The organism is Pedobacter sp. GW822-FHT03F06 (assembly GCF_058801365.1).
On sequence record NZ_JBXANE010000008.1, the window covers coordinates 288358 to 346028 of the forward strand.

At 38.8% G+C, this 57671-nt stretch carries 52 protein-coding genes and 2 tRNA genes (2 of these 54 only partly in view); 25 read left to right on the forward strand and 29 right to left on the reverse strand.

What is annotated here, in order from left to right:
* From AC1RJ8_RS16095 to rpsT, 3 genes are all read right to left on the reverse strand, one after another.
* On the reverse strand, positions 1 to 224 hold the 5' portion of the coding sequence (locus AC1RJ8_RS16095) for an endonuclease/exonuclease/phosphatase family protein (protein ID WP_492954534.1). Its footprint begins 613 nt before the window's first position; only the first 224 of its 837 coding nucleotides appear in the window; its start codon is at positions 222 to 224; the stop codon falls past the left edge of the window.
* A 107-nt stretch (positions 225 to 331) separates the two neighbouring features.
* A complete protein-coding gene (gene radC, locus AC1RJ8_RS16100) occupies positions 332 to 1030 on the reverse strand; it encodes a RadC family protein (protein WP_029277287.1) in 699 nt (232 codons plus the stop codon).
* Positions 1031 to 1100: 70 nt separating this feature from the next.
* Positions 1101 to 1355, reverse strand: coding sequence for a 30S ribosomal protein S20 (rpsT, locus tag AC1RJ8_RS16105; RefSeq protein ID WP_029277289.1), 255 nt, complete (start codon positions 1353 to 1355; stop codon positions 1101 to 1103).
* Between the two features lie 242 nt (positions 1356 to 1597).
* Between rpsT and purN the strand changes: the two genes are divergently transcribed.
* The 7 genes from purN (at position 1598) to rodA (ending at position 9837) form a co-directional block, all read left to right on the forward strand.
* Positions 1598 to 2176, forward strand: a complete 579-nt coding sequence (purN, locus tag AC1RJ8_RS16110; RefSeq protein WP_492954533.1) for a phosphoribosylglycinamide formyltransferase — start codon at positions 1598 to 1600, stop codon at positions 2174 to 2176.
* Positions 2177 to 2348: 172 nt separating this feature from the next.
* Positions 2349 to 3875: a bifunctional phosphoribosylaminoimidazolecarboxamide formyltransferase/IMP cyclohydrolase gene (purH, locus tag AC1RJ8_RS16115; protein ID WP_492954532.1), complete on the forward strand. Its 1527-nt coding sequence runs from the start codon at positions 2349 to 2351 to the stop codon at positions 3873 to 3875.
* 233 nt (positions 3876 to 4108) lie between these two features.
* The gene (locus AC1RJ8_RS16120; RefSeq protein WP_010601761.1) at positions 4109 to 5131 is read left to right on the forward strand and encodes a rod shape-determining protein; all 1023 of its coding nucleotides are present in this window, start codon (positions 4109 to 4111) and stop codon (positions 5129 to 5131) included.
* An 85-nt stretch (positions 5132 to 5216) separates the two neighbouring features.
* Entirely contained in the window at positions 5217 to 6056 is an 840-nt protein-coding gene (mreC, locus tag AC1RJ8_RS16125; protein WP_492954531.1) for a rod shape-determining protein MreC, read from the forward strand.
* Positions 6049 to 6564: a rod shape-determining protein MreD gene (locus AC1RJ8_RS16130; RefSeq protein ID WP_167293246.1), complete on the forward strand. Its 516-nt coding sequence runs from the start codon at positions 6049 to 6051 to the stop codon at positions 6562 to 6564. The genes mreC and AC1RJ8_RS16130 overlap by 8 nt, the downstream gene beginning before the upstream one ends.
* The gene (mrdA, locus tag AC1RJ8_RS16135; RefSeq protein ID WP_492954530.1) at positions 6564 to 8573 is read left to right on the forward strand and encodes a penicillin-binding protein 2; all 2010 of its coding nucleotides are present in this window, start codon (positions 6564 to 6566) and stop codon (positions 8571 to 8573) included. Before AC1RJ8_RS16130 ends, mrdA begins: the two co-directional genes overlap by 1 nt.
* Before the next feature lies 1 nt (position 8574).
* On the forward strand, positions 8575 to 9837 hold the full coding sequence (gene rodA, locus AC1RJ8_RS16140) for a rod shape-determining protein RodA (protein ID WP_492954529.1): 1263 nt from the start codon (positions 8575 to 8577) through the stop codon (positions 9835 to 9837).
* A 260-nt stretch (positions 9838 to 10097) separates the two neighbouring features.
* On the opposite strand, the gene AC1RJ8_RS16145 is transcribed toward rodA, so the two are convergent.
* Entirely contained in the window at positions 10098 to 11285 is a 1188-nt protein-coding gene (locus AC1RJ8_RS16145; protein ID WP_492954528.1) for a DUF8457 domain-containing protein, read from the reverse strand.
* A 123-nt stretch (positions 11286 to 11408) separates the two neighbouring features.
* On the opposite strand from AC1RJ8_RS16145, the gene AC1RJ8_RS16150 reads away from it, so the two are divergent.
* The 4 genes from AC1RJ8_RS16150 to AC1RJ8_RS16165 all read left to right on the forward strand — a co-directional run bounded on the left by AC1RJ8_RS16150 (position 11409) and on the right by AC1RJ8_RS16165 (position 14519).
* The gene (locus AC1RJ8_RS16150; RefSeq protein WP_051691820.1) at positions 11409 to 11990 is read left to right on the forward strand and encodes a thymidine kinase; all 582 of its coding nucleotides are present in this window, start codon (positions 11409 to 11411) and stop codon (positions 11988 to 11990) included.
* 48 nt (positions 11991 to 12038) lie between these two features.
* Positions 12039 to 12644, forward strand: a complete 606-nt coding sequence (locus AC1RJ8_RS16155) for a Crp/Fnr family transcriptional regulator (protein ID WP_492954527.1) — start codon at positions 12039 to 12041, stop codon at positions 12642 to 12644.
* A 73-nt stretch (positions 12645 to 12717) separates the two neighbouring features.
* Positions 12718 to 13650 (forward strand): NAD-dependent epimerase/dehydratase family protein, encoded by a 933-nt coding sequence (locus tag AC1RJ8_RS16160; protein ID WP_492954526.1) that lies wholly within the window; start codon positions 12718 to 12720, stop codon positions 13648 to 13650.
* Positions 13651 to 13697: 47 nt separating this feature from the next.
* Positions 13698 to 14519 carry an SDR family oxidoreductase gene (locus AC1RJ8_RS16165; RefSeq protein ID WP_492954525.1) on the forward strand — a complete coding sequence of 274 codons (822 nt, stop codon included), beginning with the start codon at positions 13698 to 13700 and terminating at the stop codon, positions 14517 to 14519.
* A gap of 140 nt (positions 14520 to 14659) precedes the next feature.
* Here the strand turns inward: AC1RJ8_RS16165 and AC1RJ8_RS16170 are convergent, their stop codons facing one another.
* The 10 genes from AC1RJ8_RS16170 to AC1RJ8_RS16215 all read right to left on the reverse strand — a co-directional run bounded on the left by AC1RJ8_RS16170 (position 14660) and on the right by AC1RJ8_RS16215 (position 29842).
* The gene (locus AC1RJ8_RS16170) at positions 14660 to 18046 is read right to left on the reverse strand and encodes a DEAD/DEAH box helicase (RefSeq protein ID WP_492954524.1); all 3387 of its coding nucleotides are present in this window, start codon (positions 18044 to 18046) and stop codon (positions 14660 to 14662) included.
* A 409-nt stretch (positions 18047 to 18455) separates the two neighbouring features.
* On the reverse strand, positions 18456 to 19487 hold the full coding sequence (locus tag AC1RJ8_RS16175; protein ID WP_057932524.1) for a GntR family transcriptional regulator: 1032 nt from the start codon (positions 19485 to 19487) through the stop codon (positions 18456 to 18458).
* A 42-nt stretch (positions 19488 to 19529) separates the two neighbouring features.
* Positions 19530 to 20915: an FGGY-family carbohydrate kinase gene (locus AC1RJ8_RS16180; protein ID WP_492954523.1), complete on the reverse strand. Its 1386-nt coding sequence runs from the start codon at positions 20913 to 20915 to the stop codon at positions 19530 to 19532.
* Positions 20916 to 20930: 15 nt separating this feature from the next.
* Entirely contained in the window at positions 20931 to 22211 is a 1281-nt protein-coding gene (locus AC1RJ8_RS16185) for a sugar isomerase (RefSeq protein ID WP_492954522.1), read from the reverse strand.
* Positions 22212 to 22476: 265 nt separating this feature from the next.
* The gene (locus AC1RJ8_RS16190) at positions 22477 to 24597 is read right to left on the reverse strand and encodes a bifunctional aldolase/short-chain dehydrogenase (protein WP_492954521.1); all 2121 of its coding nucleotides are present in this window, start codon (positions 24595 to 24597) and stop codon (positions 22477 to 22479) included.
* Between the two features lie 28 nt (positions 24598 to 24625).
* Entirely contained in the window at positions 24626 to 25720 is a 1095-nt protein-coding gene (gene rhaT / locus AC1RJ8_RS16195; RefSeq protein WP_492954520.1) for an L-rhamnose/proton symporter RhaT, read from the reverse strand.
* Positions 25721 to 26087: 367 nt separating this feature from the next.
* The gene (locus AC1RJ8_RS16200; protein WP_492954519.1) at positions 26088 to 26933 is read right to left on the reverse strand and encodes an alpha/beta fold hydrolase; all 846 of its coding nucleotides are present in this window, start codon (positions 26931 to 26933) and stop codon (positions 26088 to 26090) included.
* 18 nt (positions 26934 to 26951) lie between these two features.
* Complete coding sequence (locus AC1RJ8_RS16205) at positions 26952 to 27419, reverse strand: pyrophosphohydrolase domain-containing protein (protein ID WP_492954518.1); 468 nt, start codon at positions 27417 to 27419, stop codon at positions 26952 to 26954.
* A gap of 602 nt (positions 27420 to 28021) precedes the next feature.
* A complete protein-coding gene (locus AC1RJ8_RS16210) occupies positions 28022 to 28756 on the reverse strand; it encodes a LytR/AlgR family response regulator transcription factor (protein WP_492954517.1) in 735 nt (244 codons plus the stop codon).
* 78 nt (positions 28757 to 28834) lie between these two features.
* Positions 28835 to 29842: a sensor histidine kinase gene (locus tag AC1RJ8_RS16215; RefSeq protein WP_492954516.1), complete on the reverse strand. Its 1008-nt coding sequence runs from the start codon at positions 29840 to 29842 to the stop codon at positions 28835 to 28837.
* 206 nt (positions 29843 to 30048) lie between these two features.
* On the opposite strand from AC1RJ8_RS16215, the gene AC1RJ8_RS16220 reads away from it, so the two are divergent.
* A complete protein-coding gene (locus AC1RJ8_RS16220) occupies positions 30049 to 32466 on the forward strand; it encodes an outer membrane beta-barrel family protein (RefSeq protein ID WP_492954515.1) in 2418 nt (805 codons plus the stop codon).
* Between the two features lie 103 nt (positions 32467 to 32569).
* On the opposite strand, the gene AC1RJ8_RS16225 is transcribed toward AC1RJ8_RS16220, so the two are convergent.
* Positions 32570 to 33052 (reverse strand): GNAT family N-acetyltransferase, encoded by a 483-nt coding sequence (locus tag AC1RJ8_RS16225; protein ID WP_492954514.1) that lies wholly within the window; start codon positions 33050 to 33052, stop codon positions 32570 to 32572.
* A gap of 215 nt (positions 33053 to 33267) precedes the next feature.
* Between AC1RJ8_RS16225 and AC1RJ8_RS16230 the strand changes: the two genes are divergently transcribed.
* Positions 33268 to 33870: a hypothetical protein gene (locus AC1RJ8_RS16230; RefSeq protein ID WP_492954513.1), complete on the forward strand. Its 603-nt coding sequence runs from the start codon at positions 33268 to 33270 to the stop codon at positions 33868 to 33870.
* Positions 33871 to 33940: 70 nt separating this feature from the next.
* Here the strand turns inward: AC1RJ8_RS16230 and AC1RJ8_RS16235 are convergent, their stop codons facing one another.
* The gene (locus AC1RJ8_RS16235; protein WP_492954512.1) at positions 33941 to 35527 is read right to left on the reverse strand and encodes a S41 family peptidase; all 1587 of its coding nucleotides are present in this window, start codon (positions 35525 to 35527) and stop codon (positions 33941 to 33943) included.
* Positions 35528 to 35852: 325 nt separating this feature from the next.
* On the opposite strand from AC1RJ8_RS16235, the gene AC1RJ8_RS16240 reads away from it, so the two are divergent.
* Positions 35853 to 36302 carry an SRPBCC family protein gene (locus AC1RJ8_RS16240; protein ID WP_492954511.1) on the forward strand — a complete coding sequence of 150 codons (450 nt, stop codon included), beginning with the start codon at positions 35853 to 35855 and terminating at the stop codon, positions 36300 to 36302.
* 54 nt (positions 36303 to 36356) lie between these two features.
* Here the strand turns inward: AC1RJ8_RS16240 and AC1RJ8_RS16245 are convergent.
* Positions 36357 to 36429 (reverse strand) — tRNA-Phe (locus AC1RJ8_RS16245).
* Positions 36430 to 36645: 216 nt separating this feature from the next.
* Positions 36646 to 36718 (reverse strand) — tRNA-Phe (locus tag AC1RJ8_RS16250).
* 228 nt (positions 36719 to 36946) lie between these two features.
* Between AC1RJ8_RS16250 and AC1RJ8_RS16255 the strand changes: the two genes are divergently transcribed.
* Both AC1RJ8_RS16255 and AC1RJ8_RS16260 read left to right on the forward strand, forming a co-directional pair.
* Positions 36947 to 38242 (forward strand): 4Fe-4S dicluster domain-containing protein, encoded by a 1296-nt coding sequence (locus tag AC1RJ8_RS16255; protein ID WP_492954510.1) that lies wholly within the window; start codon positions 36947 to 36949, stop codon positions 38240 to 38242.
* An 80-nt stretch (positions 38243 to 38322) separates the two neighbouring features.
* Positions 38323 to 39111: a (Fe-S)-binding protein gene (locus AC1RJ8_RS16260; RefSeq protein ID WP_492954509.1), complete on the forward strand. Its 789-nt coding sequence runs from the start codon at positions 38323 to 38325 to the stop codon at positions 39109 to 39111.
* 285 nt (positions 39112 to 39396) lie between these two features.
* On the opposite strand, the gene AC1RJ8_RS16265 is transcribed toward AC1RJ8_RS16260, so the two are convergent.
* From AC1RJ8_RS16265 to AC1RJ8_RS16275, 3 genes are all read right to left on the reverse strand, one after another.
* Positions 39397 to 40734, reverse strand: coding sequence for a TldD/PmbA family protein (locus tag AC1RJ8_RS16265; protein WP_492954508.1), 1338 nt, complete (start codon positions 40732 to 40734; stop codon positions 39397 to 39399).
* An 8-nt stretch (positions 40735 to 40742) separates the two neighbouring features.
* Positions 40743 to 42380, reverse strand: a complete 1638-nt coding sequence (locus AC1RJ8_RS16270) for a TldD/PmbA family protein (RefSeq protein WP_492954507.1) — start codon at positions 42378 to 42380, stop codon at positions 40743 to 40745.
* A 142-nt stretch (positions 42381 to 42522) separates the two neighbouring features.
* Positions 42523 to 42999: a hypothetical protein gene (locus AC1RJ8_RS16275; RefSeq protein ID WP_492954506.1), complete on the reverse strand. Its 477-nt coding sequence runs from the start codon at positions 42997 to 42999 to the stop codon at positions 42523 to 42525.
* Positions 43000 to 43049: 50 nt separating this feature from the next.
* On the opposite strand from AC1RJ8_RS16275, the gene AC1RJ8_RS16280 reads away from it, so the two are divergent.
* The 3 genes from AC1RJ8_RS16280 to AC1RJ8_RS16290 all read left to right on the forward strand — a co-directional run bounded on the left by AC1RJ8_RS16280 (position 43050) and on the right by AC1RJ8_RS16290 (position 46334).
* Positions 43050 to 43529 carry an ABC transporter ATPase gene (locus tag AC1RJ8_RS16280; protein WP_492954505.1) on the forward strand — a complete coding sequence of 160 codons (480 nt, stop codon included), beginning with the start codon at positions 43050 to 43052 and terminating at the stop codon, positions 43527 to 43529.
* A 6-nt stretch (positions 43530 to 43535) separates the two neighbouring features.
* Positions 43536 to 43826, forward strand: coding sequence for a YciI family protein (locus AC1RJ8_RS16285; protein ID WP_492954504.1), 291 nt, complete (start codon positions 43536 to 43538; stop codon positions 43824 to 43826).
* Positions 43827 to 43922: 96 nt separating this feature from the next.
* Complete coding sequence (locus AC1RJ8_RS16290; protein WP_492954503.1) at positions 43923 to 46334, forward strand: AsmA family protein; 2412 nt, start codon at positions 43923 to 43925, stop codon at positions 46332 to 46334.
* Between the two features lie 67 nt (positions 46335 to 46401).
* On the opposite strand, the gene mtgA is transcribed toward AC1RJ8_RS16290, so the two are convergent.
* A complete protein-coding gene (gene mtgA / locus AC1RJ8_RS16295; protein WP_492954502.1) occupies positions 46402 to 47130 on the reverse strand; it encodes a monofunctional biosynthetic peptidoglycan transglycosylase in 729 nt (242 codons plus the stop codon).
* Positions 47131 to 47331: 201 nt separating this feature from the next.
* Between mtgA and AC1RJ8_RS16300 the strand changes: the two genes are divergently transcribed.
* Both AC1RJ8_RS16300 and AC1RJ8_RS16305 read left to right on the forward strand, forming a co-directional pair.
* Entirely contained in the window at positions 47332 to 48141 is an 810-nt protein-coding gene (locus AC1RJ8_RS16300) for a 3-keto-disaccharide hydrolase (protein WP_492954501.1), read from the forward strand.
* 30 nt (positions 48142 to 48171) lie between these two features.
* Entirely contained in the window at positions 48172 to 48870 is a 699-nt protein-coding gene (locus tag AC1RJ8_RS16305; RefSeq protein WP_492954500.1) for an SDR family oxidoreductase, read from the forward strand.
* A gap of 127 nt (positions 48871 to 48997) precedes the next feature.
* On the opposite strand, the gene rplI is transcribed toward AC1RJ8_RS16305, so the two are convergent.
* The 4 genes from rplI to AC1RJ8_RS16325 form a co-directional block, all read right to left on the reverse strand.
* On the reverse strand, positions 48998 to 49441 hold the full coding sequence (gene rplI, locus AC1RJ8_RS16310) for a 50S ribosomal protein L9 (RefSeq protein ID WP_029277406.1): 444 nt from the start codon (positions 49439 to 49441) through the stop codon (positions 48998 to 49000).
* Between the two features lie 12 nt (positions 49442 to 49453).
* Positions 49454 to 49717 (reverse strand): 30S ribosomal protein S18, encoded by a 264-nt coding sequence (gene rpsR / locus AC1RJ8_RS16315; RefSeq protein ID WP_010599582.1) that lies wholly within the window; start codon positions 49715 to 49717, stop codon positions 49454 to 49456.
* The gene (gene rpsF, locus AC1RJ8_RS16320) at positions 49717 to 50073 is read right to left on the reverse strand and encodes a 30S ribosomal protein S6 (RefSeq protein WP_029277408.1); all 357 of its coding nucleotides are present in this window, start codon (positions 50071 to 50073) and stop codon (positions 49717 to 49719) included. The genes rpsR and rpsF overlap by 1 nt, the downstream gene beginning before the upstream one ends.
* Before the next feature lie 287 nt (positions 50074 to 50360).
* Positions 50361 to 50954, reverse strand: coding sequence for a hypothetical protein (locus tag AC1RJ8_RS16325; protein WP_492954499.1), 594 nt, complete (start codon positions 50952 to 50954; stop codon positions 50361 to 50363).
* Positions 50955 to 51136: 182 nt separating this feature from the next.
* Between AC1RJ8_RS16325 and AC1RJ8_RS16330 the strand changes: the two genes are divergently transcribed.
* Entirely contained in the window at positions 51137 to 52000 is an 864-nt protein-coding gene (locus AC1RJ8_RS16330) for an AraC family transcriptional regulator (RefSeq protein WP_057932549.1), read from the forward strand.
* A 6-nt stretch (positions 52001 to 52006) separates the two neighbouring features.
* Entirely contained in the window at positions 52007 to 52765 is a 759-nt protein-coding gene (locus AC1RJ8_RS16335; RefSeq protein WP_492954498.1) for a DUF1570 domain-containing protein, read from the forward strand.
* A 5-nt stretch (positions 52766 to 52770) separates the two neighbouring features.
* Here AC1RJ8_RS16335 and AC1RJ8_RS16340 read toward each other — a convergent pair whose 3' ends face one another.
* Positions 52771 to 53517, reverse strand: coding sequence for a DUF3108 domain-containing protein (locus AC1RJ8_RS16340; RefSeq protein WP_492954497.1), 747 nt, complete (start codon positions 53515 to 53517; stop codon positions 52771 to 52773).
* A 136-nt stretch (positions 53518 to 53653) separates the two neighbouring features.
* On the opposite strand from AC1RJ8_RS16340, the gene AC1RJ8_RS16345 reads away from it, so the two are divergent.
* Positions 53654 to 55477, forward strand: coding sequence for a DNA polymerase III subunit gamma/tau (locus tag AC1RJ8_RS16345; RefSeq protein WP_492954496.1), 1824 nt, complete (start codon positions 53654 to 53656; stop codon positions 55475 to 55477).
* A 146-nt stretch (positions 55478 to 55623) separates the two neighbouring features.
* Here AC1RJ8_RS16345 and AC1RJ8_RS16350 read toward each other — a convergent pair whose 3' ends face one another.
* A complete protein-coding gene (locus AC1RJ8_RS16350) occupies positions 55624 to 56031 on the reverse strand; it encodes a hypothetical protein (protein ID WP_492954495.1) in 408 nt (135 codons plus the stop codon).
* A gap of 376 nt (positions 56032 to 56407) precedes the next feature.
* Here AC1RJ8_RS16350 and AC1RJ8_RS16355 point away from each other — a divergent pair, with 376 nt between their 5' ends.
* Positions 56408 to 57334 (forward strand): hypothetical protein, encoded by a 927-nt coding sequence (locus AC1RJ8_RS16355; RefSeq protein ID WP_492954494.1) that lies wholly within the window; start codon positions 56408 to 56410, stop codon positions 57332 to 57334.
* Between the two features lie 194 nt (positions 57335 to 57528).
* Here AC1RJ8_RS16355 and AC1RJ8_RS16360 read toward each other — a convergent pair whose 3' ends face one another.
* On the reverse strand, positions 57529 to 57671 hold the 3' end of the coding sequence (locus tag AC1RJ8_RS16360) for an NADP-dependent isocitrate dehydrogenase (protein ID WP_492954493.1). Its footprint extends 2077 nt past the window's final position; only the last 143 of its 2220 coding nucleotides appear in the window; its start codon lies off the right edge, out of view — the gene reads right to left on this strand; its stop codon occupies positions 57529 to 57531.

Here is a 57671-nt window from a genome sequence, read left to right on the forward strand (position 1 = left end):
TCAAACTGCTCAGGCAAGGCTTCCTGTACACAAAGAATATCAGCATCATGAAATTTCACCAGGGCCTTAACATTATCTTTCCGGTTAGGCCAGGCATTAACACCGTCAGATGCTACATTTAAACGGATATTGTAAGTAATAATATTAATTGGGACTGCCGTTTTTTGCGCAAATGCCATAACGGTTAACAGAAGAAAAACAGGGATGATTTTTAAAGTATTCATAAATATAATTATACAATTTAATTAATGCCGGCCAGCCAGCAACACCTAATTTTAAGCCACTATTATACTAATTTAACGTTAATTGTATTTTAACAACCTAATATCTTTTAAATTAAATCTTCATCCCGATAACTATAGTAACGGTTATTGGCAAAAATCAGGTGATCAACCACGTACAGGCTAAGCAAATTTCCTGAAGCAACCATATTCCTGGTCAATTTATCGTCGCTCTCACTAGGCTTTAAACTTCCTGAAGGATGGTTATGTGCCAATACAATATTTGCGGCATTGTTTTCTAAAGCTGTTTTAAAAATAATTTTCGGATCGGCTACTGTACCTGCCTGTCCGCCTTTACTGATCAGAAATTTACCTATCACCCGATTAGACCTGTTTAGGAGTAATATCCAAAACTCTTCATGATTGAGGTTAGCGAAAGTTTGATGTAAATATTTATAAACATCGTTAGAAGTAGTAACATGGGTAATGGCCTCTTCAGCAGTTTCCTTCCGCCGCAAACCAAGCTCTAAAGCGGCAATAATAGTTAACGCTTTGGCTTCCCCAATGCCTCTAAACCTGGAAAGCTCCAGAATAGAAGCTTTTCCCAGTTTTGTTAAATTGTTATCGTAAAACGACAAAATCCTTTTACTTAAATCCACAGCAGTTTCATTTTTACTTCCCGAGCCAATTAAAATAGCAATCAGTTCGGCATCTGTTAAATGTCTTCGGCCATGTAATAAAAGTTTTTCACGGGGGCGATCTTCTTCAGCCCATAACTTTATACCTAGTTTCTGTTCGTAATTTTCCATTTTTTTAGACAAAAAAAGGCATCCTAACTGTTGGTTAGGATGCCTTTACTAATATCGTAAAAAAATTGGCTTATTTTAAACCGTTAACGAATTTCGTTAATTTCGATTTGTTATTAGCCGCTTTGTTTTTGTGGATAATATTCTTTTTAGCTAAACGATCTAACATAGAGATTACTTTAGGCAATAAATCAGATGCAGATTTTTTATCTTCTGCAGCACGTAATCTTTTAATAAAGGTACGTGTAGTTTTTGCCTGATATCTGTTACGTAAACGTTTTGTTGCGTTTGCTCTAATTCTTTTTAATGAAGATTTATGATTTGCCATTTCTATTTAGCCTTTTATTTTTCTTATTCGTTTCCTATAATTCGGGTTGCAAATATAGGATTAATGTTTTTAAATTACAAAACACTTTCAACTTTTTTTTCATTAAAATTGAACCTCATTTCCGAACTGCAAAAATAGGTTAAAATTATTCATTATAAATACTTTAACTTAATTCAATAAAATTTCCTTTCGATTAAGAAAACAGGCTTAAAAATACTATTTTTGGGCAAAACGATTTTTGAGTGAAAAAACGAATAGCCATCTTTGCATCAGGTTCTGGCTCCAATGCCCAAAAACTGATGGAGCATTTTAAACGGAGTAATGAAATAGAAATATCTTTGGTATTAACCAACAATGCCGATGCCTATGTATTGCAGAGAGCTGATAATTTCGAAATCCCCACTCATATTTTCGACAAAAATGAATTCTATAAAACCGACGAAGTAATAGACCTTCTCAAAAATCTTGAAATCGATTTTATTGTTCTTGCAGGTTTTCTCTGGCTGATCCCTAAAAACCTGATCCATGCTTACCCTGGCAGAATTGTAAATATCCATCCGGCAATCCTTCCGAAATTTGGCGGTAAAGGCATGTATGGCGACCATGTACACCTCGCGGTGATGGCCGCCGGCGAAACCGAAGGCGGCATAACCATTCATTACGTTAATGAAAACTATGATGAAGGGGAATATATTTATCAGGCCAGGTACCGAATCGATAAAAATGACAACCTGGAAATGGTAAAGTTTAAAGGCCAGCAGCTCGAACACCAGCATTACCCCCGTATTGTAGAAACCATAGTAAGAAAGATCAGCAAATAAATCACACCATAAAACGGGTTAATAAGGCTATTTAATTAGGCTTTAGAAGAGCTTATCTGGCAAATGAATATACCTTATTATATATAGTGGAATAAAATTTAATATTGATAGGTAAATCTCATTAAAAAACAATCCTGTTTTACTACCTTTGCGGCTCAAAATTTTCAGTAGAATGAGTCAATCCATTAAAATCAAAAACGCTTTAATCTCAGTATATTATAAAGATGGTTTGGAGCCATTGGTAAAATTGTTGGCCGCGCAAGGGGTACAGTTATTTTCTACCGGTGGAACAGAACAATTCATCAAAGATTTAAATCTTCCGGTTACGGCGGTTGAAGATTTAACAGGTTATCCGTCTATTTTAGGCGGACGTGTTAAAACTTTACACCCAAAAGTATTTGGTGGAATTTTAAACCGTAGAGCGTTAGCGGGAGATCAGGAGCAGATTGCTGAATATGAGATCCCCGAAATTGATTTGGTTATTGTTGACTTATATCCTTTTGAAGAAACTGTAAAAGCAGGCGGAACACCAGAAGAAATTATCGAAAAAATTGATATTGGTGGTATTTCCTTAATCCGTGCAGCTGCAAAAAACTTCAACGATGTGGTGATTATCGCATCGAAAAACGACTATCCTACCTTACAGGCCCAATTAGAAGCTCAAAATGGCGAAACTACTTTAGCACAGCGTAAATCGTTCGCTAAAACAGCTTTCCATACTTCTTCACATTACGATACTGCAATTTTTAATTATTTCAATACAGAAGAGCCGCTTGATGTTTTCAAACAAAGCGTAACAGAAGCTAAAACTTTGCGTTATGGCGAAAACCCTCATCAAGGCGGTGTATTCTATGGCGATCTAGATGCGATGTTTACCAAACTTAATGGTAAAGAGCTTTCTTACAACAATTTGGTTGATGTGGATGCAGCTGTTGCTTTGATCGACGAATTTGAAGATCCAACTTTTGCAATCTTAAAACACACAAATGCTTGCGGTATTGCTTCCCGCCCTACTGTTAAACAGGCCTGGCTTGATGCATTGGCCTGCGATCCGGTTTCTGCTTTTGGTGGCGTATTGATTACCAATGTTGCGGTAGATTTAGAAACGGCCCAAGAAATTAACAACCTGTTTTTCGAAGTATTAATTGCACCTTCTTACCAACCAGAAGCAATTGAGTTATTCAGCAAAAAGAAAAACCGCGTTATTTTACAACGTAATGAGGTTGAATTGAGCAAAAAACAATTTAAAACACTATTAAACGGTGTAATTGAGCAGGATAAAGATTTAATTATCGAAGGTCCTGAGCAAATGACAACCGTTACCGATAAAGCGCCAACTGCACAAGAGTTAAAAGATTTGTTCTTCGCTAACAAAATTGTAAAACATACTAAATCGAATACCATCGTTTTGGTAAAGGACGACGTTTTAATTGCCAGCGGTGTGGGTCAAACTTCGCGTGTTGATGCATTAAGACAAGCGATTGAAAAAGCGGCGGCTTTCGGATTCAGCGTTAAAGGTGCAGCAATGGCTTCTGATGCTTTCTTCCCTTTCCCTGATTGTGTTGAGATTGCTGCCGAAGCCGGAATTACAGCTGTACTGCAACCAGGCGGATCGATTAAAGATGCCGATTCTGTTGCAAAAGCAAACGAAAAAGGTATCGCAATGGTAACCACTGGGGTAAGACACTTTAAACACTAATCAAGCTTAAAGCCGAAAGACTAAAGCTTAAAGCGAAAATCCTTGTTAAAGCCTAATGGCTTAAAACTTTGGTCTTTCAGCTTTGGTCTTTTAACTTTTTTATTTTCTGAATATTTTAATTGCCTTAAAAACAATTTAATAACTGAAGAAAATAAAACTTAAAACAATAAAAAAGCTATTTTTACATTAGGAATAGTATAGATTTGATAAAATAAAGAAAACATACCTTATACATGGGATTATTTAACTGGTTTACGCAAGAAGTTGCCATCGATTTAGGCACTGCGAATACCCTGATTATACATAACGACAAAGTAGTTGTAGATGAGCCATCTATCGTTGCTTTCGATCGTACTACAAACAAAGTCATTGCTATAGGTCGTCAGGCAATGCAAATGGAGGGTAAAACCCACGATAACATTAAAACCGTTCGTCCATTAAAAGATGGTGTAATTGCCGATTTCAACGCTGCTGAAGCCATGATTAAAGGCATGATCCGTATGCTTAATGGCGGTAAAGGATGGATGTTCCCATCTTTACGTATGGTAATCTGTATTCCATCTGGTATTACTGAAGTAGAAAAACGTGCAGTACGCGATTCAGCTGAAATTGCCGGTGCAAAAGAGGTATACTTAATTCACGAACCAATGGCAGCAGCCGTAGGTATCGGGATTGATGTAGAAGAGCCAATGGGTAACATGATTATCGATATAGGTGGCGGTACCACAGAAATTGCGGTTATCGCTTTATCGGGTATTGTTTGCGATCAATCAATCCGCGTTGCGGGTGATAACTTCGACTCCGATATCGTAAACTACATCCGCCGTCAACACAACATTATGATCGGTGACCGTACTGCTGAAAAAATTAAAATTGAAGTTGGTGCAGCTTTACCTGAACTTCAGGATGCTCCTGCCGATTTCGCAGTTCAAGGCCGCGATTTAATGACCGGTGTACCTAAACAGATCACGGTTTCTTATACCGAAATTGCACATTGTTTAGATAAATCGATCTCTAAAATTGAAGAAGCAATTTTAAAAGCTTTAGAGATTACGCCTCCGGAGCTTTCGGCAGATATTTACCAAACTGGTATTTATTTAACTGGTGGTGGTGCATTGTTAAGAGGTTTAGATAAGCGTGTAGCGGCTAAAACCAAATTACCTGTTCACGTTGCAGAAGATCCGCTTCGTGCAGTAGTTCGTGGAACTGGCATCGCCCTTAAAAACATTGGCGGATATAAATTCTTAATGCAATAACCCAGATTTGGGATATGAGATGTGAGATTTGAGACTAACTATCCAAACTCGCATCTCATGTCTCACATCTCATACCTCATGAGCAATGCGTAACCTTTGGATTTTCATCAGCAGATACAACGCATTTTTCTTATTTATCATATTTTTTATCGTTGGGATCTACTTCACGGTGAAAAACAACTCCTATCAGCGTAGTGTAACCCTAAACTCAAGCAATGAGGTGGTTGGCACCGCATACGAAAGGTTAAATGTTTTTAAACGATATTTAAACCTGGGTATGGTTAACGATAGTCTTGCAGCCGAAAATGCTAAGCTTAAAAGCCAATTATTGGCATTAACTACGGTAGATACGGCCAAAGATGTTAAAGTTGTAGATACGGTTACTAATCAGCAATACACTTATTTAGCAGCCAAGGTGGTTAAAAACTCGATCACGCTGCGCAACAACGTAATGACCATTAATAAAGGTACTGTTGATGGCATTAAAAGCGGCATGGCCGTTATTGCACCTCAACGTGGGGTGGTTGGTTTTATCCGTGACGTTTCAGCACATCTAGCTACCATCCAGTCACTACTTCACAAAGACACTAAAATTAGTGTAACCCTGAAAAAGAACAATGCGCTCGGCTCATTAGTTTGGGGCGACGGAAATTTCGATATTAAAAAGGCCTTTGTTAAAGAGGTGCCCAACCATATTAAAATGTATGTTGGCGATAGTGTTATTACCTCTGGTTATGGTTCCTTTCCTGCCGGAATTTTGGTTGGAAAAATCATTAAGCCTAATGTTGCCACCAATGATAATTTCTTATCAGGAGAATTAAATTTATTTACAGATTTTAGCACATTGCAATATGTATATGTGGTTAAAGATAAAAGAGCTGACGAGCAAAAAGCTTTAGAAAGCATCGCTAAACCGAATGAATAGTAGAATCATTATTATAAATGTGATCAGGTGGTTTTTACTCCTTTTTGTGCAGATCTTCCTGCTCAAGAATATGGGCTTCTATGATCTTTCTACACCATTCATTTATGTCTTATTTTTGCTCCTGCTTCCCTTCGGCATACCCAACATTTTGTTATATTTACTGGCTTTCGGAACAGGCTTAACCCTCGATGCTTTTTACGATACCATGGGCGTACATGCTACAGCCTGTGTGGTTTTGGCTTTTGTAAGAATTTCGTTTATTTCAATTAGTTTAAACCGCGACGCAATTGACGACCCAGAACCATCGTTAAGTTATATGGGTTTCCAATGGTTTTCACTTTATGCTTTTCTTTGCGTTGTTGCACACCATTTGGTGCTGTTCTTTTTAGAAACATTTAGGCTAACCGAAGTTGGTTATACCTTAATGAGATGCGGCTTAAGTTGTATCTTTACACTGCTTATTATTTTATTGGTAGAGTTTATATTCTATAGAAGGACACCACGCTAATGGATCAATTATTTAACCGAAAATATATCGTTCAAGGATTATTTATTGCAATCGCCCTGATTTTATTGGGGAAGTTATTTTATATCCAGATTATTAGCGACAAGGCTTTCGTTTCTGCAGAAAGTAATGTTTTACGCAAAATTTATAAATATCCTGCCCGTGGTGCCATTCTAGACCGCAATATGAAGGTGATTGTGCAAAACGAACCTGTGTACGATTTAATGGTTACGCCAAACGAAGTAAAACCTTTCGATACCTTAGCACTTGCTCAGGCATTAGACATTACTTTTGAGGATGTTCGGAAAAACCTTAAAAAAGCAAGGGGAAAATCGAGTTACCAGGCTACCCCTTTTCTTAAACAGATTTCGGTTCAAAGTTATGCCCGTTTGCAGGAAACACTTTACCGTTTTCCAGGCTTTAGAACACAGGACAGAACCATCAGACATTACCCCGATAGTGTTGGTGGACAGTTATTTGGTTATGTAAAAGAAGTAAGCCCCACCGATATAGAAAAATCTGAAGGATTTTATAAACCTGGTGATTACAAAGGCAAAAGTGGTTTAGAGTTTTCTTATGAAGAAACTTTAAGAGGCGAAAAGGGTGTAATTAACACAGTATATGATGCGCACAATACCCCACAGGGAAGTTATGCCGATGGTAAATACGATGTAAACGCAGTTTCGGGAGAAAGATTGATCTCAGGAATCGATATGAGGATTCAGAAACTCGGTGAAGAATTGATGATGAATAAGGTTGGTGCAATTGTCGCTATAGAACCTGCTTCGGGAGAAATTCTTTCACTGGTAAGTAGTCCGGGATATGATCCAAATCTTCTGGTGGGCAGAAACCAGGGGAATAATTACATGGAATTTATTGTTGGTAATCCATATCGTCCATCTTTAGTAAGGCCCATCATGGGCTACTACCCTCCAGGATCGTCGTTTAAGCCAGTTGATGCCTTAATCGGATTACAAGAAGGCGTAATAGATCCCAATACCACATTCTTTTGTCCGCACTATTATCAGGCTGGAAACAGAAAAATTAAATGCGAACACTTTGATGGTTCAATTTCGCTGAGAAGAGGCATTGCCCGTTCCTGCAATACTTACTTTTGTTATGTTTTTCAGAAGCTGATTACCAAAAACGGCATGAAAAACCAACGACAAACTTATCAGGAATGGCGTGATAAAGTAGCCAAATTTGGTTTCGGATCAAAACTCGATATCGATATGCCCTATGAAAGAAAGGGCTATTTTTATACAGCAGATCATTACGATAAAGTTTATGGTAAAAGATGGGGTTATACCAACGTAATTTCGCAGGCGATTGGCCAGGGTGAGATTACCGCTACCCCATTACAGATGGCAAATGCCATGGCGATTATTGCTAATCGTGGTTATTACATTAAGCCGCACTTAATTAAAGGTATAGGCGATAAGAACCTGGTTAAAAAAGAATATGTGGTTAAAAATTATGTGGGTGTAGATGCCAGACATTTCGAACCGGTGATTGATGGCATGCAAGATGCCGTAAACACCAGTTGGGGAACGGCCATACTATCCCGGATTCCAGATGTGGTACTCTGCGGAAAAACAGGAACGGTACAAAACCCACATGGCAAAAACCACTCGGTATTTATAGGCTTTGCGCCACGCGATAATCCAAAAATTGCCATTGCGGTAATTGTAGAAAATGCAGGTTATGGCAGTACCTATGCAGCACCAATTGCCAGCTATATGATCGAAAAGTATCTGAAAGGGAGTGTTAGCGGTGGAAGAGCTGCCCAGGTAGAATGGATGAAGAATCAAAACCTGCTTCCGTTACTAATCGACAAAACAAAAAAGATCAAATTAACGAAGGCAGATAGTCTGTTGCTTAAAAAAGCAGATTCAACCAAAAGGATAAAAGATAGTTTGAGAATTAAATCGGCAACGATAAAACAAACGGTTACTACAAAACCTAAAGCATTAAAAACAACCTTAACCGATAAACCTGTAATCCAGAAATAAAATGCAGCAGCAACAGGGAAACCGTTTTTTCTTTAATGTAGATTGGATTACTGTTTTAATCTATATCGCCTTATGCGCGATTGGTTTCATCAATATTTATGCTTCCGTTCCACCAGAACAAACGGCTGTGTTTGGCTTTAGCACGCTTTACGGTAAACAGCTCATTTATATCATTACTGGTTTAATTTTAGGCTTATCGATTTTATTATTTGACGGGAGGCTTTTCAATGTCTTCTCACCCTTTATTTATGGCGGTACACTGCTGTTGTTAATGGCCGTACTGCTAATTGGCAACAAAGTGGCCGGAAACCAGGCATGGATTGCAATAGGCTCTTTTAAACTTCAGCCTGCCGAATTTGCCAAGTTTGGCACAGCATTGCTTTTAGCTAGATACGTTGGGGCATTTAACCCCAAATTCCGCGATGTTAAATCAATCATGATTGCTGGATTGATCGTGGCTGCACCCTTGTTACTGATTATGCTTCAGCCCGATACAGGTTCGGCATTGGTATTTCTTGCCTTTATGTTCCCCTTGTACCGCGAAGGTTTATCAGGTTACTTTCTATTGATATTTCTGGGAATGATTGTGCTCTTTATTGCCGATTTCTTAGTACCAACCTATATCTTAATCATCATCTTAACCACAATTGCTGGCCTCTTCATTTACAACAACAGAAGAAAGCAAAAAATTATCTTCTCAACGGTTTTGGTAACCGTTTTTGCAATTGGCTATCTGTTTCTGATAAAAATTGCGTACGAAAAAGTTTTAGCCCCCCACCAACGTAGCCGTATTGAATTAATGTTAGGTCTTAAAACCGATAATAAAGGTGCGGGTTATAATGTAATTCAATCGCAGATTGCCATAGGCTCAGGGCAGGCAACTGGCCGTGGTTTTTTACAGGGCACACAAACCAAATATGGCTACGTACCCGAACAGAGCACCGATTTCATCTTCTCTACCATTGGTGAGGAATGGGGATTTATGGGCTGTTCTGTAGTAATAGGTCTGTATATGTTTCTGCTACTCCGATTGGTTAATTTAGCAGAAAGGCAACGATCTACATTCTCCAGGGTGTATGGCTATAGCGTAGCCTGTATCCTCTTTTTTCACGTTTTTATTAATATCGGAATGACGATCGGAATTATCCCGGTAATTGGAATTCCCCTACCCTTAATTAGTTATGGTGGTTCGTCGTTATGGAGTTTTACAATTTTACTATTTATCTTTTTAAAGCTCGATTCTAACCGGATGGGATTTATTTAGGCTAAGTGGGGAGTCGGAAGTCGATATTTAGCCTAAAATGCCCTTTTTAAGCTACGTCATTTCGAGCGGATTGCAACGCAGTCGAGAAATCTATATTAACAGATTTCTCTCCCGAACATTCGGGACTACACTTCAGTCGAAATGACGACCCCACAATAAATACTGACCTGTAGCAAAGCGGAAAGCTACGCAGTAAAACAAGTTCAGTATGACAACAGCGCGGTGTAACGCCAAGCTCAAGTCACCTTACGCTTTCTGCTCTACTTACTAAACCTTCGGTTCAATAATTCGTAAAACTGATCAACCGTAGCCTGTTTATTGGCCCAGTTATTCTTTGCAGCATAATTATTCTGAAGGTAGCTATCTGCGGCTTCGAAACTGCTCATCTTATTGATAATGTCAATTACTTCCGAATAGGCCAGGTTATACCCATTAAAAAGATCTTTGATAAAAAGTAACTTTTCATTTAAACTGATCGCCTGTTTTAAATCTGTAATCGGTGCTTTAACAGGCTCATCACTTTTGCCATTTGTTTTGGCAAGCAGATCGTTTAAACTTGGTGCAGGTTTAGCGGCTTCGGGCTGTGGAGCTGGTTTTACCGGAACAGCTTCAGGTGTAAACAAAGGACGTTCCTGCTCAACCGGTGGCGAAATAATGGGATCATCCAGTTTCACATCCTTCAGTGCCTCAATAGGCTGAGTAACAGGTGCAGGTATAGGTTCATCCACTTTAACTGCTACAACAAGCGCTTCTTTCTCTATTATTTCTGGCTCTTCTTCATGGGGGATTAAAAAAGGTTCAGGACCAATTTCATCTTCTTCAGTTGGTAAAGCCTCTTCCTCAACAGCTAAAGCATCTTCCTTTTCGTGAATTATCTTTTTACGCGCTAAAATTTCAGCTTCTTCTTTGCTTAAAGGGCGATCGAAAATTTCTTCAACAGATTTTGCTTCATAATCGAACTGATCGTTTTCATCGTGTGTACCCAGCACAAATTCAAAAGTATGATCGTCCTGGTCGGGTTTAAAAAAATCTTTATTTAAAAGTGCTTCGGCTTTTTCTTCTTCAATACTTTCATCATCCAACACTTCCTGTTTGGGCTTTACATCCACTCGTTCTTCCTCTTCCTGAGCTGTAGCTACTTCTTCCAGTTCCTGTGGATCGAAACACTCATCGTCTTCTACATAACTTTTTTCAACTTCGGGCAGTATAATGGTATTTTGTTCAGCCAATAAAGCATGATTTCCAGGTTCAGCGGGTTTATCTTCTAATATGGTATTTAACTTTTTGACGATATTAACATGATCGGAAAGAAAATGGGCATTGGCCAGAAAAAGCTCCAGTTCCAAATCGTTTAATTGCTGAGGGTTTTGAGCTAAAAACTGATATTGCTCATTTAATTCTGTTAAAATGCTGCCGATCTTTCTGAAAATATCCTGTTGGTTCATCATAAAATTAAAACGAATTTTTAGTCGATTTATGTTGGTAACTATGTGTTCAAAAATAACACATAATTCTCATATTTGTTCGGTTTAAAAATTATAGAACGGACATAGGGGAATAAAAAAACAGGCATGTTATTTAGCGAACAAAATTTTAGAAGAAGGGGCGAATTTTCGGGAAGTATAGAAGTGGTATGTGGCTCTATGTTTTCTGGTAAAACGGAAGAATTGATCCGCAGGTTAAAAAGAGCTCAGATTGCTAAACTGAATGTCGAAATTTTCAAACCCCGTACTGATACCCGCTATCATGAAACTGCTGTGGTCTCGCACGATTTAAACTCCATAAACTCTACTCCTGTTGATAGCGCTTCAGCTATTTTACTCTTGGGCACCAATACACAGGTGGTTGGCATAGATGAAGCCCAGTTTTTTGATGATGAACTTCCTGATGTTTGCAATAAACTCGCCCTTAAAGGTATACGCGTTATTGTTGCCGGCCTGGATATGGATTTTACGGGCAAACCCTTTGGCCCGATGCCCGCTTTAATGGCCATTGCCGAACATGTTACCAAAGTAAATGCCGTTTGTGTTTGTTGTGGAAACCCAGCCCTGTACAGTTACCGTACAGTTGCTGATGAAGCTACCGTTTTATTGGGCGAAAAGGAAAGTTATGAGCCACGATGCAGGGCTTGCTATAATCTCGGCAAGGGATAACACCATTCTTAATTAATCTGTACCTTTAAGTTGCACTTAAATATTGATATGGATAAACAATTTAAAATCGACGCTTTTAGAACCGGCTTAGCAAAATTCGTAACTTTTGAAGAAAGCGAATGGGAAATCTTAACTCGGTACCTGAGTTTTTCTACCCTAAAGAAAAAGGAACATTTTGTAGCTGAAGGAAAAGTATGCGATTATATTGCCTTTATTATCCAGGGTGCTGTAAGGCATTATCATGTTAAAGACGGACAGGAAATTACAGGTTATTTTTGTTTTGAAAACGAGCTGGTAAGTGCCTACAAAAGCTTTGTAAAAAGAGTACCGAGTACAAACTTTATTCAGACCTTGGAGGAGACCCAACTTGTTCTTATTGCTTACGCCGATCTTCAAAAAATGTTAAACCACCCCGTGCTGGCGCTGAAAATGGAACGGTTTGGCCGTCTGGTTGCTGAATATTACATCTGCTGTTTTGAAGACCGTCTTAATGCTTTTGTTACGCAAAACCCCGAAGAACGTTATACTGCGCTTGAAAAAACTGCAAAAGATATTTTTCAGCGTGTTCCCCAACACTATATCGCCAATTTTTTAGGTATTACACCTGTTTCACTCTCGCGTATCCGTAAACGCACACTCATTTTAAAGGATTAAATTAATCCTTATCTTTTGTTAACGTTTTTATGGTTCAATGCCGCATAACTTTGAACTAATCAAAAACGAAGATATGCACACTATACTTGGCGCCGGCGGACCAACAGCAAACGCACTGACCAGAGAATTAACCAATACTAACCAAACCATTAGATTGGTTAGCCGAAAACCAATTTCTACAAGCAACCCGAATACAAGTTGGGTTAAGGCCGATTTATTAAATGAAGCTGAACTTTTCGCAGCAGCCGAAGGTTCGAAAGTAATATACCTGTGCGCCGGTTTGGTTTACGATGCCAAAGTATGGCAAGAACAATGGCCGATTATTATTCAGAATGTAATTAACTTAACTAAACGTACGGGCGCAAGGCTAATATTTTTTGATAATGTTTATATGTATGGCCTGGTAAACGGCCCAATGACAGAAGATACGCCTTACCATCCCTGTAGTTTAAAAGGAGAAGTAAGGGCAAAGGTAGCCCAACAATTAATGAACGAATCGAAAGCGAGTAAAATAAATGTAACCATTGCCCGTGCTGCAGATTTTTACGGAGCAGAATCGATGAACAGCTTTTTTGATATGATGGTACTCGATAAGTTTGCCAAGAAAAATAAAGCTCAGTGGATAGGAAACCCAAATACACTACACAGTTTTACTTACATTGAAGATGCGGGGAAAGCTTTATTTCTGTTAGGCCAAACACCCGGTTCCGGCAACCAGATATGGCACCTGCCAACCGCAGCTCCTTTAAAAGGGAAAGCTTTTATAGAAATGGCTGCAAAGATTTATGAAACCAAACCTCAATACTCGACCATTAATAAACTGATGTTACGCTTAGTGGGTTTATTTAAAAAGGTAGTTGCCGGTACTGTAGAAATGTACTACCAGTACGATCATGATTATCATTTCGATTCTAGCAAATTTGAAAAGGCGTTCAATTTCAAACCTACGCCTTATTATGATGGGATTTTAAAACTATCGGAAACCATGTATAAAAAGCAGAATTGACATCAATCAGGGTAAATTATAAAGCTAACTATTTATCTTTAGCGCCAATGATTCAAGATAATACAACGAATAGAAACAGTACTAAAACTATATCAATTTTAGGTTGCGGTTGGTTCGGGCTGGCTTTAGCCAAAAAACTGATCGGGTTAAATCACATTGTTAAGGGTTCTACCACAAGCCAGGAAAAATTAGCCATACTTAAGGCTGAAAATATACAGCCGTTTTTAGTCAATTTTACGACTGAAGCGGTTGTGGCCGATCCAGCTTTTTTTGAGGCCGATACCTTGTTTATCTGTATTCCACCAAAACGCAATTCGACTGAACTCCTTGATTATCCCCAAAAGATAAATTCAATTTTGGCTGCAGCGAAAGATAAATCGAAACATGTGGTATTGATCAGTTCGACGAGTGTTTATGCTGATGAAAATAAAACAGTAAATGAAAGCAGCCATACATATCCTGATACGGATTCAGGAAAGATCGTTTTAGCTGCAGAAATGCTATTTAAGAAACTATTTCCCGAAAACTGCACAGTAATCCGCTTTGCGGGCTTAATTGGCCCTGACCGTAACCCCGGGAGATTCTTTGCCGGAAAAAGTAATGTACCGAATGGTTTGGCTCCTGTAAACTTGATTCACCAAACAGATGCTGTAGGGATTGCAATTAAACTTTTAGAAAAACAGGCATTTGGTAGAACATATAATGCCTGCTCGCCAAACCATCCTGCAAAAATGGAATTTTATATCAACGCGGCTAAAAGTACGGGGCTTGCAGCACCTGATTTTATTGCAGAAAAGAAAGATTGGAAAATCGTAGAGAGTGTTAATGTACCTGAGTTTTTGGGTTATAAGTTTGAGGAGGGGATTTAGATATAAGTTCATACGTCATTTCGACTGAAGCTTGCCGATTTTTCATCGGCAGCGGAATGGAGAAATCTTTGAGAGTAAACAACCTAAAAGATTTCTCCACTACGGTCGAAATGACGATACTTCTAATTGACGAACTTACATTAACTCAACAAGCCCAATAACTCTTTCTTCGTTAAGTTCTTAAACAAACTTCCATCCGTCTGGATCAGATCCTTAACCAGATCTTTTTTTGTGACCTGAAGCTTCATAATTTTCTCCTCGATAGTATCGGGGCAGATTAAACGCACAGCCATTACATTTTTATGTTGACCAATCCGATATGCCCGATCTATGGCCTGGTTTTCTACCGCAGGATTCCACCATGGGTCGACTAAGTAAACGTAATCGGCTTCGGTAAGGTTCAATCCGGTACCGCCAGCCTTTAAACTGATCAGGAAGACCGGAATATCGGCATTTTGTTGAAAAGAGCTAACCACTTCGGCTCTTTTACGGGTTTGCCCCGTAAGGTATTCATATTTAATGCCACGGTTTTCCAATTGTTTTTTAATCAGATCGAGCATGGTTACAAACTGAGAAAAAACAAGGATTTTATGCTTTCCAGCCTTGCGCTCAATCTGCTCCATCAGCACATCAATTTTTGATGAAGCCTGTAAATACGATTTTCCATCAGCCAATAATGCGGCCGAATTGCATATCTGTCGTAAAGTGGTAATGCTTTTCAGTACGTGCATCGAACTTTTAGGCAATTCATCTTCCTGTTTACCCAAAATAAAATCCTGAATTTCTTTTTTGTTCGCTTCGTACACTTCGCGCTGCTCTGCTCCCATTTCGCAATACAGTACAATTTCCGTTTTATCGGGAAGTTCTTTGGCCACCTGTTCTTTTGTTCTGCGTAGAATAAACGGTCTTATTTTTTGCTGAAGTTCCTCTGCCCTTCTGCTATCCTTAAACTGATCGATGGGGGTTGAATATAAATCGGCAAACTGCTGTTTACTGCCAAACAAACCCGGACAAGCGAACGACAGCTGTCCATATAAATCAAAGGTATTGTTCTCTATCGGTGTTCCCGTCATGGTTACCTTATTCCTCGATTGCAGCATCCGAACCGCTTTATAACGTTGCGAATCAGGATTTTTTATCAACTGCGATTCATCTAAAAAGATATAGTTAAAGCGATAATCCTTTAAGAAACGGATATCAGAAAGCAGCGTTCCATAAGAGGTTAAAATGATTTCGTAATCGTCGAAAGTATCAGTCGTTTTGGTCCGTTCGCCAGCATAAATGGTTTTTACCTTTATAGAGGGTGCAAATTTCCCTACTTCGGCTTTCCAGTTAAATATTAACGAGGCCGGAACCACCACCAGATTTGTATTGTGTTTTACTTTTTCGCGCTGTGATAAAATGAAAGCCAAAACCTGAATGGTTTTACCCAATCCCATATCATCGGCCAAACAAGAACCAAAGTTAAAATCATCCAAAAAGTTAAGCCAGTTTAAACCGTCTTTCTGGTAATGGCGCAGCGTTGCTGTTAAACCTTTTGGCACTTCAACTTCCTGAATCGAATCAGTCCCTTCGAATTTCTGTTTATAAAGTTTCAATTCGTTCTTTACATCGCCATCTAACAAAGCATCTTCATAAAGCTCGTTTATAGAAGCAAACTTAATTTTTGGTGTAAGAATGGCATCTTCGGTTACTTCACCTGCACTAAAATAAGCAGCAAATTTTTCGATCCACTCATACGGTAGTATGCCCTGGGTTCCATCATCAAGGGTTACAAACTTACTTTTGTTCCTGATCGATTTATGCAGATGCTTCAGCGCAACCTGTTGTTTGCCAAACTTTACTTTTACTTTAGTTTCAAACCAATCTGTCCCACTTAAAACCTCGATATTAATTTTAGCCTGAAATTCGCTTAGTTTATTGTTCTTGAGTTGGTTGAAACCTAAAATATGAATGCCTTTGTTCCGCCATACCTCAAAAGCTTCGAGAAACCAGGCTTCTTCCAGGAACCGTTTGCGGTGCAGGTAAAAAGAATCGTTGGTTTCCTGATCGTAGAAATAAGGATGCTGTTTCAATACGTTTCCGATAAATTGCAGCTCGGTACTTTCGTCGCGGTGTAAAGTAAAAAGGTTACCCAGTTTATCCTGCGCCTGAATCTGCTTTTTAGACAGCACAGGTATTTCTAAATTCCCATAGCGCATTACCGGTGTAAGGAGAATATAATCTTCAGATTCAGAGAGATAAATCAGTTGCTCGTTTTCGAGATCGAAACCTTTTTCTTCGATCTGGCTTTTGGTGGCAGGTTTTAAATAAGAATAATCAACATGGATACTTCCTTCTAAAGGCACCAAAATAACTTTTTGAAACTCAGGATATTTAGTTTTATGCAGGATTAACCTGTTGCTCTGCTTTTTGAAAAACCCGATTACGCGTAAAAAATCCAACCTTCCAACTAAATAAAGTTGATTGTTAAGTTTAACAAAATACTGGTGTACCAATACTAGGTTATCCAACTCGTATGATTTGCCTTCGATGATCAGCCGGCCTGTAATTTCGTAATAATCATCGCGTTGATTTACAGAAAGACGTAGGTCTACTTCCAATAAATGTACATCAACCGCTGTAATGGTCGACGCTTGAATAGCGACAGACTGTTTACTATCCCGCAGGTAAAAAGGAATCTGTTTAGGATTTTTAACGATCGCTTTTAAGGCTTCAATCTCCGCCTCGCTTTGATCGCTATTGTAGTTCTGCTGAAAAGTGGTAATACCGCTATAAAACTTTACCTGGTCGTTGTCATCTGTTTTAAACAGTAAATCAGCTGGATTGATTCCTTTTATCGGATTTTTAACCTTGCCGCTTTTAGTGGTTTCAGCCTCGAATAATTCTACCGTTAAATTGTTGTAATAGCGGTGTTGCCCAAAAACCAGGATCATTTTACCCTGATCGTTTTTAGCTTGTACTTTTACTTTGGTTTTATTCGCCGGCAGTAAAAGTTCCTGTAAATTTTGCTGGGCTTCTTTATTGAATGGCTGGAGGGCATCCATTTTTGGGCGGATATCTACCTGGCCGTTTTCGTAGCGGAGATTAAACAGAAGATCGAGGTTTTCTTCTTTTTCTAAACCATAGTCAATTGCTATTTTTAAAAGTTTTTGCTTACGAAGGTTAGCATCGAAGAAAATAAGCAGATCCTGGCGCTGAAGAATATTGTACAAAACCCTTGCCTGATGCTCACATAACTTATGCTTCGGCGTGGTACAACGACAAGAAAGTTTTACGGAGTTTGAGTGCTGCTGCACCTGAACAATCGGGAAGGGCAATCCAGAGGCCTCATCGCTAAATGCTGCAAAATCGATTTCAATCTGCTCTGGAAAAAGTTGGTAAAAGCCCTTAACATCCGTATGGATCAATCCGCTTAAATGTTTGAGGATAATAATCTGGCTCAGATTTTTCAGGTTAAAGTCCTTTAAGATATAATCGTAAGGATTTTGTTCTGATACTGGATGCGCGGTTACCTGTTCACTCATTTAAACTAAAATAGCTAAGTGATAAAAGTAATCATTAATAAGTTTTAGCTAAAACTCCTTTTTCGATTTTTATGCACAATTAATCAAGAGAATCGTCATTTCGAGGAAAAATTTATTCCATAAAAAACAATATAAATGACAGTGGGATTTTTAGCGAATTAATTAGGCTGCGAGGAGTCGTCATTGCGAGAAGGCTTTTTCAGCCGACGAAGCAATCTTACAACGATCGCTACTAGCGTGCGCATTAAGATTGCTTCGTGCCTCGCAATGACGACCCTTTTTATTTAAATCTGTATATGTTAGCGAGGTTCAACGCAATCGAGAATCCGAATGCTCTGCACGGCAAAATCTGTCTAAACAGCTCCCTCCCGAAAGTAGGCTTCAGTCGAGATGACGAACTAACAGCGTACTACAGCGATTTACGCAGGTTCAAATAAAAAGGCACGGCTATCTTCTCAGTTTTTCCGTTGAGAATAAATTCAGCAGCCTGGGCGCCCAATTCGCTAAAATCAGTCGAGATGGTGGTAATCCCATCCAAAATAATTCTTTTTAAAGGCGTTTCGTTATAAGAAATTACACCAACATCTTTCCCGATTTTAAGCTTTTGGGCAATTAAACGTTCAATGAGTGTTACCAGGTCATCTTCCATGAGGTTAATGTACACCTCACCTGGATTAATTTCTTCGTCTTTGATGTTGTGGATTACTTTATGATCGAAAGCATACTGCTGGCAGAACCGGTAAAAGCCTGTTAGAATTTCGTGCGGGAAATAACTGTTTTTTGGGAAGATAATTTTTAAGGTTCGGTAATGAGAAAGCCGGTCTAAAGCCTGCTCTAAAGCTGCGTAGATATCCTGCGCAAAGTTTTCATAGGCCGCAGCATAATCGCCTGTTACGCCTGGCAATAATTTATCAAGGATAACCAATTTTTCTTTGGGTATGGTGTTGATAATTTCATGTGCATTTTCGCCCCCTTCTAAAAAATGCGGAATAATTACAAAATGTGAATAATCATCACGTTTGGTGACGATCATTTTTTTAAACAGCGCGAAATCGTTGTTATAGATATAAAAATCAATCGCAGCACGCTCACCCAAAGTTTTGGTAAACGAATCGTAAATGATTTTTTTATGTGTACTGAGTTTATTAAAAAGCAGACAAACCTTTAGTTTACGCGAGAAATCGGTATTGATAATGAAATAGCCCTTTCCTGGCACAGAATCTACCACACCAAGTTTCCGGAGGTTGCGATAGCCTTTTTCGGCGGTATCCCTCGACATTTCCAGACTGAAACTCAATTCATTAATAGACGGCAATAAACTATTTTTCAGAAGTTTACCACTTTCAATTGCGGCCAAAATTGCATTGGTTAACTGCTTGTATTTTGGTGTCGACGAATACTCATCTACGTTAATGTAGGGGATTAAATCTTCTGGTTTCAAAATGGTTATATTGATATAGGAAATTCTAATATAAGGAAATTCCTAAAAATCTAGTGTACGTTGTATAGCAGAATAGTATTTTAACTGAATCATATCCGTTGGTGCAGGGTTTTCGTTCCAGGCATCATTTATAGCTAACGCTGTACCGATTGCCGTAGCCTGCGAAACAGAAGAGGCATAAACCTCAATATCTGGAATAGAAGTAGCCAGCAGGTGCATGTAAATCGCATTTTTACCGAAACCACCATCTACAAAAATTCTTTTCACACCTGCATTTAAAATCAGTTTTAACGAGTAAATCTGCTGTTTGATCAGATCAAAAATCAATTGATGATAGGCTTCTTCTGCCGTTTGAAAGAGGTTCAGATCACGCTCCGGGAAAGCGGAACTTGCCGAAAAGCCCTGTTGTTCCTGTTGGTTTTCAGGGATTTTATTGGCCAGTTTCAAAATCATTGAAGGGTTAAACTTCAAATGTTTAAAAAGATAGGCCGCACGATCGAAATGTTCTGCTATCCGCTTAAGCTGTACCTCGTGCTCATAACCTGCAAAAATACGCGAAGCCTTTACCGCTTTCCCTTTAAAGTGCATGTAACACAGGCAATCCTGTTTAAGTTCCTCGGCAGTTAGCGGTTCCTGGTTAAAAGGGTTTAAACTGATACACCAGGTTCCTGTTGAAATGAGTACAAACGGTGTATTAAAATTGGCCAGATAGGGAATCAGCGCGGCAGAACTATCGTGCAAACCTACACCAACCTTTACGCTGCTCCCTTCGAAGTCAGTTTTCAGGCTGGAATCTGCCGGGGTAAATGCACCAAATTTCTCGTCGATTTTTTCAGTAGTAACCCAGTTATGGTATTCATTTTTATTGAAATCCCAAAGCTGGGTGTGGCAGCCTATACTGGTAATATCGGCCACGGCCTTACCCGTAATTAAATAACTTAAATATTGAGGCAGGTGTAAAGCCCACTTCACTTTTTTAAATATTTCGGGTTTTTCGTTTTTCAGGCGATACAATTGCATCCCTGAATTTAAGCTACCCAAAATCGGTGAGGCCGTTTCTAGCGAAATCTTCTCCTCACCTCCATATTTTGCATAAAAAGCTTTTTTAAGCTCCTCCGGGTATTCTTTTAAATAGTTATAAAGCGGTGTCAGGGGATCGCCGTTTTCATCGAGATAAACAAAACTGGCACCATAAGTAGAAAAGTTTATGGCCTTAACATCGAACTCTTTTAACTGCAAAACCTGATGCAGGGAATCGTAAACTGAGGAACGCAGGCTTTCGAGATTTTCGCATGGTTCGCCATCTTCATCAACTGTTTCCACAAAACGTGCAGACCGTTCGTAAACAATACTGTAGTTTTCGTCGATCAGAAACAGTTTTTTGTTCGTTTTTCCAACATCAAATATGGCAATAACAGGTTTAGGCATTTTCTATTTCTCTATTTACAAACCTGTGGCAACAGTATTTCCGCGGTGATTAACTAACTTATTTCTAACTTCTAAACCGCGGTATAAAGCGATTGGCGATAAGGCTGCCCCAGCTCTTAATCTGGCTTCGGCTACTAAAGCCCTTAAATCGCTACGGAAAGTATGCTGCAAAATTTCCTGTGCTTTTGCTACATCGTTGTTGTTCTGCGCTTCGTTCAATGCTTTTCTATCAACCAATAAGGCTTGTGCGTAGGCAATCATAATGGCTTCCACTGATTGCAATAAATCTTCAAGAGGATCTTTTACATTATGAGAAGCATCGATCATCCAGCCTAAATCTTTTGTATGGTTCATGCCCTTTGCATCCATACCTTCTACCAGTTCGTTAAAAATCAAGAACAATTGGTAAGGTTTAATACTTCCGGCAGTTAAATCATCATCTCCATATTTAGAATCGTTAAAGTGGAAACCACCCAATTTTCCTTCCATTAATAATAAAGCAACAATCTGCTCGATGTTTGCATTAGGCAAATGATGACCTAAATCGACCAAAGTATAGGCTTTTTTACCCAATTTGCTGGCATATAATAACGACTGTCCCCAGTCTCCAACCGTAGTTGAATAAAAGTTAGGTTCGAAGGCTTTGTACTCCACAAACATTTTCCAATCTTCTGGCAGTGCTGAATAGATCTCCTGAAGGCTTTCTAAAGTATTTTCAAAGGCTTTACGGAAATTAAGCTGCCCAGGGAAGCAAGAACCATCGGCAAGCCAAACGGTTAATGCATCAGATCCTAGCGCGATACCATGCTTAATTACTTCTATATTATGCTCAATCGCTTGTTTGCGGATGTCTTTATTTACATTCTGTAACGAACCAAATTTATAGCTATGTGCAGCACCTTTCTGATCTTGAAAGGTATTCGAGTTCATGGCATCGAATTTTAAACCATAGCCAGATGCCAAAGTTTTTAACGCTTCTGCATTTTGAGGGATATCCCAAGGGATGTGAAGCGAAATTGCTCCACTTGCACCGTTAAGGGCATGTAGCAGACCAACATCTTCAATTTTTTCTTCAATGGTACGTGGTTCACCACCAGTAATGGCAAAACGGCCAAAACGTGTTCCACCTGTACCTAAAGCCCAGCTTGGAATGGCAATCTGAAAATCAACAAGTTTCTGGATTACGCTTTCTACATCAACGTGCGCCCAGTCTTCTTTTAAAAAAGAAAGTTTGCGCTGATGCGAGGTTAAAAGGGAGTCGTTATGTTTTTCTATCTGGTTCTGCTCGATATTCATGAGAATATTTGGTTTTTGTTAGGTTAATCATTATGGCGATACAATCGCCATTCTTGCTCATCATCGTTAAAACGAAGATGATGATATTATTTACTAAATTTAAAAGTCATTTCGGTCTATGCCAGGCACAGACCGATTAAACAACTTACTAAAACTGAATTTAAAATCTATCGCAGTGGTCTGTGTACCCACAGACCACTGATCAAATTATTCGTTTCGTTCCGTGAAGACACAGGCCGAGGAATTATTGTTATTTCCCTTTGTATTACCTCACAAATGCCATAGCTACTCCACCGTCAACATTTAAAACATTTCCGGTTGATTTATGCAGCAAGCCACCCACAAAGGCAAAACAAGCATTGGCAATATCATCTGGTAATATAATCTGATTTAACAGCGTACGTTTTGCATAATAGGCCGGTAGCTCTGCAACGGTAATGCCGTAAGCTTTTGCACGGCCTTCGGCCCAACCGCCAGCCCAGATGTTGCTATCGCTGATTACAGCATCAGGGTTAACCACGTTTACACGGATATTATCGGCACCCAGTTCGGCAGCGTTTAACCTGCTCAAATGTAACTGGGCAGCTTTTGCACTGCCATAACCAGCATTATTTGGTCCGCTTACCAAGGCATTCTTACTTACAATATTAATGATATCGCCACCAATATTTTGCTTTTGCATCGTATTTGTTGCAGCCTGGGTGATAAAAAACTGACCTTTTACCAAAACATCATATAATAAGTCCCAATCCTTCTCGGTATGATCGGCAATGGTTTTAGAAATCGATAATCCTGCATTGTTTACAATAATATCTACTCCACCAAAAGCCAGAGCAGCCGAATCGAAAGCTTGTTTAATATCTGCTTCGCTGGTCACATCTAAAATTGCCGTACTGTAAGAATCTTTACCATACAGGCTCGCAAATTCTTTACCTGCTTCTTCCAAACGCTCGGCATTCATATCATTTAAAATCACCACACCACCTTCTGCAACAAACTTTTTAGCAATCGCTTTACCTATACCACCTGCACTACCGGTAATCAAAGCAATCTTGCCAGTTAAAGGTTTTGGCTTAGGCATACGCTGTAACTTCGCTTCTTCCAACAACCAATATTCGATATTAAAAGCTTCCTGGTGTGGCAATGAAGTATATTCTGAAACAGCCTCAGCGCCTTTCATTACGTTAATGGCATTAATATAGAATTCTGCAGCAACCCTTGCTGTTTGTTTATCTTTAGAGAAGGTAAACATTCCGATACCTGGATATAAAATAACAACCGGATTGGTATCGCGAATGGCAGGACTGTTTGGATGTTTACAGGCTTCGTAATAAGCCGTGTACATGGCCCTATATGCTTCGAAAGCAGGCTCCAATGTTTCCTTTAGCGCTTTAACATCCGACAAATCGGCATCGCTTGCTAAAGTTAAAACCAGCGGACTGATTTTGGTTCTTAAAAAGTGATCAGGACAGCTTGTACCCATTGGAGCAAGACGATCAAGATCGTTAGAATTGATGAATTCTAAAACGCGGCTATCATCGGTAAAATGACCGATCATGTGCTGTTTAGAAGAACACAAGCCGCGCAAAACAGGTGCTAAAGCAGCCGCTTGTTGTTTACGCATATCTGCTGCTGCACTTTCAATCTTTTGTCCTCCAAAAACAGGACCTTTTTTACCATAGTTCTGGTTGAGGTAATCAGAACAGATTTCGATAACTTCTAAGGTATTTAGGTAACTTTCGTAAGCCGTATTACCCCAGGTAAACAAACCATGTGAACCCAACATAATACCACGGATACCTGGGTTTTCATCTAAACATTGTTTTAACTGCAGGCCCAGTTCGAAACCAGGTTTTTTCCATTCTACCCAGCCTATCGTTCCGCCAAATAATTCTTCGGTAATTTTTTTACCGTCTTTGGCTGCTGCGATTGCAATGGCCGCATCGGGATGCAAGTGATCGATATGTGCAAACGGTAGAAAACCATGCAAAGGGGTATCGATTGATGGTGCTTTAGAGCTTAAATCGAAAATGCAGTGGTTAAACAGTTCAACCATTTCATCTTCGTGTTCTACACCACGGTAAATATTTTTCAAGCTACGTAAACGATCTACGTACAACGCAGCCAAACCGCTTTTCTTTAAAGTACCTAAATCGCCGCCCGATCCTTTTACCCACATTACCTCGGTTTCTAAACCGGTAAGCGGATCTTTTTCCAATACTTTACACGAGGTATTTCCACCTCCATAATTGGTTAAGCGTAAATCTGCACCCAATAAATTAGAGCGATAAATTAAAAGGGCAACTTCATCTCCAGCCAGTTTTGCGGCTTCCTCTTCATCCCACAGATAGCTTACGTGCTTATAACTTTTCGTATCGATTGACATTCTTATATTCTATTTAAATTTTTATTTATTAACCTTTAATTGAATTACCATAACCCACAATGAGTACCGAAATGATGATGGTTAAAATACCCGCCAAAACAGTAATCAAAGTTTTTCTCGACACACCTTTCCACTCTTTTAATACCAGCCCCCATACGTTGGCGATGAGAATGATAAAGGCCATGTGCAGAATCCACGAACTGGCACCGTTGCCCATTTTGCTTTCGCCCATACCGTAGAAAAAGAATTGCAAAAACCAGGTGGTACCTGCCAATGCCGAAAAAATATAGTTTCTTAATAGTGGCGTTTTTGCATTGGTATAATCGCCAAATGTTTTATTCCTTGCATTTAACACCATACACCAAATAAAATTGGTGGTTAAACCTCCCCAAAGTACAATTACATAAGTAACGTTATTCTGGAATAAGAAATTACCTGTTTCAGCAGGATTTGCTGCTTTCCAGATCGCATTGGCAGCATCGGCCATTGGTTTTCCGGCTTCGATACCAAAATTGAAACAGGCACTTAAAACCCCTGAAACAATCCCCACAAATAAGCCAAGACCGAATTTATATTCTGTTTTTACCTCCATGCCATGCGGATCAGTAATACCAGATTTCATTTCCTTTTCTTTCATCATACCTGCTTTACCGCAGATGATAATACCCACAACGCAGACTAAAAGCCCCAACAATACCATACGGCCCCAATCGGTATGTAGAAACAAGGTAAAAGTATCTTTACCCACCTGAGGAAAAAAATCGAAATAGATGGATGGCAGGATTGAACCCAAAACCATACAAAGTCCTAAAATGATACTACTCCCTAACGATACCCCCAGATAACGAACGCCTAAACCGTAAGTTAAGCCGCCTATGCCCCAGAGCACGCCAAAAAAATAGGTTAACCATAAAATACTACCGTTGGTACTGGTGATAATTGCCGTAAAATTCGGGATGGTTAAAAAAGCAGCGAGTGGCGGAACGATTAACCAGGAGAAGATTCCCCCAACAATCCAGTAACTTTCCCAGGCCCAGCCTTTAACTTTTTTGTACGGAATATAAAAACTTCCGGAGGCGAAACCACCGAAGAAATGAAAAATTACACCTAAAATTGCTTGCATGCGCTATTAATATATTTGGTTGCTCTAAAATAGAATATAAGGTAATTTTAACTGTTATGCACTGTTATGGATGTGAAATAAATTGGTGGATGGATTAGTCGGGAGACCGATAACGGAGGTCGGAAGTTATAGTCTGGAAAACAGATAGCAGCCCTTTCTAGTGGAGTCAAATGTTACCAGCGTTGTCAACTTTAATGGCAAATGAGCTAGAAAGTTAACAACGCTTTTGAAGGAGTTAATCTAGTAAAGCCACGGAGATGCGGATTAGCGCGAAAAAAGTCGTCATCTCGAGCGGAGAGCAACGTAGTCGAGAGATCTATCAAGACAGATCTCTCCATCTCACTGCCTTCCAGTCGAAATGACTATTTTATAAGGAAATTCTCTTCACAATATCTTCAATCACGTCAACCGATCTGAGGATTTTATAATGCCCCACACCTTCAAAAGATCTTGAACTGATTGCAGGATATTTATCCAGAAATTCTTTAAGGAATGGATATGGCGAAATATGATCGGCTGGGTCGAATGCCAGAAAATGATTTAAATCCGGACTTAGCTGATACAGTGCTGTCAGGTTAAAGTGACTTACAGGAACGGGGAATTCTTTGGCAAAGTTACTGAAGAAGGTATCCTGATCCTTTATGCCGATATTTACCGAATCGAGACTTTGTTCGAAGTTTTCTTTCAGTCTGATTAGTGGTGCGATGCTAATAAGCAGATTGGGAGTTAAACTGAGCTCCTGCAAAGCAATTACATTAGCCATGCCGCCAAGCGAATGCCCAATAAGGACATCAGGCTGCGCATAGTTTAGTGCAATAGATTTTACCGAACCGGCATATAACATCAGGTTGGAAAATTCAGAGATTGAGCTTCCGTTGCCAGGTGCATCAAAAGCAATAATTTCCAGATCATCTATTTTCTGGAGTTCAATAATCAGCTCATAAAAATCTAAAGCCTTCGAAGCCCAGCCATGCGTAAGCAACACTTTACGTTTCCCATTTCCCCAGCTAAAGCAGTTAATGGTTATCTCGGCATTGGTAAAATAGGCATCAAAAACCTCGAGGCTAAACTGTTTCGAGGTAGCAATAAGCTGTCCCTGATGCAGGCGCAAAGGCATTTTGGGTGAGTAGAAAATAAACTCACGCATTAAAGCTGCATCAGGTGCCGCCTGTGTTAATTTTAGCTCGTTTACGATTTGTTTTAGCCTTTTCAATTCGAGCTTATTTATGAGTTAAACCAAATGTGATTTTAAATCAGCTGGCGAATAGTTGATTGATTTTAAAGTCTTGTCGTCAGATTTCCTGAATACCAGAAACAGTCCGTCGATTTCTTTGTAATAAGATTCGGTCCGGTCTTTATCTAAGTAAAACTGAATGGTTTGTTCTGCTTCTTCTACGGTTTTGCAGGCTTTGCTCATATTAGAACGATGAACTTCATCAAATAAAGTCTTAAATTTTCCTCCTAAGCCGAACTCATGGATCGCACCGGCCAAAACATACTGCAGATCGCAAAGGGCATCAGCAACTTCTACCAGATCATCATTTTCTACTGCTTCCTGTAGTTCTTTCAACTCTTCGGCTAAAAGCGAAATACGCAAATTGGCTCTCTGTTTTGAAGGAATAACCGGACTTTCTAAAATTGGATGTTTAAAGGTAGTATGAAATTCTGCAACCTGGTTTAGCGAATTCGTTTCTTGCATGGTGATGTTTGATTTAAATCTTTATGCAACAAACTTAAAAAAAAGGCAAGAAATAATGGGGAAAATTTATGAACACTGTAAGGTTAATCGGTTAACTTTTTAAATTGGTTAATTGATTGTTGAATTGCTTTACTGCTAAATTGTTAAAAACTAATTAGTGGTTAATCGATCGATTTATCTAGCTAGTTTTTTACCACGGAAATACCGATTTGCACTGAATTTACTTCTTATCTTGAGTTTTAGTCTTTACTTTCTACCATAAAGACTAACAACATGAAGTTTGAATTTGCAGTATCATCCTTAATGGCCTTAATTTCTTAATGATCCCGAAAACCAAAGTATTAAAGAGTTTACCATTAAGAACATTAAGTTTTTTAAGTACAGGTCAAAAAAGATCCGTCATTCTGAAATTATTTCAGAATCTATCTGACTATTTTTTTTGCCACGGAAGCACAGATTTACACGGAATTCTTTTTGCTTTAAGCTTTTACCTTTCCACCACGAAAGGATTAAGCACATTAAGATAGAAGTTAACCGGAGATCAATCCCAACAAGTAAACATTCACCAATCAAACCTTCAACAATTAACCAAGTCTACGCAATTAACCACCTTTCTTCCCCTCCCTCACCACTTTAAAAAACTCCTCCTTATAGGTTTCGCCGATGGGAATAGCCTGATCGTTGATGTAAACGGTATTCCCGTCAATCATCTTTATTTTTTCGATAGAGATAATGTACGATTTATGGATGCGGTAAAAAGGCGGTTGGGGCAGTTCGGTTTCCAGCTCACGCAGTGCCTGGTAAGTCACAATCCTTTGGGTGGCGGTATAAACAGAAACATAGTTTTTCAACCCTTCTATGTAGAGAATATCTTCGTAATTAACCTTAATAAACTTGTTCTTGGTATCACCCTTGATGAAAATAAAATCGTTCCCCTGTACTACCTGCTGAATAACTACATCTTGTTGTATAGGTGCCACAGGCATTAAAATCTGTTGCGCTTTAGTAGCTGCTTTATAAAAACGCTCGTATGAGATCGGTTTAAGCAAATAATCTACCACATCAAGATCAAAGCCTTCTAAAGCATATTCTGGATAGGCTGTGGTTAGGATTACCTTACATTTGCCCCCGCAGATTTTCAAAAACTGGATCCCGGTTAGCTCCGGCATCTGTATATCTAAAAAAACAAGATCAACTTTACCTTCCTGAACCAGGTTAAGTGCTTCAAAAGCATTGGTAGTGGTTCCAGCCAATTCTAAAAATGGAGTTTTACTGATAAAAGCAGCAATAATATCTGAGGCGTAAGATTCATCATCAACAGCAAGGCAACGGATCATGATTGAGGTTTAGCGGTTAGGGGTTGGCGATTAGCGTGAATTAACATTAGAATAGTTTTCAATGATACAAATTATCCTTTACAGATTTAAGATCAAAGTACTTTTATACGTATTGCCATTATTCGAAATCAACAATTCATGTTTTTCTGGATAAATCAGATCCAACCTTCGGTGGATATTCACCATACCTACACCACTCGAATGATCTTTCTGTGAATGACTGATCTTATTGCTTACCTCGAAACTTAAACGTTTGTTCTGCACTTTAAGTTTAATGCGTACAGGCTGTGTTTCATCATTTACTACGCCATGTTTAAAAGCATTTTCAACAAAAGGGATCAGGATCAGCGAAGCTATTTTTTGATCGGTAATACCATCGGTTGTAAAGTCGACATAAAATTTGGGTTCAAAACGCATCTTAAATAGTGCTACATAACTTTCTAAATATTCTACCTCCTTATCTAAACTCACTTTTCCATCAGGACTATCGTTTAGGGTATAGCGCATTAAATCTGATAAACGCAAAACAGCATTGGCCAGTTGATCGGAAACGGGAATAGCCAGTGAGTAAACATAATTTAAAGTATTGTACAGAAAGTGTGGATTGATCTGCGATTTCAGAAATGAAAGCTCGGCCTTAACTACTTCTTCTTTAAGTTTTCTGTTGACCTGCTCTGACTTGAAACTCTGCTCGATACCATAAACAGCAGCTGGCAATACAATATAGGCAAGGCTCCAGTAAATATTATCAGAAATGTAATGCCATGCGGTTGTACCTTCTGCATAATTATGAAAACCAAACAATTTTAAATACAATACTTCTTCTATCAGATACCTTAGACCTATAAATATGGCAATAGTAAATATAATGCCAGTGATTAGCTGAAGCGTTTTATTCTTCTTTAAGAATTTCGGATAAACCCATAGGTAACAGATGTAGAACTCTATCAATTGGATAAAATTCATCGATATACTGAAAGCCGATTGCCTTAAAGTAACTCCTTCTATAATTGCCCCTCCATAAAAATAGCCTAATACGAGTACCCAGCAAAGAATATGGATAGAAACGATTTTTATTGTTTTCATGGCCTAAAACTATACAAAGCTTTTTTAACTGCCTATTTTCTTATTCCAAACCTTCAAAAAATTATCCCAACCTGTACATTTTAAGGATCAACACCTTTTATTGTCCGAACAAGCATTGGGATAATATTTCAAGGGGTTGGGATTATATAATTTTTAGGCTCATGCAACCTCTTCATCTTTGAATCGTCAATAATAACACAAACAAGATGATGAACCTCTTATTTAAATCTGCGCTTTTCGCTTTGCTAATTTTTAGCTTTAAATCTGCCTATACCCAAAACATTAGGGTATCGGGAACCATTACCGACAAAAGTAATAAAGCACTCGATTATGCTTCAGTAGCATTAATCCACTTACCCGATTCGGCTTCGGTTGCCTTACAGGTCACCAACCAACAGGGCTTATACGAATTCAGCAATGTTAAATCTGGCCGGTATTTTATTAAAGCCCTAATGATGGGTTACGGTAAAAACCAATCTGTACCATTTGAGGTAAAAGATATGGCTGTTAAAGTTCCATCAATTATACTGGCAGACCACGCTCAAAACCTGAAAGATGTAAACATCGTATCGAAAATGCCTGTAATTGATCAAAAAGCCGACCGGGTGATCGTAAACGTAGAACAGATGAATACCGCAGGTGATAATGCGCTGGAAGTGATCAGCCGGTCGCCAGGTGTAAAACTAGATAAAGACGATAACATCGTGCTGAAAGGAAAAAAAGGAATCAACGTGATGATTGATGGCAAAATGAGCTATATGTCGGGTGTGGAATTAACCACTTACCTCAAATCGCTGCCCGGATCTGTATTAAGCAAAATCGAACTGATTTCTACCCCCCCATCCTCTTTCGATGCTGCTGGCACAGCAGGGATCATCAATATTAAACTGAAAAGAAATAAAATGCAGGGCTTTAATGGGAACATGAATCTGGGTGGTGGTTATGGCCGTTATGAAAAAGTTTATGCTGGTACCAACCTGAATTACAATATCGGTAAGGTGAGCACCTATGTACGTTTAAACGCCGGACATTATAACTCATACAATAGGTTAACTTTAAACAGAACCATTGGCAACGAACAATATAACCAGCTTAATTTCTGGCACCCGGTAACCAACAGCCTAAATTACTCTACCGGTGCTGATTATTTTATTAATGAGAAACATACTTTAGGCTTAATGGTAAAAGGCTTTACTGCGCCTGAAGAAACCAAGGTGAACAGCAATTCGGTAAATTATAATGCAGCCGGCATAAAAATGGGTGGAACATCGATGTTTAATCCGCAAAGTAATACCGAAAAAAACCACGCGCTCAATTTAAACTACCGTTTCAAAACAGATACATTGGGTGGTGAACTGGGTTTTGATGCCGATTATGTTCAATACGACAACAGCAAGAACGAAACATTTACCAATAACTACCTCGATGCCAGTGATCAGCTGATCGGCAATCCAATCGATTTACGGAACAAAGGTATGGGCAGTGTTTCGATCTATTCCATCAAGGCCGATTATAGCTTAAATTTCTCTAAAACATTAAAAATGGAAACTGGCTGGAAAAGCAGCTGGGTAAAATCGCAGAGCGATGTACGTTTCGATTCGCTAAAAACCGCTGGCTGGATTAACGATCCGCGCCGGACCAATGCCTTTTTATACAATGAAAACATCAATGCAGGTTATCTTTCTTTAGATCAGAGCTTCAAAAACATACAAATCAAAGCGGGTTTACGTGCAGAGCAGACTTTGGGCAATGGCAGTTCATCGGGAACCAATACACTGATCGACAGGAAATACTGGAAACTTTTCCCAACAGTATTTATCTCCTTAAAACTGGATTCGAACAACCTCGTAACGGCCGCCTACCGAAAAAGCATCAACAGGCCATCATACAGCAGTTTAAATCCCTTTACCTTTTATACCGATCCCTATACTGCCATACAGGGAAACCCATTATTACAGCCGTCTTATGCCAATAGTTTTGAATTTAATTACTCGATTAAAAATTTCAGGGTACTAACATTGAGTTATTCGGTAAGTAACGGCGCGATGTGGGAAGTGATCTATCAGAACAATAATACAAAAGAAAGTATCTCCAGGCCAGAAAACCTGAACCGTACAACAAATTTTTATATGGCCACCGGAAGTCCTTTTGATGTAACCAAATGGTGGAACAACAGTACCGAAGTTTCTGTTGGTTATAACCGCACTACATCGGCAGTACAGGGAAACGGCTATAATGCCTTCTCGTGGAACTGGTCTGTTATGTCGGACAATACCATCACTTTACCCAAAAACTACAGCTTAACGATGTATGGCTATTACGATTCTCCTTCTATTTCGGGTTTATTCCGCAGTTTAGGGAATTATCAGCTCAATGTTGGCGCTAAAAAGTCATTCTGGAACAAAAATGCAACACTGGCCTTAAAAGTGAACGATATCTTTAATACCAGTAAATTCAGAGCCAATCTGGAGTACAATAACATTAAAACTTATTGGCAGAACGAATGGGAAAGCCGTAGGATAAACTTAAGTTTCACTTACAAATTTGGGAACATGAAAATCAAAACTGCCCGCAGCAGACAAACCGGAACAAGCGATGAGGAAAACAGAGTCGGCAAAAATTAAGGCTTGATCAAGATAAATTATTTAAATCGGTTAACTGGTTAATTGAGCTGTAATTTCTCAATTTCAACAGTTAACCGGTTAATCAGTTTCAACGATTAACCACCTACAATACCAGTAGCATCCAAACATTACAAGCAAAGTGGCCAGAATTACCCAATGGGGCAGCAAGTTTTTTAAAACCTGCCTTTTCGTACATTCCAATAGCAGTGGTAAGCGTAGGGAATGATTCTAAATAAACTTCATTATAACCAAAGTGCTGCGCCGATTCTATACTTTTCTCCATAAGCATTTTACCAACACCTTTTCCGCGAGAAGATGCCGAGGTGTACAGCTTAACGAGCTCAACACAACCTTCTGGCAAGCCTTCAGTTGGATAAATACCACAGCCACCAACAATAATCCCATCTTCTTCAGCTAACCAATATGCCGATTGCGGGTGTTCGAAAACTGTAGATAACTCATCAGTTGTAGGATCCGTATAAACAGTACCCGGCTTGTCTATTTTAAATTCCCTTAAAATAGTCCTGATCATTTCAGCTGTTGCAGTATTATCCTGTGCAGTTATCCTGCGGATGGTAATGGCCATGTCTTTTGTTTTTTGTAAAGTTAATGGTTTAGGTTAATTGTTTAAATTGACAGGTTATTAAATTGTTCTGATTTGACCTTTAGTTAACCGGTTTAAACGTATTAACCGATTAAGCAATTACCTATCTAAAATAGATTTATTATTTTGGCGTTATGTTTGCAGTACATAAATATCCAAATTTTTGGGTACTTATGCTATCACTTAACACACATAAAATGAAACAAAGATTATTAGTATGCCTTTTAACTGTTGGCCTTTTCGGTTGCGGAATAAACAGGCAGGCCCAGCAGATAAAAGCCCTGGAAGACTGCACCTATAAAATTACAGGTGTGCAACAGGTATCGATTGCAGGTACAGATGTTAAAAAGTTAATGGACCAGCAAAGCTTTAGCTTAACCAGCTTACCTGGGGTTGCATTGGGTTTATTGAGAAAAGACATCCCTTTAAAAGCCAATCTGAATTTAGAAATAACCAACCCATCGAGCAATTTAGCGGCCATTAACCAATTCGAATATAAAATATTGGTTAATAATACCGATCTGGCAGAAGGAATTGTTAATCAAAATGTAAGCATTGCACAAGGACAAACGGTTACTGTTCCGGTACAACTGATAAGCAACATTTACGGATTAGTATCTAATGGTAATGTTTTTAATGATATTATCAAAGCTGCTCAGAAAGGATCAGCATCAAAAGATGAAAAACTAGGTTTATTAACCATTAAAATAAAGCCAACCTTTATGCTGGGCAATACACCTGTTAAATATCCTGGTTACATTACCATCAATAAAGATATCAGCAGTAAAATATTGTTATAAATACCACCACAAATAAGAATGCCCGTTTAACCTATTTAGTTAAGCGGGCATTTTTGTTAAAAAGCTTTTATTAAAATCTCTTATCGGGCGTCATCACCATCCCCTTAAATCCTTTTGGGTCTAACTTTTCATCTAAAGCCCTCAATTCTGCTACTGATAGTTTTGATGGCATTACTGTTGTCGTTGTGCTTAAGCTAGCTGTTTTTCCAGCCGGAGTTACAAAATTCCCGTTCTTAGCATATAGTAATGCGTAGGCCAATAAAGTCTCTGTTTCATCGCCCCATGCCTTCGTTAAATCCTCAGATGATTCTTTGTCAACCGTTAGCCCAGAATAGTAACCACCAACGCCAACTTTATTTTTTGTTTCAAATTCTGGAATATACATATCCACCTTGTCTATTCTGATCGGGAAGAAACCAACAGGTTTACCATAAGTTGTTCTACCAATTAATTTTACATCCATTACCGGTTTTAAACTGTTAATGGTTAGCTCACTTGCTGAGGCTGTTGATCCAGTTACGATAAAATAAACTCTGTTTAAAGATAATGAGCCTGATTTTGCAAACTTCTCTATATTATCGGCTGCTGTAGGCGAATAATTTAAATCGGCATAAGTAGCATACTTTCCGTTTACACCCGTGGTAAAAGTTTGTAATTTACCATCATCGTCTAACAGCGGTTGGTGTGCCAAAACCGAGGCCTTGCGCTGTGCACTAGTGATCGACTGTAGGTAGTTATTGTAATACGAAGTAAACATCGTATTGCCATTTTCTCCTGCCGGTGCTGCTAAATTAATAATCTGGGTAGCTGTTGAAACATAACCACCGCCATTATAGCGTAAATCAATAATCAATTCACTTACCCCCTGGGTAGCAAAATTAGAAAAAACTGTATTTATGGCTGCAGAGGCATTATTGGTAAAACTATTGAATACAATGTAACCTACTTTCTTTGTACCAACTGTATACACATTGGTAAATAATATCGGATTAACCGTATATAGGCTGCTAGATACAACTGCTGTTTTTGGGTTGCCATTAATATCATTGAAGGCCAGAGTAACCGTTGCATTTGTACCGAAAATGGTACTGTTTAAAAAATTAACTGCATTTGGCCAACTAAGATCTGTTCGTCCATTTACGCTGGTTAACTTACAGCCACGTGTTAAGCCCTGCTGCGCTGCAGGTGAGTTTGGGTAAACATATTTTACCCTAAGGTCTGTGTCGTTGTTATACTGAACGGAAAACCCGTAATCATTGGCCGAGCCATTTACATCGGCCTTCAGCGCTCCTGTTTTACCAGTTGTAGCTGCTGTATAGTCGAAAAATGAATACTTCGGCTCCCCGGAAGTGCTTACATACTCATACGGTTTTCCTGTTGCCGGATCTAAAGAATACTGTGTCATGGCATATAGCTCAGCTTCATTCGAACTAAATCTACGCGGATTAAACACTTCATAAGTTGGTAGTGAAGTATTCCAATAATAAAGTTCTTTACCATATAAAAAGATAGAATCTTTAGTCAATTCATCCCGCGTTCCGGTAGGCGTAGTAACAACCGGTGGAGTTACGGGCTCAGGCTCAGGACTGCTCTTTTTGCAGCCGGTAATGGCCCCAAAGCTTAAAAAACCTAGTGCAAACAGGTAAAGGAATCTCATATTTATCATGGAAATTATTGTAACATTATCTTCTATATACGTACGGGGCAACGCTTAAGTTGTTCAAAAGAAACTTTATCTACCAACAAACTAAATTTAATTCAAAATATTGTGCTTCTGTGCATATGTATCAGTGAATTACGTAAATCTACCGATTATATTACTTTTTACTGAGATATTTAGTAAATTTTAACAAGATATAACAAACCGGTGCTGCACTGTTAGTCCTTATGCCCCCACAAATTGTCGCCTTTGCACCGCTTAAGTCAATCAAATTCGCTGCAAATTTGTTATACTAAATAAGTTGATTTAAAAACCAAGAACCATGGAAAAGATCGAATTTAAAACCACAATTAACGCAACAGCAGAAAAAGTTTGGGATGCGCTTTTTGGCGTAGAAACCTACCCCAAGTGGACAGCGGTGTTTGCAGAAGGATCGCGTGTAGAAACCGATTGGAAAAAGGGAAGCAAGGCCCTGTTTCTGGGTAATAACGGGGATGGGATGGTAGCTGTCATTCAGGATAATATCCCTAACCGGTACATGTCTATCAAACACCTCGGCGAAATAAAAGACGGCAAGGAAGATTTCAGCGGAGATTGGGGCGAGACACTCGAGAATTATACGCTCAATGAAAAAGATGGTAAGACAGAACTCCTCATCGATATGGATATTAACAATGAATGGAAAGATTATTTCGAAAAAACCTGGCCAAAAGCGCTTGATAAGGTCAAAGAACTAGCTGAAAAACGGAGTGAATATCATGTGGAGACCTAAATAAGCGTAATCAAAAGCCAAAAAAGCCTTACATTTCTGTAAGGCTTTTAGAAGTGGTGCCACCTGGATTCGAACCAGGGACACAAGGATTTTCAGTCCTTTGCTCTACCGACTGAGCTATGGCACCCCCTTTTGGGATTGCAAATGTAGCATTCTTTTTTTCAAATCCAAAAAAGGATTTTAGATTTTATTCAGTTTTTTTCTTCAAATGCAACCTTACTAAGGCCATCTTTTTGATAAGCAGGAAGATGGGCAGAAAAATATTTTTATTTCGGCTTAGGAATTCCTTTTTGAAATGGCATAAAACCAAAAAAGCCTCTCATTTCTGAAAGGCTTTTGGAAGTGGTGCCACCTGGATTCGAACCAGGGACACAAGGATTTTCAGTCCTTTGCTCTACCGACTGAGCTATGGCACCATCCGTTTGGGATTGCAAATGTAGCGTTCTTTTTTCAAAAGCAAAACTTTTTTTCAATTATTTCATTGTTGCACTGATTATCAATTAATTAATTTTTCACTTTTCTTAAAACATGTCTTAATACTTGCTTAGAATGAGTACAAACAAACAATTTTATTATTTTTTTTATGCATGCATAGTATTTTATTTAGATTAATATCCTAATTTAGCGTAACAATCTAATTTTGCATGGTAGCACAGATCATTTTTCTAGTACTTACACTTGCAGCAATTGCGCTGTTTACAGTTAACCTGCGTAAAATAATTCGCAATATCCGTTTAGGAAAACCGGCAGATCGAAAAGATCAGCCGCAAAAAAGACTAATGACCATGCTTCGCGTGGCTTTTGGTCAATCTAAAATGGTTGTACGCCCTATCCCCGCCTTTCTGCACTTTTTTGTTTACATCGGTTTCGTAATCATCAACATTGAAGTATTGGAGATTATCATCGATGGTTTATTCGGCACACACCGGATTTTTAATGGTTTGGGTGGTTTATATAACTTTCTGATCGGATCTTTCGAAATCCTGGCCTTTACCGTTTGGGTTTCATGTGCTATTTTTCTTATCCGCAGAAATATCCTAAAACTTAAACGCTTTAGCGGCGTAGAGATGAAAAGCTGGCCAAAATCTGATGCCAACTACATCCTTATTACAGAGATTTTGTTAATGAGCGCTTTCTTATTAATGAATGCAGCCGATGCAAAATTACAGCTTTTGGGCGCTAGCCATTATGTTAATGCCGGCGCATTTCCGGTAAGCCAATACTTGATCAATATCCTGCCTTCATCCGAAAGCGCCCTTGTTATTGTAGAGCGTAGCTGCTGGTGGTTCCACATTATTGGCATTCTGGCTTTCTTAAATTACCTGCCTTATTCGAAACATTTTCATATTCTTTTTGCCTTTCCAAACACCTACTTTTCTAATTTGGAACCTAAAGGCGAATTTACCAATATGGCCTCTGTTACCAATGAGGTGAGAGCCATGCTCGATCCTTCTTTTGTTCCGGCAGAAACCGAACCTGGTAAATTTGGCGCCAAAGATGTAACAGACTTAAGCTGGGTAAACCTCATGAATGCTTATACCTGTACCGAATGTGGAAGGTGTACTTCGGTATGCCCGGCAAATATTACCGGTAAACTTTTATCGCCGCGCAAAATTATGATGGATACTCGCGACCGCATTACCGAAGTTGGCCAAAATATAGATAAACATGGTGCAGAACACCAGGATGGAAAATCTTTATTGGATGACTACATCAGCAGAGAAGAAATTTGGGCTTGCACAAGTTGTAACGCCTGTGTAGAAGCCTGTCCGGTAAACATCGATCCATTACAGATTATTATGGAGCTTCGCCGTTTTGCCGTGATGGAAGAGTCGCAGGCACCCGGCAGCATTAACGCGATGCTGGGGAATATTGAGAATAACCAGGCACCATGGAAATACTCTCCGGCCGATCGTTTTAATTGGGCACAAGAAAGTTAGCAATTAACAATTTTCAGTTGGCATTAAATTAATATAATAATTACATCAGGTCTTGATACTTGATAATAGATACTAGACAAATGGAATTTAAAGTCCCTACAATGGCCGAGTTGATGGCCGCAGGTGAAGAACCGGAAATATTATTTTGGGTTGGCTGTGCCGGAAGTTACGATGAAAGAGCGCAGAAAATTACCCGCGACATTTGCAAAATCTTACAGCATGTAGGCATAAAATACGCCGTTTTAGGAACAGAAGAAAGCTGCACCGGAGATCCGGCTAAAAGAGCTGGTAACGAATTTCTTTTCCAGATGCAGGCCATGACCAATATTGAGGTATTAAATGCTTACAATATCAAAAAAATTGTAACAGGCTGTCCACATTGCTTCAATACCATTAAAAATGAATATCCGGGTTTAGGCGGCACTTATGAAGTGATCCACCACACACAATTGATACAGGATTTAATTAACGAAGGAAAACTAAAAGCTGAGGGTGGCGAAAGTTTCAAAGGCAAAAAAATCACTTATCACGACCCATGTTATCTGGGCCGGGGAAATGGAATTTACGAAGCCCCTAGAAAAGCCCTGGAAGTGCTTGATGCGCAGTTGGTAGAAATGAAACGCTGCAAAAGTAATGGCTTATGCTGTGGCGCCGGTGGCGCACAGATGTTTAAAGAACCAGAAAAGGGAAATAAAGATATCAATGTAGAACGCATTGATGAGGCTTTAGAAACCAATCCACAGGTTATTGCAGCAGGTTGCCCATTCTGTATGACCATGCTAAGCGACGGTATTAAACTAAAAGATAAAGAACAGGAAGTTAAGGTATTGGATATTGCCGAGATTACAGCAAGGGCAAACGGCCTGTAACGATCGTTTTTAGATTAACTTAATAAAATGCTGTATCATAAGCGTTAATTTCTATTCGATCTGTCACGTTGAGCCTGTCGAAACGCTAAATCTGTAATTAAACAGATCCTTCGACAAGCTATCAATGACAGATTTAAATAAAAAGGGTCGTCATTGCGAGGAGAAACGACGAAGCAATCTTAATACTGATGCTAGTAGCGATCGTTGTAAGATTGCTTCCCCGAAAGGTCGGGACAGGCTGTAGGCTGAAAAAGCCTTCTCGCAATGACGATATGATATAATTCTTTATACCGCATCAGATAAAGAGGTAAAAGTAAAATCCCTTATTCTTAATGGCGGCAACAGGTAGTTGGCTTCCGATTCAGCACTGACTGTTCTTTCGGCTATTCCGATTTCGTCCAGGTTGTTCAACATAATAATCGGACTTTCATTGAAACGGAAATTTTTAACCGGAAACTTGATCTCTCCATTTTCGATATAAAAAGTACCATCCCTGGTTAGCCCGGTTAGTAACAAGGTTTGTGGATCTACTGTGCGGATGTACCATAAGCGCGTAACCAATATTCCTTTTTCTGTTCCTTTAATCAGCTCTTCCAGGGTTTTCGTTCCACCCTTCATAATGGCGCCACCCGGGAAAGGGATCGCTTTAATTCCGGTTTTTTGCGCCCAGTACCTTGAGCTGTATAAATTTTTAACTACTCCTTTTTCTATCCAGTTTACTTTCTCCTGTGGCCGCCCATCCCCAGACCATGTTGCGGTTGGCAGTTCAGGATTCCATGGGTCTGAATAAATATTTACCCGTTCATCCACCAGCTGCTCTCCCAATTTTGTTTTTCCGCCGGTTTTACTCATAAAGCTCCGCCCTTCATCGGCCTGTCTGGCATCCATCGAGAAGAATAGGTTTTCCAGCATCACCGCTACCGCAGTAGGTTCTAAAATAACGGTATATTTTCCTGGTTCTATCGCTTTTGCCGTTACCGATGACATTGCTTTTTTGGCAGCTATGGCTGTGTCGGTCCTTGCATTGAGCTTGCTAAAATCATTGTATCCTCTTGTGGCATAACCAGAGCCTTTACCATCATCAGTTCTTACGGTAATATTAAAAGCTACATCGGTTGAGGTATTGTAGGCAAACAAACCTTTACTGTTCATCATTGCCGAACAGCCTATACTGTTGGATAAAAACCCTGCTGCATTCAGCTTGCTGTCTATAGCCTCTTTTAAACTGGCCTGTACTGCATCAGCTCTGTCTTTCGGGGTAACGGCTGCTGTAGCCGGAGAAAAGGTAGGCGAATCGGCACCATATTCCTGAGGACCGAGAAAAGGCATAAATTCGGGATTTTCGGGTGCCAGCTGAGCAAGTTCTTCTGCCCTGCGCACCACTTTTTCCAATGAGGCATCGTCAAATTCATTTATAGTGGCTGTACCCAGTTTTTTCCCGAAGGCAGAACTGACTACCAGGCTGTTAGCGCTTATACCCCCGCTGGTTGATACCGAATTTCGGGCGTACCTTATATTACCGCTATCTGAGCAATTTAGGTTTACTTCACATTGTTCTGCTTTAGAGTAAGAAAGTACTTTAGTTAAAAGTGCTTTTGCTTCTGCTTTTGTTAAGATTGGCATAATTTCTATCAGATTTTTCTAGCGGTGTTGATCACATTAACTTTATTGAAACGTGCAGTTGCTGATCCGTGTGAAACAGCACTTACCTGCCCGGGCTGGCCTTTACCATCAAAGAATGAGCCTCCTAAGCGGTAATCGCTCTGATCACAAATGGCCACGCACGAATTCCAGAATTCCTGGGTATTGGCCTGGTAGGCTACATCTTTAAGCATACCTGCGATTTTGCCATCTTTAATTTCATAATATAGCTGCCCGCCGAACTGGAAATTATAACGTTGCTGGTCGATAGAGAAAGAGCCATCGCCTACAATGTAAATTCCTTTTTCCACATTTTTGATCTGATCTGCTATGCTCAGCTTGGCTTTGCCCGGCTGCAGTGAAATGTTGGCCATACGCTGAAATTGCACACTGCTCCAGTTATCGGCATAACAACAACCCTGCGAAGCATTTAAACCCAATATATGCGCCTGATCCCTAATGGCCTGGTAATTTACCAATATACCGTCTTTAATCACATCCCATTTTCCGCATTTCACCCCTTCATCATCATAACCAACAGCTCCTAACGATCCGACTTCGGTTTTATCGGCAGTAATATTAACTTCCTTACTGCCATAATTAAATTTTTTGGATTCCCATTTGTCAAGTGTCAGGAAACTCGTTCCTGCATAATTGGCCTCATAGCCCAACACACGGTCAAGCTCAGTTGGGTGACCGCACGATTCGTGAATGGTTAACCATAAATGTGAAGGATCCAATACCAGATCATACTTACCTGGCTCTACTGATTTAGCCTTCATTTTTTCACCCAACTGCCTCGCTCCCTGTGTAGCATCTTCAAGCATATCGTACCTGCCTTTATAAAGGGTGCCCGAAGCGGTTTGTATTTTATCCTGTGGCCTTGCATCCAGGTATTCGTATCCCTTACCAGTAGGTGCACTCAGTGCATTTCTGGTTTCGAACTTACCGGTTGCCTTATCTATTTTGGTAATAAAAAAAGTAGGCCAGATACGGTGGATATCCTGATCAATATATGAACCATCAGTTGAAGCAAAATATTTTTGTTCATTTACTGCAAATAAGATGGAATTAATGTAATCTGCACCTCCTTTCATAGCCGCATCGTTCACCGCCAGCAATAAATCTACCTTTTCTTTTACGGGTACCTCAAAAGTATTTTTCTCAATCGGCGCTTTCCAGCTTACCTCACCATACCCTTTTTGTGGGGCCAGCTTTACAGGCTCTCTTAACAAACGGGCATTTTCTTTGGCAATAGTTACTGCCAGTTCGGCTGCTTTGGCAATGCTGTCTTTATCCATTTTGTCGGTTGCCGCAAATCCCCAACTGCCATTTGAAATTACCCTGATACCAATTCCATATGATTCGGTATTTACAATATTCTCTACTTTATCCTCGCGTGTAACAACGTATTGGTTAAGGTACCTGCCTATACGCACATCAGTATAAGTTGCGCCTTTTGATCGTGCCGCATTTAAGGCCACATCCGACATGATTTTTTTAGCTGCAGGGTCGATATATGTTAAAGCCTGCTCGGGGGAAATCTCCTTCCCAAAAACCGGAATGGCAGGAAGCATAGCTGCAGCTGCTCCTACACCAGTTAAATAAATAAAGTTTCTACGTTTCAAGATGAGATTGTTTTAAGTTGACTGAATATAAGTGTTTTAACTTATTTTCCGAAATTCACAAATCCACTATCTAACTATAGCAAATTGAAAATTTTATTAGAGAAATGGTTAAACCAGCAAAATCATCATAAAATAATAATTTCTATGGAGTGGAAACCGGCGCATTTATTTTATTCAAATTATCGCGGATCAGGTTTAAATCTTCAGCCTCCATATTTTTTAACGGAATAACCAGTTGCGTAGCCATCGAATCTACATCCCCTCCCTTGTCTTTATAGGTCTGCACAATTACGTCGTCACCTTTGGTATGGATATACAATTTGCCCGAAGTAGTTGTACCATAATAATCCATATCTTTAAATTTCGAAAGCTTAAATGCGAAATACTCTGTTTTACCGTTATTAAAATAACGCTTATAACGGCAAAAGCCATTGTTGGTAACATTTAGCTCATAACGTTTTACCTGGTCGCTTTCCTGACTGTTATCGTAATGATCAGTAAATGTTTTTTGAAGAAAACTGATCGATTGTGCTACAGTTTCGGGGTCGGAAAAAGCACATAAAAACATACAAAAAGCCGAAAGAAGGGATATTTTCAAGCAGAGTGTAAACTTTTTCATCAGGTTAGCGTTTTAAACACACCAATTTAATTAAAATCATAAATTTGTATATGAGTTTTTCTCCACAATCAAGAGTTTGGATATACCAAAGCGATCGCAAATTTACTTCTACTGAAGAAAGTGAGATCTTAAACAAATTAGCAGCTTTTACCAACCAGTGGAAAGCACATGGAAATGAATTGCTTGCAAAAGCGGAAATCCGCTACGGCTTTTTTATTATCCTAACGGTTGACGAAAGTCAGGCAGGCGTTACGGGTTGCTCTATTGATAGCTCTGTTCGCTTAATTAAAGAAATTGAACAGGAATATCATGTAGATCTTTTTAACCGTTTCAACATTGCCTATAAGGTAAATGAAGAAGTTGTGGTAAACAGCAAAGAAGATTTTGAAACTTTGGTCAATATCAAACAGGTAACGCCAGAAACGATTGTATTTAACAACATGGTTCAGAACCTGGCAGAACTAAATAGTAAATGGGAAGTACCTTTTCAAAATAGCTGGCACAGTACTGTTTTCGCCCATTTATTATAAAAAAGCATGTTTATTGTAGATCTTAAATATATTGTTCCGCTTGAAAAGCTGGATGAACATATGGAGGCGCACGTTCAATTTTTAAGAAAATATTACGATCAACATATCTTTGTAGCTTCGGGCCGAAAAGTACCCCGTACCGGTGGAATTATCTTAGCCCTGGCAAAGGATGAAGAGGCTTTAAAAAAAATCCTGATGGAAGATCCATTTTACATCAATAGATTGGCCGATTTCACCATTACCCAATTTTTAACTTCACAATTTCATCCAGATCTCGCATCACTTTTAGGAAAATAATTCTTAAAACCAGCAGTTGTACAGTGCATTATTTTAGCTATTGATCAAACAATTAGCTCACGAAAAACATTATATTGGTTAAATCAAATAATGTCTATGAAGCGCTGGCTCAAAATCTCTTTTAAAATTATATCGGTTATTGTTGTGCTGATTATCCTCACCTGGCTGGCAGGAGCATTTTACATCAGTAGAAATAAAAAAGAAGTACTGGCTTCTATCCTTTCACAGCTCAATAAAAATTTAAACGGAAAAATTACCGCTACCAGCATGGAGCCAACACTCCTGAAAAGTTTTCCAGGGGTTTCGGTATCCTTAAACGGCGTTTTACTGAGAGATAGTTTATGGAACCAACATAAACACGATCTTTTAAAAGCGCAGGATATAGATGTATCACTAAATGTACTTTCGCTTATTGTGGGTAACATTAACATTAAACAGATTGCCATTAACAATGCAGCAATTTATATCTACACCGATTCTACAGGTTATAGCAATACCAGTATTTTTAAAAGCAAGCCGAAAACCGAAAAAAAATCTTCACCAAAATCTTCTGCATTAGAAGTCAAAAAAATAGATTTTAATAAGGTTAGCCTAATATTAGATAACAAAAAGAGATTCAAACTATTCAATTTCGATATTGATCAGATCCAGGGCAGAATGCAATATCCTGATAGCGGCTGGACAGGTAAAATAAAGTTGATGACCAAGGTAAACAGTTTCGCCTTTAATACCCGCAAAGGAAGCTTTTTGAAAGACAAGACGCTTAACGGGACATTAAATGCACATTACAGCCGTGAATTGGATGCGGTAATACTAAGCCCCGAAATACTGAACATTGGCGGGCATCCTTTTAAAATCGGCGCTAAAATAGACCTTGCCAAATCTGCTTTTGCCATTAGTATAGCTGTGGATGATATTTTATTTAGAGATGTTGCCTTACTTTTATCGCCTAATATCTCTTCCAAACTCTTAAAATTCGGCATAGAAAAACCAATCGATATCCGGGGAAATATTGTTGATGACGGATCAGGGAAGTACGGAGATCCCTTGATCAATGTTGGCATAACCGTTCGGGATAATGTGGTTTCTATTCCGGCAGGTAAATTAACCGCTTGTAATTTTGATGGCTCGTTTACCAACAGAGATACAATTGGCGGCATTATTGGCGATGAAAACTCATCTATCAAGTTCCACAGGCTAACGGCAAAATATTTTAATGCACCGCTGAAGATCGATACTTTTACGGTTAATAATTTATCGCGCCCGATTGCTACCGGATTGGTAACCTCGCAATTTCCCCTGTCCAATTTAAACAATTCATTAGGCACGAACGATTTCGAATTTAAAAACGGGACAGCCAACTTAAGGTTATACTGCAAAGCTGATATTGATAACTTTAGGTTTACCAAACCGGTTGTTTCAGGTAAAATACAGATTGCCGATGCCGATATTCTTTACATCCCACGGAGGCTTCATCTGGTAAAAAGTGCTTTAAACATCAACTTTAACCAGAATGATTTATCGATACAGAACGGGCACTTCCAATTGGGTAAAAGCGTGCTTAATGTAAGTTGCAGCATCGCCAATTTTGCTAACCTGTATTATACTGCTCCCGAAAAAATATTGGTGAACTTAAAAATGTCGAGCCCACAACTTTATCTAAAGGAGTTTTTACCCTTCTTAGGACCAAGAACGGCAAAGAAAAAGTCGAGCGGAAACAAACAAATGGTTTCCAAAGAACTGAGCAATGTGTTGGAGCTTTCGAAAATGAATATCCGTTTAACCGTTGATAAAGCCATTTATGATAATTTCCTGGCTAAAAACCTTGATGCCGACATTTCCTTGCGTGGCGGGGGTATATTCTTCAACAAAATAAGCGTGGCCCATGCAGGTGGTCAGTTATCGCTGAATGGGAGTATTATGCAGGAAGCTGCATCAAATAGCTTTAAAATTAATTCAAAGATCAGCCATGTAAGTGTTAAAGATTTCTTTTATTCATTTGATAACTTCGGACAGAACACCATTACCAACAAGAATTTAAAAGGTTATTTATCATCGCTGGTTAATATTTCCGGAAGGATATCGCACACCGGAAAAATTCTTCCCCGATCTATTAATGGTAAAGTGGTCTTCAACCTGAACAATGCCGCACTGGTTAATTTCGACCCAATGGTTAAGGTAGGAAAATTTGCTTTTGCCAACAGGAACCTATCAAACGTAGAAATCAAAAACCTTGACGGAACACTTACCGTGCGTGGCGATAAGGTAGAAATCAGTCCGATGCAGGTAAACTCCAGTGCGTTAAACTTTAATGTAAAAGGCACTTATGCTTTAGGAAATGGCACAAATGTAGAGATGGACATTCCGCTGAGAAATCCAAAAGGTGATGAAAACCTAACCAGATCAGAAAAAAGAGAAGCCCGTATGCGCGGCATCGTATTACATCTGAAAGCTGTTGATGATGAAAAAGGCGGAATAAAGATCAGGTGGAATAAGGATCATGATTAGTTTTAGTCCAAAGTCTGGAGTCCAAAGTCCTTAGTCGATAAATGGACTGAAGACATTGGACTGTCGACTAAAAATCCAGCGGCCCCAACCTGTTCATATTTCTTAAAATCAGATATTGACGGTGCCTGATGTACGGGGTTGCATTTTTGGGTGTCCACCTTCTGGGGTTTGGAAAACAGGAAGCAATTAAAGCAGCCTGTTTCCGGGTTAGTTTTGTACAGGATTTACCATAATACTCCTGGGCGGCGGCCTCGGCGCCATAAATCCCATCGCCCATTTCGATTACATTCAGGTAAACTTCCAGTATTCTTTCTTTGCTCCAGAACAGTTCGATGAGTAAAGTAAAATAAGCTTCAAAACCTTTTCTTATCCACGAGCGGCCAGGCCACAAGAAAACATTTTTAGCTGTTTGTTGCGAAATGGTACTCCCCCCCTTCACTTTTTTGCCTTTGGCGTTACTGGCAAAAGCTTTTTCAATGGCTTTCATATCAAAACCGATATGTTTTAAAAAGAGCTGATCTTCGGCAGATACCGCAGCCCTTTTCATATTATCAGACATATCCTCAAAATTAACCCACTTTTTCTCGGTTTTAAAAGATTTTCCATCGGCTTTTCGCTCAATGTTCCGCAGAACCATTAAAAGTGTAATAGGTGGGTTGATAAAACGCAGGGCGATTACCCAAAACACCGAAACCAGCAAAAAATATAAAAATACTTTTGTAGCAATATTAACAATCTTCTTTACAAGGGGATGTTTTGCTTTACTTTTAGTTCTGCTTTTCCGGGTTTTCGCCATGGCGCAAAGGTAATTAAAGGGAAGGAAGATGGGAAATGCTGGAGACTCGAACAATGCTAAAAAATACTTTTTTTTTGTGATCGAAAAACAAAGCCGAAATGCAAAATTCTCGTGGTAAAGCCTTAATGCACATTAAAATCACTTTGTTTATGTATTTTGTGATTCACATTTTTAAACAGGGTGCAAAACAAAATTAACCAAATGAAAAAACTAGGCTATCTCTTTCTTGCTGTTACACTATGGAGCTGCAGTACAACCAAAAACATCAATAACAGATCTGAAAAATGGATAACACTTTTTAACGGGAAAGACATTAAAGACTGGAATGTTAAAATCCACCACCACGATTACAATGTAAACTACGGAAATACCTTTAGGGTTGAAGATGGAACTATACAAGTTCGATATGACCAATACGGTGATTTCAATGATCAGTTTGGTCATCTTTATTATAAAACCCCATTTTCCTATTATCACCTAAAATTAAAATACCGTTTTGTTGGCGAACTGCAAAAAGGTGCGCCAAGTTATACTTTACGCAATAGTGGGGTAATGTTCCATTCCCAGGATCCGAAAACCATGCCTAAAGAACAGGATTGGCCAATTTCGATCGAGATGCAGTTTTTAGGTGGTTTAAGCGATGGCCGTCCCCGTCCTACCGGAAACATGTGTTCACCAGGCACGGAGATTTTTTACAATGGCAGTATGTTCCCAGGTCATTGTTTAGATTCGAAATCAAAAACATACGATGGCGACCAGTGGGTATCTGCCGAGCTTATTGTTATGGGCGATTCAATCGTTAAACATATTATTAATGGTGATACCGTATTGCAATACAGCAAACCACAAATTGGCGGAGGCGTAGCTAACCGTTTCGATCCGAAAATTAAAATTGATGGAAAAGCACTTACACAAGGTTTTATTGCCTTACAAAGTGAAGGACAGCCAGTGGATTTTAAAGATATCCAGATTATGGAGCTTCCGCACCATAACAACAAAAAATCTAATTAAACATTTTTCGATACTATACGTTACAAGAACATGAAAGTTGCATTAATTACAGGAGGAAGTAAAGGAATTGGTTTCGGTATTGCCGAAGCCCTTTTAAAAGAAGGTTATAAAGTAGCCATTACCAGCAGGACAATTGCCAGCGCAAACCAGGCCGCATCACATCTGGTGGCTCACGGTGATGTATTGGCCATTGAAGCAGATGTTGCAGATTTTAAATCTCAGCAAGGTGCGGTAAACCTGATACTCGAAAAATGGGGTCAATTGGATATACTCATTGCCAACGCTGGCATAGGGCATTTTGCACCTATTGACGAGCTGGATATAGATTTATGGAAAGAAACCATTGATACCAATTTAACAGGCGTTTTTTACAGCATTAAAGCCAGCGTTGAAGAAATCAAAAAGAACAAGGGACATATCTTTACCATATCAAGCTTAGCCGGCACAAACTTTTTTGCAGGTGGCTCAGCCTACAATGCCAGTAAATTTGGTTTAACAGGTTTTACGCAGTCGGTTATGCTCGATTTAAGAAAATATGGTGTAAAGGTGAGTACCATTATGCCAGGATCTGTAGCGAGCCATTTTAACGATCACCAGCCTAATGCTGAAGATGATGCCTGGAAAATCCAACCAGAGGATATGGGCAAACTAATTGTTGATTTATTGGCTATGCCAGCAAGGACTTTACCGAGTAAGGTAGAAATCAGACCGACTACCCCAAAAGGATAATACCTAATGGAATAGGGAAGATGGAAAATGAGATAGAGATCCCTATCACCCATTTTGCCTATTCCATTTTCCATAAAAAAAGGTCCCGATTTTCATCGCGACCTTTTTTAGATTCTTTAAAGAATGCTTATTCAGCAACTACTTCAAAAGGAACCTGAACTTTAACTTCTTTGTGTAAGTTTAAGTTAGCAACATATTCGCCAACAAATTTAGGTTCAGTTTCGAAAGTAATACGACGACGGTCTACATCAAAGCCTTGTGCTTTTAATGCTTCAGCAATCTGGATGGTGTTAACCGCTCCGAAGATTTTTCCGCTTTCGCCTGCTTTAGCACCGATTGAAAGTTTAACATCAGTTAAACGCTCAGCAACACCTTCAGCATCTTTCTTAATTTTATCTTGTTTAAAAGCAGCTTGCTTCAAGTTTTCAGCTAAAACTTTTTTAGCTGAAGAAGTAGCCAATGCTCCAAATCCTTGAGGGATTAAATAGTTACGGCCATAACCTGGCTTTACTGTAACTACATCATCTTTCTCACCAAGGCCTTTAATATCTTGTTTTAAAATAATTTCCATATCTCTAGCCTCCTATTTTAATTGATCAGCAACGAAAGGTAACAAACCGATGTGACGGGCACGTTTAACTGCCTGAGCCACTTTACGTTGGAATTTTAACGAAGTACCAGTTAAACGGCGTGGTAATAATTTACCTTGATCGTTAATAAATTTCAACAAGAAATTTGCATCCTTGTAATCGATGTATTTAATTCCGTTTTTCTTGAAACGGCAATATTTTTTACGGTTATCCTCTACTTTAGGGGCAGTTACGTATTGTATTTGTTCTCTTGCCATTACGCTGCAACCTCCTTAGTTTTTTTGTTAAAAGCACCACTACGCTTTTTCTCATTGTAAGCAACAGCGTGTTTGTCTAAACGGATGGTTAAGAAACGTAACACACGCTCATCGCGTTTTAATTCAAGCTCTAATTTTGCGATCAAATCACCTGAAGATTTGTATTCAGTTAAGTTGAAGAATCCGTTTGATTTTTTCTCAATTGGATACGCTAATTTTCTCAAACCCCAATTATCCTCTTGGACAATTTCGGCTCCGTTATCAACAAGAATTGCTTTATATTTGGCTAATGCCTCTTTAGCAACTTCTTCTGATAACAAAGGGGTTAGAACGATAACAGTTTCGTACTGATTCATTGTTATAAATTATGTTTTTAATTTTTAATCCCGAGGTATATTACGGGGATGCAAAAGTAACAATATATTTCTTAAAATCAAATGATTAATTAGAAAAAAGAAGAATCGCAAGCAATTAAGAAAGAAAAAGTTACGTAATAAAACGAAACACAAAAAATGACCGCGACAAGTTACCTCATCATGATCCTGGCCACATATCTCATGTCGCACACCTCACATCTAATCTCCCAAACAAAAAAGGGAGACTATCTATCCGACAATCTCCCCATATCAATTAGCTGTAATGTTTAATAAGTTTGTATCGTTTTAACAAAACTTTCTTCTTTATACTTCACCACAAAGGTTAATTCTTTAGAATCTGTTTTGCTGATATTGAATTTTTTTGTTAGCTGCGCTTTATCTTTAAATACTTCGTTGTAAACCTCGTCATTGTATTCGTTGTATACTTTAATTTCGATCGGATTTTTATCCAGGTTATCCAGATTAAGGGTAATTACCTGATCATTTTTAGTATAAACCGGTTTAAATATGTTAGATACTTTTGGCTCAGACACCAATGCCTCACCATCTTTGATGGTTACTGTATATTTAGCCAATTTTAATTCAGACTCTACTTTAAGTATATAGTTTCCATCAGGAAGTGCATTTAAATCATAAACCTTGCTTGAGAAAGCTGAAGCATGGATATTTTCTTCAAATAAAACTTCCTCATCTGCACCGATCAGTGACAGATTAACGTCTTCTGCCTTATCTACAGAAAAACGGATAAACTTTTCTTTTTCGCCTTTTACTTTTAATGTAAAATTATCATCGTTAGCGTGAACACCCGTAGCAGTAAAAAACAACGCTGCTATTAAACCGATTTTTAAGAACTTTTTCATAACCAATATTTTTAAAGAGTTAATAATTATATGACACCACTAAGATATGGAGGTAACTGAGATATAGACGATTGCATATTTTCCAATATCTATGCTATATTACCCCAATTACAGGGGTATTTTGTCATAAGTTATAATAAAGCATATTTTTTATGTATTTTAGTGCAATTAATTAGAAGATAATGAAGCCAAGTTTCGAGGTTGTTGAACCCTCTTTCGGGAGTTCATTCTATTATTCAAAATATGTAGAAAACGCCAATAACATGGCGCACCTCTGGCATTACCACCCCGAAGTTGAAATGGTATTTGTAAATGGCGGTGCCGGGAAAAGGCAGATTGGCAGCCACGTTTCTTATTATACCGATGGCGATCTGATCCTGATTGGCAGCAACCTCCCCCATTGCGGATTTACCGATACCAATACGGGAAACAAAAACGAAACAGTAATCCAGATGAAGCCCGATTTTTTGGGCGCCACTTTTTTAGGCCTGCAGGAGATAAAAGGAATCCATGAGCTTTTTGATAAAGCAAAGGCCGGAATTGCATTTGGCAGCGAAACCAAGAGTATGGTAGGCGACCGGATCGAAATGATGGACGATCAGCCTCCATTCGATAGGCTTTTAACCTTGCTGAGCGTTTTAAAAGAACTTGAACACGCCAAAGATTATAAAATTTTAAATGCCGACGGGTTTTCGATGGAAATGCAGGTGCAGGATAACGACCGCATCAATATGATCTTTAACTATGTAAAAGATCATTTTCAGGATCAGATCAGCTTGCAGCACATCGCAGAAATGTCGAGCATGACTGTTCCATCCTTTTGCCGATATTTTAAAAAGATCACCAAAAAAACCTTTACCCATTTTGTAAATGAATACAGGGTGGTACATGCTTCAAAGCTTCTGGCCGAAAAACCCATCAGTATCGCCAATATTTCTTATGAAAGCGGTTTTAACAACTTTAGCCATTTTAATAAATTGTTTAAGGAGTTTACGGGCAAAAGTGCTTCAGAATATAGGCACGAGCTTAAGTCGCTGATTAAATAAATGAGCATGAACAAATTCCTACTATTGATACTCTCAAACATCATCAGCCTATCTCTTTACGCGCAATATGTTGACATTAATTTAGTTAACTGCAAAATAAGCGAAACCGAGCAAAAGAAGATAGAGAAACTGATTGCTTACGAACGCATGTTCTGCAATGAAATTTTCGAAACAAGAGAGAACATTACTGCACCTGTTAAAATAAACCTATATGGAAAAAACAAAGATTACCGGTTAGTGCAAAAAACATATAGTGCACCAATAAATAGTGCCGGATTTTATATTGCCGCAATTAACGAAGCCTTTGTATATAAGAGCAGCGATTTCATTTCGGTAGCGCTCCATGAGGCCAGCCATAGTATTTTCCAGTTTAATTTTAAAAAATCGCCCAAATGGTTAAACGAAGGCCTTGCAGAGTTTTTCGAAACACTAGATTTTGACAGTGAAGGAAATTTATACTCCTATCCACAAAGTGGTAGAATTAAGAGCATAAAGGCAGGAATAGATTCGAAAGACAGCGAAAGGCTAAAAAATTTCTTTAAAATATACAGTGGTTCATTTTACGGGCATGATATAGACGACAATTACAACACAGCCTACAGTGTGATCTACTTTTTTATTAAATCCAAAAGAACAGACCTGTTAAAAAAAATAATTAAACTCAATACGCAGGGTTACGATACCGAAAAAGCGATTGACCTTACTTTTGGCAGTTTTAATACATTTGAAGCAAATTATAAACTGTTTTACAACCTGCATCATTAATATTATCAATATTGCTTAACTTTTATACGATAGTTACCTTTATAATATTCTTTCATTTTAATTACCTCTTTTGATTTCTCGGTTAGCCAGAAAATGGCATAACTGTCTTGGCTGTAATTAATTTTAAGCAGCCAGCAATTAGCTGTTATATCTGAATTCAATTTCAAATTATCTTTGCCAACCACTTCATAATGATGGTAGCTTGCTGATTTTTCATTGGGATCAAAAAATGAAATATCAAACTGCTGGCCAACCTTTTTAATTGGTAATAATGAATAAGTTTCTAAATCCTGCTCCCACGAAATGATCGGAATATCCAATTTAACCGGACCTTTTTTGATTGCATCATTATTTTTCACGGTATCCGATGGTTGCATCAGGCCATTTTTATAATCATAAGCAAAAACACCCCTACGTTTATAACTAGCATAATGATAAATTGGAGACATTGTTTTTCGATCGCAGATATTCGTTATTGTGGCAAAAAGGGAATCGTTGTGAAGCCATTTCCAATCAAATTCTACCACTTCATTTTTATCTCTTTTTTTAAAAGCAGTTGTTCTTTCCCATATATCTCCTACGGTCCGTTTCGTTTCAAGAGAATCAGTCATATAAACAAGATAACTTGTTTTTCCCTCTTTCAGATTGCTCATTACCAATTTATGGTTTTGTGCATTTATAGTATCAACCTGTGCCATTGAAACGCCCGCAACAGAAAACAATATCGCGTTAATAAAAATTAATATCCTCATTTATAAATCTTTACGATTAGATTAATTTTATCATTAAATGTTACTTAATCTTTTACAAATCATTTAGGTATTTCAACTTTTCCACATTCCAACTTTTCAATCTTACAACACCTAAATTTTTCCTATTTTCGTGCCGATGGAAAATTTTATTGTTTCTGCCCGTAAATACCGCCCAGCCACCTTCGAAACCGTTGTTGGCCAGCAGCATATTACCGGTACGTTAAAAAACGCCATCAAAAACAATCAGCTAGCACAGGCATTTCTATTTTGCGGGCCTCGCGGTGTGGGTAAAACAACCTGTGCACGTATCCTTGCAAAAACCATTAACTGTACCAACCCTACAGCAGAAATGGAAGCTTGTGGCCAATGCGATAATTGCCTTTCTTTCCAGAACGGGCATTCTTTTAATGTTCACGAATTAGATGCGGCTTCGAACAACTCTGTTGATGATATCCGTAGTTTAATTGAGCAGGTTCGTATACCACCACAAGCGGGAAAATATAAAATCTATATCATTGATGAGGTTCACATGTTATCGCAAAGTGCATTTAATGCCTTTTTGAAAACACTGGAAGAACCACCTTCTTATGCTATTTTTATCCTGGCCACTACCGAGAAACATAAAATCCTGCCAACCATTTTATCGCGTTGCCAGATTTTTGATTTCAACCGGATCCAGGTAGAAGATATTGCCAATCACCTATCAACTATTGCCCAACGCGAAAATATTGCTTTTGAAAGCGATGGTTTGCATATTATTGCCCAAAAGGCAGATGGTGGACTCCGTGATGCACTATCGATGTTCGATCAGATTGCAAGTTATGCAAACAAGAACATCACTTATAAAGCTGTAATCGATAACCTTAATATTTTAGATTACGATTATTTTTTCAAGCTTACCTCTTATTTAACCGCAGCAGAAGTTAGCCAAACCCTACTCCTGTTCGACGAAATTTTGAATAACGGTTTCGATGGCAATAACTTTATAAATGGCCTGGCTTCGCACTTCCGTAATTTATTAGTGGGTAAAGACGCATCGACCATTAAACTTTTAGAAGTTAGCGAAAACATCAAACAAAAATACCTCGATCAGTGCAGGCAAACAGAATTATCGTTTTTGCTAACAGCATTAAACCTGGCCAATACCTGCGATCTAAATTACAAGAATTCTAAAAACCAACGTTTACAGGTAGAGCTGGCACTGATTAAAATGTGCCATATCCGGTCGGTCGTCAATTTAGCACAACAGCCTTTAAGCCCCATTAACACAGCAACTGACGTAGATCAGGATAAAAAAAAAACTAATGTCGTAGCCGGACAGGCAGAAACACCAAAGCCGGAAACAGAAAGCGAAAATACGGCCCAGGCTGTAGCGCCTGTTTTTAAAAATGCGGTTTTACCTCAAATTCTTGCAGAAGAAAAGCCAAAGGAAACACCAAGGGTTGGTCCGCCACCATCTGCAACTTCCATCAGTATCAATATTCCTAAGTCCAATGCAATAAGCACACTTATTCCATCTTTAAACGATCTGAACCGTGTTGCACAGGAAGATGATGACAAGGGGCCAAAAAAAGTTACAGGCGAAGCCAGAGAACCTTTTAGTTACGACCGCTTATTGGAAGTGTGGAATGCCTTTACTCAAAAAATGAAGGCGGCCGATAAAATCAATCTTTTTACCATCTTAAATAATTTCGCGCCTACGCTTTTAAATCCCGAGCTGATCGAAATTTCGGTAGAAAGTAAAACACAGGAACACCTTGTACAACAAGAATCTGTTGAGCTGTTAAACTTTTTGAGAAATGAGCTTAGCAATTTTGGTGTAGAGGTTACGTACAAACTTGTTGAACGTAAAATAGAAAACAGGCTTTATGGCAACCGCGAAAAGTACGATTACCTGGTAAACAAAAATCCAAAGCTTGACGAATTGCGCAGGAGATTTAATTTAGATGTTAATCCGTAAATTCATATTGGATAACTAACAATACTTATTCGGTTAAAAATTACTAAACAAAAAGCAGGATTACGCATCATTGCAAATGTATAACCCTGCTTTTCCTATTATGATTGTTTCGTCAAATAACTATCCTCACGACAGTGCTCTATTGACTATTTTTGGGGCGTATCGTTAATCGGATAACCTTCTTCATCTAAATCATCGCGGTTATCTTCGGGTGTACGGGCAAGTATTTCATCTTCAGGGCTCAGCTTTACACTCTCCCCGTTATCTACGTGCATACCTAATTCCTCCAGGTTATCTTCGGCAATTTCTTCATTGCGGGCATATTCATCACCAATATAAGGGTTAGCTTCATCATAGGTCGAATCATCATCTTTGGCACCAGCAGCAACCGTTTCATATCCCATCGGGTGGTCGTAATCTTTATCTGTGCCTCTTACATCGAGCTCGTAACTCTGCTTATTTTCATCATAAGCAAGATTCTCTTTATTGATTTCGCCATTTTCTGTGGTACTGTGTATTTTATCCTGCGATCCTTTATTCTCGTTAATTGCCATGATATGGTCTCCTTTAATTTATAAGGTTATAACAATGTGGTATAGATAAGGTTTTTCTCTGACAAAATAATTTTATTATTTGGGCGTGCCCCAAGCTGCGCAAGGGTCGGGCTATACACTCCAAGTCCTCGCCCGATGAATCCCGATTTTATATCGGGAGGGCTGTGGGCTTTCCGCTGCTATCCCTCACGCATGCAAAGTGCCAACTAACATAAGCGCAATATCTCAATTGTATTTTACTTCACCCAACAAGAATACTGGGTTAGAAATAGATCCTACTGGAGCTGCGCTAATCATCCCTCTTTACTACGGAAAACCGTAAAGTATATCATCATCAACCGTGTAGTTTTGAATATAATCAACAAAAAAACAAACTATGGCATTTTTAGATCACAATGGGGAAAGTGAATTTCCAATGTCGAAAGACAAAGTTTTTGAAGCAATGTTACTTGCAATTCCAACAATTAAAGGATTACAGATCGAAAACGCAGATAAACTACAAGGTCGGTTTATGGTAAAAGCAGGAGTTAGCTTGTACAGTTGGGGCGAAAATATACCGATACAGTTGACGGAAATCGCAGAAAATAGAACCAAAGTCCAGATTACTTCCTCACCAAAAACAGGAATTATGTTTGGGGGAGCATTCGATATGGGGAAAAACAGGCAGAATATTGAAAATATTCTTTCAAGTACCTCCAGAATATTATCATCAGAAAATAAGCCGAAACTGCTTCAAACAGATATAGTACCCTTTCAAACCAATGATTTCCACACAAATCCAAACTTTATAATTCCCAATCATTCAAATCGCTGGTACGAAAAAACTTGGTTAACAATAATTTTATGTATAATCTTTTTTCCAGTTGGCCTTTATGCCCTTTGGAAAAATTCATCTATATCCAGAGGATGGAAAATTGGAATAACAGTAATAATATCCTTAATTGTATTATCAAATTTAAGTGATAAAAATAAACCGTTAACAGAAAATCAAAATACTGTTGAAAAGCAACAAGCTAATCCTTCTTCAGAAGTTGAAACAGTTAAAAGTACTCAAAATGATATAATTGATGCAGTAGAAGAAGAAATTACGCAAAAACTTAAAGCAAAAGCAAGAAAAGATTGGCCTGATGATTATAGCACACAGGAATTTTGGGTTAACGAGCAAATAGATGCATATAAATATATGCTAACTATTGAGAATAACTCAATAAAAGCGAAAGCACAGCAAGACTGGCCACTCGACTTTACCACTCAAAAATTTTGGTATAATGAACAAATTGAGGCTCAAGAGCGCCTGAGGTAATAGACTACTATCCAATAGATATGTCGCACAGACAGAAATAATATTAAAGAGTTGTCAACTTTCGTACTAGAAGCATATTAAAGTTGACAACTCATAAAAAAAGCGTCCCGATTTTTATATCAGGACGCCAAAGTATCTAAGAGTTGTCAACTTCCATACTAGAAGCATATTAAAGTTGACAACCCAAATTTAGCTTACAAAGAAGCCAAAGAAGTATTTAATGTTTCACTCGGACGCATTGCTTTGCTTGCCAGTTCGTCATTAGGGTTATAGTAACCGCCAATGTTTTGAGGTTTACCTTGCGAACCGATCAACTCTTCATTGATTTTGGCTTCAT

Excerpts from the sequence above, each read along its gene's own strand:
- radC (WP_029277287.1), bottom strand. The coding sequence starts at position 1,030 with ATGGAAAATTACGAACAGAAACTAGGTATAAAGTTATGGGCTGAAGAA.
- rpsT (WP_029277289.1), bottom strand. The coding sequence starts at position 1,355 with ATGGCAAATCATAAATCTTCATTAAAAAGAATTAGAGCAAACGCAACA.
- purH (WP_492954532.1), top strand. The coding sequence starts at position 2,349 with ATGAGTCAATCCATTAAAATCAAAAACGCTTTAATCTCAGTATATTAT.
- AC1RJ8_RS16120 (WP_010601761.1), top strand. The coding sequence starts at position 4,109 with ATGGGATTATTTAACTGGTTTACGCAAGAAGTTGCCATCGATTTAGGC.
- mreC (WP_492954531.1), top strand. The coding sequence starts at position 5,217 with ATGCGTAACCTTTGGATTTTCATCAGCAGATACAACGCATTTTTCTTA.
- AC1RJ8_RS16130 (WP_167293246.1), top strand. The coding sequence starts at position 6,049 with ATGAATAGTAGAATCATTATTATAAATGTGATCAGGTGGTTTTTACTC.
- mrdA (WP_492954530.1), top strand. The coding sequence starts at position 6,564 with ATGGATCAATTATTTAACCGAAAATATATCGTTCAAGGATTATTTATT.
- rodA (WP_492954529.1), top strand. The coding sequence starts at position 8,575 with ATGCAGCAGCAACAGGGAAACCGTTTTTTCTTTAATGTAGATTGGATT.
- AC1RJ8_RS16145 (WP_492954528.1), bottom strand. The coding sequence starts at position 11,285 with ATGATGAACCAACAGGATATTTTCAGAAAGATCGGCAGCATTTTAACA.
- AC1RJ8_RS16150 (WP_051691820.1), top strand. The coding sequence starts at position 11,409 with ATGTTATTTAGCGAACAAAATTTTAGAAGAAGGGGCGAATTTTCGGGA.
- AC1RJ8_RS16155 (WP_492954527.1), top strand. The coding sequence starts at position 12,039 with ATGGATAAACAATTTAAAATCGACGCTTTTAGAACCGGCTTAGCAAAA.
- AC1RJ8_RS16160 (WP_492954526.1), top strand. The coding sequence starts at position 12,718 with ATGCACACTATACTTGGCGCCGGCGGACCAACAGCAAACGCACTGACC.
- AC1RJ8_RS16165 (WP_492954525.1), top strand. The coding sequence starts at position 13,698 with ATGATTCAAGATAATACAACGAATAGAAACAGTACTAAAACTATATCA.
- AC1RJ8_RS16170 (WP_492954524.1), bottom strand. The coding sequence starts at position 18,046 with ATGAGTGAACAGGTAACCGCGCATCCAGTATCAGAACAAAATCCTTAC.
- AC1RJ8_RS16180 (WP_492954523.1), bottom strand. The coding sequence starts at position 20,915 with ATGCCTAAACCTGTTATTGCCATATTTGATGTTGGAAAAACGAACAAA.
- AC1RJ8_RS16185 (WP_492954522.1), bottom strand. The coding sequence starts at position 22,211 with ATGAATATCGAGCAGAACCAGATAGAAAAACATAACGACTCCCTTTTA.
- AC1RJ8_RS16190 (WP_492954521.1), bottom strand. The coding sequence starts at position 24,597 with ATGTCAATCGATACGAAAAGTTATAAGCACGTAAGCTATCTGTGGGAT.
- rhaT (WP_492954520.1), bottom strand. The coding sequence starts at position 25,720 with ATGCAAGCAATTTTAGGTGTAATTTTTCATTTCTTCGGTGGTTTCGCC.
- AC1RJ8_RS16205 (WP_492954518.1), bottom strand. The coding sequence starts at position 27,419 with ATGCAAGAAACGAATTCGCTAAACCAGGTTGCAGAATTTCATACTACC.
- AC1RJ8_RS16210 (WP_492954517.1), bottom strand. The coding sequence starts at position 28,756 with ATGATCCGTTGCCTTGCTGTTGATGATGAATCTTACGCCTCAGATATT.
- AC1RJ8_RS16215 (WP_492954516.1), bottom strand. The coding sequence starts at position 29,842 with ATGAAAACAATAAAAATCGTTTCTATCCATATTCTTTGCTGGGTACTC.
- AC1RJ8_RS16220 (WP_492954515.1), top strand. The coding sequence starts at position 30,049 with ATGATGAACCTCTTATTTAAATCTGCGCTTTTCGCTTTGCTAATTTTT.
- AC1RJ8_RS16225 (WP_492954514.1), bottom strand. The coding sequence starts at position 33,052 with ATGGCCATTACCATCCGCAGGATAACTGCACAGGATAATACTGCAACA.
- AC1RJ8_RS16230 (WP_492954513.1), top strand. The coding sequence starts at position 33,268 with ATGAAACAAAGATTATTAGTATGCCTTTTAACTGTTGGCCTTTTCGGT.
- AC1RJ8_RS16235 (WP_492954512.1), bottom strand. The coding sequence starts at position 35,527 with ATGAGATTCCTTTACCTGTTTGCACTAGGTTTTTTAAGCTTTGGGGCC.
- AC1RJ8_RS16240 (WP_492954511.1), top strand. The coding sequence starts at position 35,853 with ATGGAAAAGATCGAATTTAAAACCACAATTAACGCAACAGCAGAAAAA.
- AC1RJ8_RS16255 (WP_492954510.1), top strand. The coding sequence starts at position 36,947 with ATGGTAGCACAGATCATTTTTCTAGTACTTACACTTGCAGCAATTGCG.
- AC1RJ8_RS16260 (WP_492954509.1), top strand. The coding sequence starts at position 38,323 with ATGGAATTTAAAGTCCCTACAATGGCCGAGTTGATGGCCGCAGGTGAA.
- AC1RJ8_RS16265 (WP_492954508.1), bottom strand. The coding sequence starts at position 40,734 with ATGCCAATCTTAACAAAAGCAGAAGCAAAAGCACTTTTAACTAAAGTA.
- AC1RJ8_RS16275 (WP_492954506.1), bottom strand. The coding sequence starts at position 42,999 with ATGAAAAAGTTTACACTCTGCTTGAAAATATCCCTTCTTTCGGCTTTT.
- AC1RJ8_RS16280 (WP_492954505.1), top strand. The coding sequence starts at position 43,050 with ATGAGTTTTTCTCCACAATCAAGAGTTTGGATATACCAAAGCGATCGC.
- AC1RJ8_RS16285 (WP_492954504.1), top strand. The coding sequence starts at position 43,536 with ATGTTTATTGTAGATCTTAAATATATTGTTCCGCTTGAAAAGCTGGAT.
- AC1RJ8_RS16290 (WP_492954503.1), top strand. The coding sequence starts at position 43,923 with ATGAAGCGCTGGCTCAAAATCTCTTTTAAAATTATATCGGTTATTGTT.
- mtgA (WP_492954502.1), bottom strand. The coding sequence starts at position 47,130 with ATGGCGAAAACCCGGAAAAGCAGAACTAAAAGTAAAGCAAAACATCCC.
- AC1RJ8_RS16300 (WP_492954501.1), top strand. The coding sequence starts at position 47,332 with ATGAAAAAACTAGGCTATCTCTTTCTTGCTGTTACACTATGGAGCTGC.
- AC1RJ8_RS16305 (WP_492954500.1), top strand. The coding sequence starts at position 48,172 with ATGAAAGTTGCATTAATTACAGGAGGAAGTAAAGGAATTGGTTTCGGT.
- rplI (WP_029277406.1), bottom strand. The coding sequence starts at position 49,441 with ATGGAAATTATTTTAAAACAAGATATTAAAGGCCTTGGTGAGAAAGAT.
- rpsR (WP_010599582.1), bottom strand. The coding sequence starts at position 49,717 with ATGGCAAGAGAACAAATACAATACGTAACTGCCCCTAAAGTAGAGGAT.
- rpsF (WP_029277408.1), bottom strand. The coding sequence starts at position 50,073 with ATGAATCAGTACGAAACTGTTATCGTTCTAACCCCTTTGTTATCAGAA.
- AC1RJ8_RS16325 (WP_492954499.1), bottom strand. The coding sequence starts at position 50,954 with ATGAAAAAGTTCTTAAAAATCGGTTTAATAGCAGCGTTGTTTTTTACT.
- AC1RJ8_RS16330 (WP_057932549.1), top strand. The coding sequence starts at position 51,137 with ATGAAGCCAAGTTTCGAGGTTGTTGAACCCTCTTTCGGGAGTTCATTC.
- AC1RJ8_RS16335 (WP_492954498.1), top strand. The coding sequence starts at position 52,007 with ATGAACAAATTCCTACTATTGATACTCTCAAACATCATCAGCCTATCT.
- AC1RJ8_RS16340 (WP_492954497.1), bottom strand. The coding sequence starts at position 53,517 with ATGAGGATATTAATTTTTATTAACGCGATATTGTTTTCTGTTGCGGGC.
- AC1RJ8_RS16345 (WP_492954496.1), top strand. The coding sequence starts at position 53,654 with ATGGAAAATTTTATTGTTTCTGCCCGTAAATACCGCCCAGCCACCTTC.
- AC1RJ8_RS16350 (WP_492954495.1), bottom strand. The coding sequence starts at position 56,031 with ATGGCAATTAACGAGAATAAAGGATCGCAGGATAAAATACACAGTACC.
- AC1RJ8_RS16355 (WP_492954494.1), top strand. The coding sequence starts at position 56,408 with ATGGCATTTTTAGATCACAATGGGGAAAGTGAATTTCCAATGTCGAAA.